Source organism: Niveispirillum sp. (assembly GCF_017996735.1).
In the GTDB taxonomy this organism is placed as follows: domain Bacteria; phylum Pseudomonadota; class Alphaproteobacteria; order Azospirillales; family Azospirillaceae; genus Niveispirillum.
Window position 1 is genome coordinate 1 of the sequence record NZ_JAGOGJ010000024.1, and the last position, 56,703, is coordinate 56,703.

A 56,703-nucleotide genomic window follows, 5' to 3' on the forward strand; every position below is an offset into this window, starting at 1 on the left:
CAGTTATATGAGTTGCGCCTGGCCTCGGGCCGCATCATTACAAGCCTGCAGCCTGGCGGTGCTGGTGGGTTCGCGCCAGCCACTGATACGGCAGCCATCTATCTGTACCGCCGTGCTGAAGCCGGCCCTGCCGCGCCGTTGCGGGTACTGGTAGACGGCAAGCCAGCCGGTGAGCTGGGCGCGGGCCAGTACTTAGCCCTCGCCTGGCGCGACCGGCGCCGCGACATGACCATCTGCGTGCAAAGCGAGCAGGAAAAGTGCCACACGTTTATGCCGCTGTTCGGGGCGGCCACGTATCTGGCCTGCACGTTGGGCAGCGCCGGCACGGCCCCTGGCGGCCCGGCTGCGGGCCGTGCTGGAGCGTTATCGGGTGGGCGGAGCCGTGGGCCGGGTGCCGCCGGGCAAGCCCCCCGTGCCCGGCGATGCCGACAGCCGGCCGCTGAAACTGGCCACTGCCACCCTGTGGTGGGAGGCGTTGTGGCCTGCCCTCTGGCGCCCGCTATCGCTGCTGGGCCTGTTCCTGGCGCTCGCCTGGATGGGTCTGTTCATCCACATGTCCCCCTGGCTGCATGTGCCGCTGCTGCTGGCCATGCTTGGGGGCACGGCATATCTTTTCTGGCAGGGTCTGCGGGGCCTGCGGCGGCCGACGGAGGCCGATGCCCGCCGCCGCCTGGAACGCGACAGCCATCTGGCCCACCGCCCCCTGTCACAGCTTCAGGACGGCATTGCCGGCGGGGCCGGCGACCCGCTGGCCCATGCGCTGTGGCGTGCGGCGCAGGAACGCGCCCGGCAGCAGGCCCGCGACCTGCGCGTCGACCTGCCCGACAGCCGCCTGCCCAGCCGCGACCCCTGGGCCCTGCGGGTGGCCGCCGCCCTGCTGATGGTGGTGGGTGCCACGGTGGGCTGGGGCGATCTGGGCGGGCGCACCGCCGGCGCCCTGTTGCCCTCCCTGGGTCTGGGCGGGGTGCTGACCCCGACACGCCTGGATGCGTGGGCCACGCCGCCCGATTACACCGGTCAGCCGCCGGTCTTCCTGACCGCCAGAAAGCCCGCCGATGCCGCGGCGGATGATGGGGGGGAAAAGCTGCTGTTCCTGCCCGCTGGCACCAAGCTGGTGGTGCGGCTGGATGGTGGTTTCGGGACACCGTCGCTGGTCGCCAATGACCAGAGCGTGGATTTCGAGCCCGTGGCCGGCGGCGGTTACCAGGTGGAACTGGCCCTGACCAGCGGTGAGGATGTGTCGGTACGGCAATTTGGGCGCGAGGTGGCGTCCTGGCCCATCCGGCTGGTGCCGGATCAGCCACCGGGCATCGCCTTCCGCACCCCGCCCAGCGCCACCGAACGCAACGCCCTGCGCATTGATTATACCGGCGCTGATGATTACGGCATCCATTCGGTGACGGCCACCATCACGCTGGCCACCGATCTGCCCGGCGCCATCGACCGTACGCCCATCGACCTGACCCTGCCCGTGCCGTCGAAAAACAAGCGGGAGATCACGGGTACGGGCTACAACGACCTGACCGGCCATCCCTGGGCCGGCATGCCGGTCAGCATCCGCCTGCGCGCCACCGATGGCGCCGGGCAGGTGTCGCAGAGTGCGGAACAGGCGATAGCCCTGCCCGAACGGCATTTCAACCATCCCGTGGCCCGCGCCATCATCGAGCAGCGCAAGACCCTGATCCTGATGGGCGACGGTGTCCGGCCGCTGGTGGGCCGTGCCCTGCATGACCTGTCGGTCAATCTGGACGGTTATGGCGGTGACCCGCTGGCCTTCCTGGCGCTGCGCAGCGCCGTGGGCCGGCTGATGCGCAATGCCGGGCCGGACACGGTGCCCAGCACCATCGCCATGTTGTGGGATGTCGCGCTGCGGATCGAGGATGGGAACCTGTCCCTGGCCGAGCGGGAGTTGCGCGACGCGCAGAAGGCGCTGATGGATGCGCTGGACAGTAACGCCCCGGCCGAAGAGGTCGACCGGGCCATGCAGCATCTGGAACAGGCCATGAAGGAATTCATGGATGCCCTGTCCCAGCAGGAGGCGCAGCAGCAGCCGGCCCAGGCTCAGCCGCAGGACCAGGGCCCCGCCGACCCCGACGCACAATCCATGACGCGGGACGAGGTGGAAGATATGGTTCGCCAGATGCGCGATCTGGCCCAGTCCGGCAACCACGAGGCCGCGCGCCAGATGCTGTCGCAGCTTCAGCAACTTATGGAGAATTTGCAGAACGGCCAGCCGCAGCAGCAACAGAGCCAACAGGCCAACCAGAAGGGCGAGGCCCTATCCGAACTGACCCAGAAGCTGCGCGCGTTGCAAAAGCAGCAGCAGCAATTGATGGATGAGACCTTCAGCCAGCAGCAGCAACAGTTCGATCAGGCCGAGGAACTGCCGCAGAATCAGTTGCCCGGCCTGGGCATGCCCAACCGTCAGGGCCGTGGCCCCGGCAATGACCGGCCACAGCAGCAAGGCCCGTCGGCACAGCAGAATGGCGCCATGGCCGGCAAGCAGGACGATCTGCGCGGCGAACTGGGCGACATCATGCGCCGGCTGGGGGAGATCGGCGGCGAAATCCCCCGCCCCCTGGGCCGGGCCGAACGCGCCATGAAGGACGCGGCCGAGGCGCTGCGCAGCGGCGCCCCGGATCAGGCCGTGGCATCGCAGGGCGAGGCGCTGGAACAATTGCAGCAGACCATGAAGTCGATGCAGGAACAGATGGCCCGGTCCAACCCCGGACAGGCGGGGGGCCAGCGCACCCCGACCGGCCGGCAGCAGGGCCGCGACCCGCTGGGCCGCCCCCTGCCCGGCTCCGGCACGCTGAACGGGGAGGAGGTGAAGATCCCCGCCGAAGCCGACATGCAGCGCGCCCGCGAAATCCTGGAGGAACTGCGCCGCCGCGCCTCCGAACAGAACCGCCCCAAGGCCGAGCGCGACTACATCGACCGGCTGCTGGACCGGTTCAAGCGGTATTGAGTGCAAAGCTGCCAAGGCTATCTCACACTCTACCGTCACCCCGGCGAAAGCCGGGGTGACGGTCAGAGCAGCAGCGACCATAGTACCCGGACCTCCCCCGGAACGACACCGCAGCCGACATCGCCCCTCGACACCGCCGCGCGCTTGCGCCATGTTCCGATCCCGAGAACACAGCCGGAACGACAGGCCGCCCCATGCCGAGCGACAGCGCCACCAGCACCCCCCTTCCGCCGGCCGACGGCGCCCCGCTTTATCTGGTGGACGGGTCGGGCTTCATCTTTCGTGCCTACCATGCGCTGCCGCCGCTGAACCGGCCGGACGGCACGCCGGTGAACGCCGTCATGGGTTTCACCAACATGCTGATGAGGCTGCTGGCGGAACTGAAGGCCGAGGCCGTGGCCATCATCTTCGACAGCAAGCGGCTGAATTTCCGTAATGATTTCTATCCGGACTACAAGGCCCACCGCCCCGATCCGCCGGAGGATCTGCGTCCGCAGTTCGCCATCATCCGCGAGGCGGTGGAAGCCTTCAATCTACCCTGCATCGAGCTGGAAGGGTTTGAGGCCGACGATCTGATCGCGACCTATGCCCGTCAGGCTCGCAGCCAGGGCCGCCCCGTCACCATCGTGTCGTCCGACAAGGACCTGATGCAGCTTGTGGATGACGGCATCCGCATGCTGGACCCGATGAAGAACAGGATGATCGGCCCGGATGAGGTGTTCGAGAAGTTCGGCGTCGCCCCTGACAAGGTGGTGGATGTCCAGGCCCTGGCCGGCGACAGCGTCGACAATGTGCCCGGCGTGCCCGGCATCGGCATCAAGACGGCGGCCCAGTTGATCACCGAATATGGATCGCTGGAAGCGCTGCTGGACCGCGCGGGTGAGATCAAGCAGGCCGGCCGCCGGCAGAAGCTGCTGGAGAATGCCGATCTGGCCCGCATTTCCAAACGGCTGGTGAAGCTTGAGGAAAACGCCCCCGTCCCGGTCCCCGTGGATGAGTTGAAGGTGCGGGAACCGGATGTGAACCGGCTGCTCTCCTGGCTGGGTGTGCAGGGGTTCCGGTCGATCATCGCCAAGGTGAAGGCGGAAATCGCGGCCGACGGCACCCTGGCCGATGGGGCGGCCGTTCATGCCGCCACCGGCACCGTGTCGGAGGTCAACCGCCGCGACCTGCGCGCCGCCCTGGATGGCCGCTCCTACGCTCCTGCCGCCGCCCCGGCGGAGGTGCGGGCCGACGCCCATATCCCCCGCCCCGACACGATCGACCATGTGCTGGTCGATACGGAAGAGGCGCTGGCCGCCTGGGTGGCCGAAGGTATGGAGGCCGGTGTCGTCGCCGTCGATACGGAGACGGACGGCCTGACCCCGATGCGGGCCAAACTGGTGGGCATCTCCCTGTCCACTCGGCCGGGCCGCGCCTGCTACATCCCCGTGGCTCATATCGATCCGTCGGCGCCCCGGGAAGGGGCGGGCGGGCTTGATTTCGGCGATGGCGCACCGCCGCCCCGGCAGGTGCCGCTGAACCGCGCCCTGGAAATCCTGAAACCGCTGCTGGAACATCCTGGCGTGCTGAAGGTCGGGCACAATATCAAGTTCGACTGGCAGATGTTTGCCAAGCACGGCGTCACGGTCGCCCCCATCGATGACACGATGCTGCGCTCCTATGTCATCGGCGGCGGCCGTCATGGGCATGGCATGGATGAACTGGCGCAGCGCCATCTGGGCGTCACCACCATTTCCTTTGACGAGGTGACGGGCACCGGCAAGAACCGCATCACCTTCGACCGGGTGCCCCTGGACAAGGCAACCGCCTATGCCGCGGAGGATGCGGATATCACGCTGCGCCTGTGGCATGTGCTGCGCCATGACGTGCTGGCCGACCGCATGGTGACCGTGTACGAAACCATCGAGCGGCCGCTGGTGCAGGTGGTGGCGAGGATGGAGATGGAGGGCGTGCTGGTCGATCGGCAGGTCCTGCGCGAACTGTCCAACGACTTCGCCAAGAAGATGGTGGAGTTCGAGGCCGATATCCACAAGCTGGCGGGTCGTGAATTCAATGTCGGCAGCCCCAAGCAGTTGGGCGAAATCCTGTTCGACGAGATGAAACTGTCGGGCGGCAAGAAGTCCGCCAAGAGCGGCGCCTGGTCCACCGACAGTTCCGTGCTGGAGGAACTGGCCGATCTGGGCATTCCTATCGCGCAGAAGGTGCTGGACTGGCGGCAGTTCCAGAAGCTGAAATCCACCTATACCGACACGCTGGGCGAACAGATCAACCCCGATACGGGCCGCGTCCATACCAGCTTCGCGCTGGCCGCCACCTCCACGGGCCGCCTGTCCTCCACCGATCCCAACCTGCAGAACATCCCCATCCGCACGGAGGAAGGGCGCAAGATCCGCCGCGCCTTCGTGGCCGCCCCCGGCAACCGCATCATGTCGGTGGATTACAGCCAGATCGAACTGCGCATCGTGGCGGAAATGGCCGGCATCCCCGCCCTGCGCCAGGCCTTCCTGGAAGGCATCGACATCCATGCCATGACGGCGTCCCAGGTGTTCAGCGTACCGCTGGCGCAGATGACGTCCGAAATCCGCCGCCGGGCCAAGGCCATCAATTTCGGCATCATCTACGGCATTTCCAGCTTCGGCCTGTCACGCCAGCTCGGCATCGCACCGGGAGAGGCCGGGGCCTTCATCAAGGCCTATTTCGAACGGTTCCCGGAGCTTCAGGCCTATATGGAAAAGACCAAGGCCGAGGCGGCGCGCGACGGCTATGTCCGCACCCTGATGGGCCGCAAATGCTGGATTCAGGGCATCCAGGAAAAGGGCGCCCGCAAGGCCTATGCGGAGCGTCAGGCCATCAACGCCCCCATCCAGGGCACGGCCGCCGACATCATCAAACGCGCCATGATCAAGATCCCCGGCGCCCTTGCCGATGCCGGCCTGAGCGCCCGCATGCTGCTTCAGGTGCATGACGAACTGCTGTTCGAAGTGCCGGAAGCGGAGGTGGAGGCAACCTCCGCCCTGGTGCGCCAGGTGATGGAGGGGGCAGCCGATATCGGCATTCCGCTGGTGGCGGAGGCTGGCGTGGGCATGTCCTGGGCGGAGGCGCATTAAGAGGCGGATCACAACCCATCCGTGATTTATATTCCATAACTTACTATTTTTGATATCGTTTCCCCCGATGACCAAGAGAGGGGGAAATGATGGGTTTGCGCAACCGCAATGCCGATGCCGGTACCGAACAGGGCTGCGCCGATGATCTGTCCTGGCTGGTCGGCACCTACTGGTACGTGCCGACAGACTATCTGCCGGCCATGCAGCAGGTGAACATCGCGCAGCCCCAGATCACCCAGGTCAATGACCAGACGCTCTGGTACTTCACGCAGTACAGCAACGGCTATCTGATCGGCCAATGCGCGGCCAGCATCGATGGCGGCGACTTCGAATATCAGAGCATCGTCGGATCGGTCGCACCGGATGGCAGCGTCTGCCTGTCCTTCACCCCGGTCGGCGGGATCAGCCTGCATCCGGTCCAAGGCAGCGTCTCCGTGGCCAGCTTCATCGTCGGCCAGGGCAAGCTGACGCAGCATCAGGGCCAGCCGGCCTTCCTGATGCAGATGACGGGCGGCAACGGCGCCTACAACCTGACCCACTGGGCCTATATGATGCAGACAAAGCCCGGCGACGAAAGCTGGACCACCCTGCCCGGCACCGATGGCAGCCAGAGCGTGGAAGAGGTGTTTGCGGACTGGGGACAACGGTTCAGGCATCACGCGTTACAATGCCCGTAACGCGTGACAAGGGGATCGACCATGGCCAGCGCGGCGGAACGTCTGTGGCCGACGAACGCGCCGCGCTGGACTGGATCGAACAGGTCGGTGAATTCGATGAGGCGCGGTGACGTCGTCATGGTCGCCGCCGCCGGCGACGATGGCAAGCCGCGCCCAGCCGAGGTGGTACAGACCGACGCCCTGCCCGACAGCCACGCGTCGGTGATCATCTGCCAGATGAGCAGCGAACTGGCCGATGCCCCTGATTTCCGGATCACCATCGACGCCGCACCGGAAAACGGCCTGCGTGAAACCTCACAGGTGATGGCGGACAAACCCGTCACGGTCCGGCGCGAGCGCATCAGCACCATCATCGGCCGGCTGAACGCAGCCGAAATGGCCCGCGTCAATACCGCCATCGCCTTGGTGATGGGGCTGGCGGACTAGCAGCCCCGCGGCGGCGTCCTCACGCACCCACCGCCGCCTTCGCCTCCACGCCCAGCGCCTTCAGCGCCGTGTTGACAATGTCACGGGCCTGCAGCCCGGCCTGTTCATACTGCTTCACCGGGCTGTCATGGTCCTGGTAGGTGTCGGGCAGCACCATGGGGCGGACCTTGCAGCCGATATCCAGCAGGCCTTCCACTGCCAGATGGTGCAACACATGGCTGCCGAAGCCGCCGATGCTGCCTTCCTCAATGGTGATCAGTACCTCGTGCCCACGCACCAGCCGCTCGACCAGTTCCATATCGATGGGCTTGGCAAAGCGGGCGTCGGCGACGGTCGTGGACAGGCCCAGGGCCGCCAGATCTTCGGCCGCCTTCTGCGCTTCGGCCAGACGGGCACCCAGCGACAGGATGGCAACCTTCGAGCCTTCGCGGATAACGCGGCCCTTGCCGATGGGCAGGGGCACGCCCTGTTCCGGCATCTCCACGCCCACACCCTCGCCGCGCGGATAACGGACCGCGATGGGGCCGGCATCGTGGGCGGCACAGGTAGCCACCATATGGACCAGTTCGGCCTCGTCCGCCGCCGCCATCACCACCATGTTGGGCAGGCAGGCCAGATAGGCCACGTCAAACGCCCCCGCATGGGTGGCGCCGTCGGCCCCCACCAGACCGGCGCGGTCGATGGCGAAGCGGACAGGCAGGTTCTGCAACGCCACATCATGGACCAACTGGTCATAGCCGCGCTGCAGGAAGGTGGAATAGATGGCGCAGAACGGCTTGAACCCCTCGGTCGCCATGCCGGCGGCAAAGGTCACCGCATGCTGTTCGGCGATGGCCACGTCAAAGCTGCGCTTGGGGAATTTCTGCTCGAACAGGTCCAGACCGGTGCCCGACGGCATGGCGGCCGTGATGGCGACGATCTTTTCGTCCTTCTCGGCTTCCTTGATCAGGCTGTCGGCAAAGACGCGGGTATAGGAGGGAGCATTGGCCTTGGGCTTGGCCTGGGTACCGGTGATGACGTCGAACTTGCCCACCGCATGCAGCTTGTCGGCCGATGCCTCCGCCGGGGCATAGCCCTTGCCCTTCTGGGTGACGACATGCACCAGAACGGGGCCGCCGCGCGGATCGTCGCGCACATTTTCCAGCACGGGCAGCAGATGGTCCAGATTATGCCCGTCGATGGGACCGACATAATAGAAGCCCAGTTCCTCGAACAGGGTGCCGCCGGTCACCATGCCGCGCGCATATTCCTCCGCCCGCCGCGCGGCGTTCAGCAGCGGGCGCGGCAGATGTTCGGCCACCTGTTTGGAGAAATCACGGAAGCCGCGATAGGACTTGGAAGAGATCAGGCGTGACAGATAACCCGACAGGGCGCCCACGGGCGGGGCGATCGACATGTCATTATCGTTCAGGATGACGACCAGACGCGACTGCAAGGCGCCGGCATTGTTCATCGCCTCATAGGCCATGCCGGCCGACAGGGCGCCGTCGCCGATGACGGCCACCACATTGTTGGTCTTGCCGGCCAGATCGCGGGCAACCGCCATGCCCAGCCCGGCGGAAATGGAGGTGGAGCTGTGGGCCGTGCCGAACGGGTCGTACTCGCTCTCCGACCGTTTGGTGAAGCCCGACAGGCCGCCGCCCATGCGCAGGGTGCGAATCCGGTCGCGCCGCCCGGTCAGGATCTTGTGCGGATAGGCCTGATGCCCCACATCCCAGATCAGCCGGTCGGACGGCGTGTCAAAGCAGTAATGGATGGCGACGGTCAGCTCCACGACACCCAGGCCGGCGCCCAGATGGCCGCCCGTCACGGATACCGCGTCGATGGTTTCCTGGCGCAGCTCATCGGCCAACTGGCGTAGCTGCGTGGGCTGCAAACGCCGCAGATCGGCGGGGATCTTGACCTGGTCCAGCAACGGCGTCTTCGACTGGGACATTGTCCCTACCTCTTTGTTGTTCTTACGCGCGCCGCTCAACGACATAGTGCGCCACCTGGCGCAGCATATCGGCCCGGTCCCCGAAAATCTCCAGGTGCTGGGCGGCCTGACCGGCCAACCGGCGCGCCTGATCGCGTGCCCGCTCCACCCCCAGGATGGACACGAATGTGGCTTTTCCAGCGACATCGTCACGGCCGACCGGCTTGCCCACCTCGTCCTGCGTGCCTTCGACATCCAGAAGATCGTCGGCGATCTGGAAAGCCAGGCCCAGATCATGGGCATAGGCCTGCAGCGCATGGTGCTGCGGGGCGCCCGCCCTGCCCAGGATGGCGCCGGAAACGGCGGAGAAGGCGATCATCTCCCCCGTCTTCATGCGCTGCAGCCGGGTGATGGCGCCGATATCCAGCGGCGTGCTCTCCGCGATCAGGTCCAGCATCTGTCCGCCCACCATGCCCCGCGGGCCGGCGGCCTTGGCCAGGGCCGCCACCAGCTTGCAGCGCACCTGCGGGTCCTCATGCGTTTCCGGGTCAGCCAGGATTTCAAAGGCCTGGGTCAACAGCCCGTCGCCGGCCAGGATGGCGGTGGCCTCGTCGAATTCCAGATGCACCGTCTTGCGCCCGCGCCGCAACTCGCTGTCATCCATGGCCGGCAGATCGTCATGCACCAGGCTGTAGCAATGGATGAACTCCACCGCCGAGGCGGTGCGCAGCGCGCAGGCCGGGCTGACGCCGAACATGCGGGCACTTTCCATGACCAGGAACGGGCGCAGCCGCTTGCCCCCACCCAGACAGCCATAACGCATGGCATCGAACATGCGGGCTTCCATCAGGTTGGTGCGCGGTAACAGCACCTCGATGGCGGCTTCGACCTGTTCGACAGTATCCGCCATGGCGGCGGTCAGGGTCTTGGGCAGGGAGGGCATGGGATGGCGGCCTTTAATCCAGACGGGCGGGTTCGGCACCGATGGTGCCGTCGGCGGCGATGGTGATGCGGTCCACCTTGGCCTGCGCCTCGCGCAGTTTGGCCTCGCAATGCCGTTTCAGCCAGGTTCCACGCTCATAGGACTGGATGGCATCGTCCAGCTTGGCCTTACCTTCCTCCAACTGGCGGACGATCCGCTCCAGCTCGGCGAGCGCATCCTCGAAGCTGAGGGCGGCGATGTCGGGGGGCAGGGTCTGGTCGGTCATGGCTTCGGCGCTGTCATTCGGAAGGGCGGACTGTATGTCCGCCGGCCCGGCGGTTCAAGTGCCACGCACCGGTACAAAGGGCATACCAGTGTCAGGCAACCATCAGCGTCTTCACATGCGCCGCCGTGCTGTTGGCCAGGGCCCGCAGGTCATAGCCGCCTTCCAGCACGGAAACGATGCGCCCCTTGGCATGGCGGTCCGCCACCTCGATCAGCTTCTGTGTGACCCAGACGAAATCATCCTCCGTCAGGTCCAGCCCGCCCACGGGATCGCGCATATGGGCGTCGAACCCGGCGGAAATCATCAGCAGATCCGGCTTGAACGCGTCCAGGGCGGGGACAAGCTGCGTCTGGATGGCGTGGCGGAATTCCGGGCTGCCGGCCATGGGCGGCAGACAGGCATTGACGACATTGCCAAACGCCCCCTTCTCCTTCACCGACCCGGTGCCGGGATAGAGCGGCCATTGATGGGTCGAGCCATAGAAGAGGTCGGCCTCCTGCTCACAGAAGGTCTGGGTGCCATTGCCGTGATGTACATCGAAATCGATGATGGCGACGCGGCGCACGCGGTGCATCGCGCGGGCATGGGCGGCCCCCACGGCCACATTGTTGAACAGGCAGAAGCCCATGGCCTGATCGGGTTCGGCATGGTGGCCGGGCGGGCGCACGGCGCAGAAGGCGTTGCGCGCCTCCCCGCCACAGACGGCATCGACGGCGGCGACCACGGCACCGGCGGCACGCAAGGCGGCCTTGCCCGTGCCGGGTGACAGGACCGTGTCGGCATCGATGCTGCCATGGCCATTGGCGGGGATGGCGTCCAGCAAGGCCGTCACATGGGCGGCCGGATGCACACGTTCCAATTGCTCCCGCGTGGCCAGCGGCGCGTCGCGCCGGTCCAGGAACATGAAGGCTTCATCCTCCAGCGCGGACAGCACGACACGCAGCCGGTCGGCACATTCAGGATGGCCATAGCCCGTATCATGGTCCAGGCAGTCGGGATGGGAGAAAAGCAGCGTGTTCATGCGGTGCGGCGTCCCCGGTCATTTCCTCACGGCCGCCCGGTCTTTTGTGCCGGGACTGACCAGTGCCATCATGGATGGCGGGATAGGGCCTGTCCTTGCGACAGATCAGCCGCCCCGCCGGATGATGAACCGTACCAAGGTCCCATGGGGCGTGTCACCCAGGACATCGGTCGCAATCAGGTCGTGCCCCCCCTCGGCGCAGAACGTCTGGAAGTCCTTGGGGGCCGCCTTGTCCGTGGCGGTAACGGTCAGGACCTGCCCCGCCGCCATGGACCGCAGCGCCTTTGCCGCCCGCAGCACCGGCATCGGGCATTTCAGACCCGAACAATCCAGCGTGACATCGCCATCCATGGGTTGTCCCCTCTTGGAAAATTCGTCAGCCCCCGGGGCTTGACAGGCAACCGGGCCGATCCAGTTTCCAGGAGGCTATGGATGCCATGCCCCTGCCTGTCAAGACCGTCGCCGCCGCTGCCCTGCTGAAGGCCATGGGCAATGAACGACGCCTGTCCATCCTTCTGCACCTGTCACAGGGCGAAAAGTCCGTGGGGGAACTGGAAAGTCTGGTCGGCCTGTCGCAATCGGCGCTGAGCCAGCATCTGGCCGTGCTGCGTCAGGAAAGGATGGTGCGGACCCGGCGTCAGGCGCAGACCATCTTCTATCGTCTGGACGGTGACACCGTCGGCGCGATCCTGTCGCTGCTGCGCCGGCTTTATCCGGCATAAGGGGCGGATGGCGCCGGCGCCGGTTTCCCATGCCCGGAAACCGCCCCGGACCACCCGCCCGTCAATCCTCAGGCCGCGGCCTTCTTGCCGGGTGCCTTGGCGGCCGACAGGATTTCGCGGGCCATCTCGTCCGCCACGGCGCTGGTCGGGCGGGCTTCCCGATCGGCACGCCGGAAAATCTCCGCCAGGGTGACGGGGATATGTTCCACCTGACGCAGCACCGCATCGCGATCGTAATCCTGCGTCACCTCGGCCGAGACATTGATGATCCCGCCACCATTGATGACATAGTCGGGCGCGTACAGGATGCCGGAGGCACGCAGCGCCTCGCCCATCGGGTCGGTTTCAAGCTGGTTGTTGGCGCCGCCGGCCACCACCCTGGCCTTGATGGCCCCCAGGGTGCGCGGGTTGATCACGGCCCCCAGGGCACAGGGCGCATAGACATCGACATCGGCGGCGTGGATGGCATCGGGTGCCACGGCGGTAGCCGCGAAACGCTCGACGGCGCGGGCGACGGCATCGGCATGGATGTCGGTGACGGTCAGGATGGCGCCGTCATCGGCCAGACGCTGGCACAGGTGGGAGCCGACATTGCCCAGCCCCTGCACCGCGACGCGCACGCCCTTCAGACTGTCGGTACCCAGCTTGTGCCGCACGGCGGCCCGGATGCCCAGATAGACCCCATAGGCCGTGAAGGGCGACGGATCACCCGAAGCGTCGTGCCCCTTGGACAGGCCCGCCACGTGTGGCGTGGTCTGGCCCATGGTCATCACGTCGGCGACACTGATGCCCACATCCTCCGCCGCGATATATTTGCCGCCCAGGCTGTCGATGACGCGACCGAAGGCGCGGAACAGATCGTCGGACTTGTCCTTGCGGCTGTCACCGATGATCACGGACTTGCCACCGCCCAGCGGCAGCCCGGCCATGGCGTTCTTGTAGCTCATGCCGCGCGACAGGCGCAGCGCGTCACGCATGGCCTCCTGGTCGTTGGCATAGGGCCACATGCGGCAGCCACCACAGGCCGGGCCCAGCGCGGTGGAATGGACCGCGATGATGGCCGACAGGCCGCTGGCCGCGTCGCGACCGAACAGAACCAGTTCGTGATTATCGAAATCAGGGAAATCGAAAAGCATGGGGACGGGCCTCCGGGCCGGTGGATCGCTGCTGCTGCCTTCCTGATCGGGCGGCTTTGACACGCAGAGTCTAGGCTCGGCAAGGCTCTCAGGTCGATTTCGTTGTTGGGTGATCCTTTGCACGAAACGGACGTACACCATCGCCGCCGGAAATTTTTATTTCGCGGGCATAATCTTAACGGAAAGGGAAGCGGGTACGGGTCAGCCGGCGCGGCGGGGGTCGCGGGCCGGGGCGGTGAAGACCGGTTCACGGCGACCGCCGGGGCCGGGCGGGTCGCCGCCCAGGGTCGGTTCACGACGCACGGTGCCGGCGGGCGGCGGGGGCGGGGCCACGCGGCGTGCCGCCGCCTTGGCCTTGGGCGCCGGTTTCACCTGACGGCGTCCGCTGCCCCACCAGTATCCCAGCATGCCGACCAGCAGGGCACCGATGCCGCCGATCAGGCCATAACGCACCCAGTCGGGCAGGCTGGCGGGATCGAAACCGCCCTCTCCTTCCGGCCCCTCATGCGTCACTTCGGTTTCCACAGAACTGCGCGGGGCGGCGGCGGGATCGGCGGGACCGGGGCTGCCCACCGTCGACGGCAGGGCCGCCTGCGGTGCATTGCCCGAAGTGGAAGCAGCGGCCGGAGCGGGGGCGGCAGCCCCGGTGCGGACGGCAGGCAGGTCGTTCCCACCGCGCGACACGCCCAGAACCGTGCTCTCACTCCCCTGCCCGCGATCGACGGCCGCCGCCGTGGGGGCGGCGGACGGCTTCACATCGGCTTCGCGCAGGTTCACAGGCTGGCTGGCCCTGGCCCGGCTGGTCGGGTCAGCCAGATTGCCGACACCGGTCCGTTCCGGGCGACCGCGCATCATGCTGTCGACCGTTGCCTGATCCAGACGACCCGTGGCCTTCAACCCGTTCTTTTTCTGGTAGGCGGAGATGGCGGCGGCCGTGGCGCTGTCCATCTTGCCGCTGGCCCGGCCTTGATAGAAACCCTGCTGGTCCAGGATCTGCTGTGCCCATTGGATGGTCGCAGCATTGGGCTGGTTGTCCTGCGCCATGACGGCCGGCGTGGACGACAGCAGCAGCAGGGCCAGGGCCGCCGTTGCGGCCTTCCGGCGGTGGGGGCGGGCGGAACGGAAACGGGCCGGCGCGAACACTTTCAGAAACCCCTCCGGGGAGCACGGAATATGGACGGACCGCCCTTGTGCGGTGCATCATGACAGGCATGACACCGCTGCCGGGCGTTGGCAAGGGCGACAGGATTGCGGCCCCATCATGACAGATAGGGATGATGGACCGACCCGCCACCGAAGCATATACATGATGTCGGATCATGTCCTTTCGAAGGCCGAATTGAACAGCGACCCCGCCGAAAACGGCCCCGCCCAGACAATGCCGGATACCGCACCGCCGCCCGACCTGCCGCTGGCGGGGGGCGCCTGGCTGGCCATCATGGCGCTGCTGGACGCCCTGCTGCTGGGTCCGGCCGCGATGCCGCTGGGCCTGCGCCTGGCGGGGCTGGGTCTGTTGGGCTGGTGGTGGTGGCGGGATGGACGGTCGCCGCGCTGGCTGGCCGGGATCTGGCTGAGCGTAACCGTCGCCGGCCAGGTGCTGGCCACCTATTTCTGGGCAGAGGCCGGGGTGGGGGCCACGGCGCTGGCGGGCGGCACCCTGGCGGGGTTCCTGCTGCTGCCCCTGGCGGCGCCGCTGCTGCGCGACCTGACACGCCTGCCGCCGCCGACACTGCCATCGGCCGGCCCGCCATCCGGCGGCGTGCCGCTGCCGGTGCTGCGTCTGGCGGCCGACAGTCTGAACACCCGGTTGCAGACCATGGCCCAGGAACTGGACGGGCTGAATGCCGGGCCGGTCAGTCCCGCCCAGGCCATCCAACTGCGCCTGCTGCGCAATGAAGTGGCCGGCATGCAGGCCCTGGTACGGCAGCGGCTGGGCGGCACCGCGGGGACCGAGGCGTCCGCCATGGTGTCCGTCGCCGCCCGGCCGATGGCACCGCCCCCCATCCCCGCCGCGGCCCCACGCATCCCGACGGCCACGCCCAACGGCCTGTCGGCCATGGTGGTCGATGACGATCCAGTGGGTCGCACCCTGACAAGGCTGCTGCTGGAACAGGCCGGCTATTGGGTGGAAGAGACGGACGACGCCAAGATGGCGCTGGAAATGGCGTTGATGGAAGGACCGGACGTGGCCCTGGTCGCTGCCCGCATCGGGCGGCATAGCGGTCTGGCCCTTGCCTGGTGCATCCGGCGTGGGGGCGGGCCCGCCGTCGTGCTGCTGCGGGGCCGCGCCGACCGGGTAACGGAGCGGCAAAGACAGCGCGCCGGACTGGCCGCCATCCTGGGCAAGCCGGTCACGCCGGACACGCTGGCCACCACGCTGGCCCCGCTGCTGGCCGGCCGGCAGCGCCCTGTGGAGCCGCCGGCGGCAGCGGCCGCGGCGATACCGGCACGGGCACCGGAACCATCGCCCCCGACCGACATCGTCCCCGTGCTGGACCTGCGGGTGCTGGAGGAACATCTGTCGATCCTGGGCACCGACCGGGTGGGACAGATCATCGACAGTTTCGGCCGCAATGCCCCCGTCACCCTGGCCTCCGTCACGGAGGCGCTGGCCGCCGGTGACGTGCCGGGGGTCGGCCGGGCCGCACACAAGCTGGCGTCCGGCGCCCTGACGGTGGGTCTGTCGGTTCTGGCCAAACTCGCGAAGGAGGCAGACACCGCCGCCAAACAGGGCAAAGATCAGGCCGCGCTGGCCGCCGCCGCCCAATTGCCCGCCGCCTTTGCGGCCGGGCAGGCGGCCTTGGCCGGGTATCGCCGCGACCGGCTGTCAGGCAAAACGCCGCCGGGTTCACCGCTGTGAGCGCAGGCCCGCATATCCGACCAGAAGCCAGCCCAGGATGAAGCTCAATCCACCGACGGGAGCAACCGCCCCCATCGCCGATGGCCCGTACCAGCCCAGGGCATAGAGCGCACCCGGAAACAGCACGCAGCCGATGGCAAAACACAGGCCCGACGCGGCCAGCCAGCGCGCCTGTGCCGGCAGGGCCCGGCGCAGCGGGGCCAGCACCAGAATGGCCAGTGCATGCACCATCTGATACTGGCTGGCCGTTTTCCACAGATCGACGGCGTGGGCATCCCGCACGGCGGCCAGCCCATGGCTGGCATAGGCACCCGCAGCCACGGCGATGGCCCCGAACAGCCCTGCCAACAGCATCAGCCGCGCGGCAATCGGGTCGGCGGGCGGGATCGGGCTGTCTGTGCGGGTCACGGGTCGGGTCCTTCGGGCGGTCTCTCGCCCCATAACTGGCAGTTCCGCGCCCGCCCGCCAAGGGGACGGATCAACGCAGGTTCAGCCCATATGGGCGACTTCACGGCTGCGGTGGTTCTCCCGCAGGAACCGCAGCCATTCCACCTGCCCCGCCGCGCGCCGTGCATAAACCTCGCGCAGGGCGGCCAGAAGCTCGGCCCGGCGGCCCAGCATATCGCCGCCGATTTCCAGCATGCGCATGTTGGGCCAGGCCTGCGGCCGGATACGCACCACTTCGGCCAGGGCCTGGGCCGCATCCAGGTCGGGACGCGACTGGGCAAGTATCAGGGTCATGGCCGCCGTGGACCGGGAAATGCCCATATGGCAATGGACCAGCAGGTGATCACCCGGTCCCGCCGCCGCCGACATCCGGCGCCCAAAGGCCAGAACACTCTCCAGATGCTGTTCCACCGGCGCCACCTGATCGGGCAGTTCCTCCACGATATCGTGAAAACGCAGATCGATGCGGTCGTGCGGACCATAGCTGTCGAACGCCGTCAGCGCTTCCCGCGTCGGGTCCAGGATGGAGACAAGATGCGTGACACCGGCGGCCGCATGGCCGGGCAGTTCTTCGATGCCACAGACGGTCAGGCGGAACGGAACAAAGGGCGGCAGGGACAAATCACTTCTCCGGTTCGGCCGGCTTCTCCCCCTTGGGCGGCGGGTCTGCCAGACGGGTGATGGACAGGATGAGGATGCGTCTCCCCTCCATGCCCACATGCCCCCAGCCCCCGCACAGCTTTCCGTCACTGCGCGGAATGAAGGCGAGGTCCGACCGGCTGCCGACATTGAAGACGCTGGCCGAGGGGCTGAGTTCAACACGGTAGCGCTGTTTGGCCCCCAATGTCACGGTCAGGACCCGATCATTTTCGGAGGTCCAGCCATTGATATCGCGCGATTCGATACAGGTTTCGCGGGGCGTTGCGGGCTTGGCCGTCTCTTCGGCCAGGGCCGGTCCGGCACAGAACAAGGCCAGCAGCGCCAACAGCATATGGCGACGCATGATGCGCCCTCCTTCATCCTTGACCATCATCCGCCCCACCAACGTAACGTGGTACGGGATCGCGGCGGGATCAAGACGATGACACACCGGACGCCGACTGCGGCGTCAAGCCTATATCCAAAATGTCAGTTGGGGGAGGAGGAAGGTTGGTGGGCGCACAAGGACTCGAACCTTGGACCCGCTGATTAAGAGTCAGCTGCTCTACCAACTGAGCTATGCGCCCAACCTTCACATGGCGAAAGGGGTGGATTGGTGGGCGCACAAGGACTCGAACCTTGGACCCGCTGATTAAGAGTCAGCTGCTCTACCAACTGAGCTATGCGCCCAATCCACATCCGCATTCGCGGCCCGCCGTGGCATTCACCGTGGCGAGGCGCGCTGTTTAGCAAAGGTGTTCCCCCTTGTCGACAATTTTCGATGGGGGGAACGGTGCTTTTTTCGGCGACCTAGCCCTGCGGTTCCCACATGCCGGAGCCACCGGTCAAAGGTCGCCCAGTCCCCGCCGCGACATGCGCACATCACGATGGACATGGACCGACATCAACAGGCCGAAACCGACCATCACGGCCAATGTCGCCGTTCCGCCATAGGAGATCAGGGGCAGCGGCACACCCACCACAGGGATCAGCCCCATGATCATGGCGACATTGATGAACAGATAGAGGAACAGGTTCACCGTGAGGCCCAACGCCAGCAGCCGCCCGAACTGATGACGACATCGCCCGGCGATGATAAAGCCAAACAGCAGCATCAGGCAGTACAGCACAAGAAAGCTGACCGATCCGACCAGGCCGAACTCCTCCGCCAGCATGGTAAAGATGAAGTCCGTCTGCTTTTCCGGCAGGAAGTTCAGGTGGCTCTGTGTGCCCTGCAGAAACCCCTTACCGGTCAGCCCCCCGGAACCGAAGGCGATCTTCGACTGGGTGATGTGATAACCGGTGCCCAGCGGATCGCTGTCGGGGTTGAGGAAGGTTTCCACCCGATCGCGCTGATAATCATGCAGCAGAAACTGCCAGGACAGCGGAATGGCGATCAGCACCGACGCGATGACCAGGGCGAATTTCCACCAGCGGACACCGGACAGAAAAAACATCGCCCCCGACGCCATGATCAGCATCATCGAGGTGCCGAGATTGGGCTGCGCCAGCACAAGGGCCACTGGCGCCGCCACAATGGCCAGCGGCATGACCAGATAGGGGATGCGGCCCGTATCCTCCAGCGAGGCACCGTGGAAATACCGGGCCAGCGCCATCACCAGCGTGATCTTCATGATCTCCGACGGCTGTAGCTGCACAAACCCCAGATCGATCCAGCGCTGCGCCCCCTTGCCCATCGATCCGAACAGATCCACGCCGATCAGCAGCAGCATGACCAGCCCATACAAGGGATAGGTCATCTTCATCCAGACCCGGATATCGATCATGGCGATGAACAGCATCAGCGCCAGACCGACGCCGAACCGCAGCATCTGGCGCGAGGCCCAGGGATCGAACTGTCCATTGGCCGCCGAATAGAGCATCGCGAAGCCGACGCTGGCCACGATAGTAACCAGCAGGACAAAGGACCAGGGGATCTGGCCCAGCTTTTCGGTAAAGGACAGGGTCGCGCTGTCGGCCGAGATGTCGAGCGTCACGGCGTCCCTCCCTCGGGTGGTGGCGGCGTCGGGCTGGTGTCGGTGGCGGGGGACGGATGCTGCGCCACGGTCGCCCGCGCCGCCTCCAGCATCTGGCATTCCAGCAGGATGTCACGCGCGATGGGGGCCGCCACGGCACCACCGCCGCCGCCATGTTCGACAATGACGGCGCAAGCATATTTCGGCGCCTGGACGGGCGCGAAGGCCACGAACAGGGCATGGTCACGCTCACGCCAGGGCAGCGCATCGTTGGCCCGCACGCCGGTGCTGCGCTCGGCCATGGAAATGCGCCGCACCTGGGCGCTGCCCGATTTGCCCGCCATCTCCATGCCCGGCACATTGATGCGCGCCCGATAGCCCGTGCCACCCGGCACGTTGGTGACGGCGTTCATGCCCTTCACGACAACGGCCAGATTGTCCGCCTTCACATCGATGGCGGGCCATTCCGTCGTCTCGGTGAACTGGCCCTCGATGGATTTCAGCAGGTGCGGCTGGATGGCCTTGCCGCTGGCCAGCCGCGCGGTCATCACGGCCAGTTGCAGCGGCGTGGTCAGCACATAGCCCTGACCCATGGAGGCGATCAGCGTCTCCCCCTGGTGCCAGGGCTGCTTGAGCGCCTGACGCTTCCATTTCGGGTCCGGAATAAGCCCGGGCCGCTCCCCCGGCAGTTCCAGCCCCACCTTGCCGCCCAACCCGAATTTCCGCGCCATTTCGGCGATCCGGTCCATGCCGATCCGGCCGGCGATGTCATAGAAATAGACGTCGCAACTGTTCATCAGCGCGCCGACCATATCCAACGTGCCGTGGCCCCCGCGGCGCCAGCAATGGAAGCGATGGCTGCCCAGCTCGATATGGCCACCGCAACTAACCCGGTGATCGGCATTGATGATGCCCGATTCCAGCGCCGCCAGCGCCGTCAGCATCTTGAAGGTGGAGCCCGGCGGATACTGGCCAGCGATCACCTTGTTGATCAGGGGCGTCCGCTCATCCTTCAGCAGCGCCTGATAGGCCTCATAGCCGATGCCCATGGCGAACTGGTTAGGATCGAAGCTGGGGCTGGAGCACAGGGCCTGGATGCCGCCCGTATGGACATCCATCACGACGGCAGCGGCACTTTCCTCCGCCGACAGGCGCTGATGCATGTAATGCTGCAACTTGGCATCGATGGTCAGTGCCACCTCGCGCCCCGGCTGGCCCGCATCACGCGACAATTCCCGGATGACACGGCCGACGGCGTTCACCTCCAACTGGCGATTGCCGGCGGCACCCCGCAGGGCCTGATCATATTGTTTCTCGATTCCCCCCTTGCCCACACGGAAACCCGGCAGGGTCAGCAGCGGGTCGGTCGAGCCCTCCACATCCTTTTCCGATGCGGCCCCGACATAGCCCAGCACATGCGACAGCGCCTCCCCGAACGGGTAGGACCGCACCTGCCCGACATCGATGGACACGCCCGGCAGGTCGGGCAGGTTCACTTCGATGGCAGCCACCTGATCCCAGGTCAGGTTCTCCTTGATGGTGATGGGCGCGAAGGAACGGGAACGCTGAATGTCACGCTGGATGCGGCGTTCATCGGCCTCGGTCAGGGGGATCAGCTTACCCACCTCGTCCAGGATCTGCTGCACGTCACCGGCCCGTTCCGACACGATGATGGTGCTGAAATTCTGCTCATTGACGGCCAGAGGCACCCCGAACCGGTCGGTAATCAGCCCCCTTGGCGGCGCCACGAGACGCAGCGAGATGCGGTTATCCTCGGCCAGCACCTTGTACCGGTCGCTCTCCACGATCTGGAGATAGTAGAGACGGCCCATCAGCGTGGCGACGGCGGCACCCTGCAGCCCGCCCAGCACCAATGTGCGGCGGGACAGCATGCGCTGCCGTTCGGCATCCCGGTCAAAGGCCGACATGGGTTAACCTCAACTCAAATAGGCGCGATGCAGCCTTTGCAGCAGCCAGGCCATCAGCGGAAACAATGCCACGCCCAGCACGGCCTGCACCAGCACTGGTCCTGCATCCAGTATCTTCGCCGTCATCAGGGCGAACACCGCCCACTGGACAACCGCCGCGCCCGTGGCCACCAAGGCAAAGCCGATCCACAGCATCACGAAGGAACGGCCCAGGAAGAACCGGCGCTGGGTTATCAGCAGCCAGTAAGCCGTGATCAGCACCATGGAGGTCATGCCGATCGGCGTGCCCCCGATCAGATCCTGCAACAGACCGATCATGAACACGACCAGGGGGCGCAGCAGGTCCGGCCGGTGGATGACCCAGTAAAACAGGCACATCAGCATCAGCGGCACCGTCACCATGGCATAGCCGGGCAACGGCAGGGGCACCATGCCGACAAGCATGGCCAGGATGGTGACACTGAAGGGCAGCAGGTTGCGTGCCGTCTGGTCAAGCTGGTGGAACATTCCGCCGGCCAAGGCCGTGGTCCTCACTTCATCGCGCCGGGCTGCGTCGCTTCGGCGGCCACACCGCCGGTCGTGCCGAAATCGATCACCTGCACATGTTCAAGGCGCGAAAGATCGGCCATGGGCACGACGCGCGGCTTGCCATCGGCCCCCTTCTCCACAATACCGACCGGCAGGCCGGGCGGGAACAGCCCGCCATGACCGGAGGTGAAAACCCGCTCCCCCCGGGTCACTTCGCTGTTGGGGGGAAGATAGGTCAGCAGCGGATGATCAGAATTGTCACCGGCCAGCATGGCCCGCTGCCGGCTGCTTTCCAGCACGACGGGGATGCGGGCATTCAGGTCGGTGATCAGCAGCACCCGTGAAGACCATTCGCCCACCTGGACGATTCGTCCCACCAGACCCTGGCCCGACATCACGGCCTGCCCGCGCTCCACCCCCTCACGCGCGCCCACCGTCACCACGACGGTCCGCACGAAGGCACCACCCGGATCGCCGACAACACGGCCCGTCACCACCGTGGCGGCCGGGTCCGGCTTGAAGGACAGAAGCGAGCGCAGGGAGCGGTTTTCGGCATCCATGCGCAGGGCCGCCTGCTCCCACTGGCGCAGGCGGGCATTCTCTTCCCGCAGGCGCGCATTCTCGTCATGCAGATCGACCAACTGCCGGAAATATTCCAGACCATCGGCCACGCTGGCCGCCGGCCGGGACATCACGTTCAGGACAGGGGAGACCGCATCCGTGACGCGTGTGCGGGCCACGTCCACGGCATTACCGTTGACATGGCCAATCATCATCAATGCAATCGCGGCCAGGATCAGCAGCGGAAAGTGGAATCGCTGTACCATCCCCCAGAGGGGAGCGGCGAGACGCACGACGGATCCGCTATTGCGTGTCTTCACAGGGGGTGTGTCCCGTGATCGGGTAAACTGTCTTGTCAGACAGCATAAAAGCGACTTGAAGCTAACGCGTTAACGTGCCGCTGTAAATATCGGATCGTAGTAAACGATCCGTCAATACATGCGGATCAACACGTTGCGCAGGCTTTCCTCTTCCAGAGCGCGACCGGAACCCAGCGCCACGCAGGACAGCGGATCATCGGCGATGGAAACCGGCAGGCCCGTGGCATGGCGCAGGACATAATCCAGATTGGCCAGCAGCGCACCGCCGCCCGTCAGGACGATACCCTTGTCCACGATGTCGGCGGCCAGTTCTGGGGCCGTATGTTCCAGCGCGACCTTCACGGCCTCGATGATCTGGCTGACCGGTTCGGCCAGGCTCTCGGCGATCTGCCGCTCGCTCATCACCAGTTCCTTGGGCACGCCATTCATCAGGTCGCGGCCCTTGATCTCCATCACCCGGCCTTCGCCATCTTCCGGCGGGCAGGCGGAACCGATTTCTTTCTTGATGCGCTCGGCCGAGCCTTCACCCACCAGCAGGTTATGGTGGCGACGGATATAGCCGATGATGGCCTCGTCCATCTTGTCGCCGCCCACGCGGGCGGAACGGGCATGGACGGTGCCGTTCAGCGACAGGACGGCCACTTCCGTGGTGCCGCCGCCGATATCGACGACCATGCTGCCCGTCGGCTCCGTCACCGGCAGGCCGGCACCGATCGCGGCGGCCATCGGCTCCTCGATCAGGGAGACGCGGCGCGCGCCGGCGGCCTCAGCGCTTTCCTGGATGGCGCGGCGTTCCACGGCGGTGGAACCCGACGGCACGCAGATCACGATTTCCGGGCTGGCGAAGCTGCGGCGATTGTGAACCTTGCGGATGAAATGCTTGATCATCTCCTCCGCCACTTCGAAATCGGCGATAACGCCGTCGCGCAGCGGACGAATGGCCTGGATGTTGCCGGGCGTGCGGCCCAGCATCAGCTTGGCCTCGTCACCCACGGCCAAGACCTGCTTCTTGCCCCGCAGGTCGCGGATGGCGACCACCGACGGTTCATTGAGGACGATGCCGCGACCCTTTACGTAGACGAGCGTGTTCGCCGTACCAAGGTCGATCGCCATGTCGGCGGAGAACATACCGAGCAGGTTTGAAAACATGGGTGAAACGTATCTCTGACAGTCCGGATTCTGCCGCCCGTGGTGCGGTCGGGCCCCGGATATGCCGGACCGCGTTTGTTGCATAGACCATTTGGGGCGGCAGCCTCAAGCCTTGAAAGCCTGCGAAACGGAATTTCCACCCCCTCGCGCTTTGCAGTGCCACATGAATGGCGTGGAAGATGGGCCCAGCCGCCATCCCAGGTAGCCCCCCCAGGGACTTCGTGGCGAAATCATGGCAAAACCCCCGCCGGCAGGGGCGCCGGCGGGGGTTTCACTCACAGGGTGGGAATCGGAGTCGCGCTGGACGCGATCAGGCCGACAGGGCGACCGGCGCCGTCTTCAGCCGCTTGGTGATCAGCTTGTTCAGCGCATGCACATAAGCGCGCGCGCTGGCCACCAGCGTGTCGGCATCGGCCCCCTGGCCATTCACGGTCTTGCCCTCCTCTTCCAGGCGCACCGTCACCTCTGCCTGGGCATCGGTGCCCTGGGTCACGGCATGCACCTGATAGAGCTGCAATTTGGCTTCGTGCGGGAAGGCCAGTTTCAGGGCGTTGAAGACGGCATCCACGGGGCCGTTGCCGAAGGCGACGACGGGCGGGATGGGCTGACCATCGATCTCCAGTTCCAGAACGGCATGCTGCGGCCCGCGCGACCCGGCCACCACATGCAGGGCCTGGAAGCGGATCCGGTCGTGCTGGCGGCCGACCTCGTCATCCATGATGGCGACGATGTCCTCGTCATAGATGTCCTTCTTGCGGTCGGCCAGATCCTTGAAGCGGCCGAACGCGTCATTGATCGCGTTCTCGCCCAGATCGTCATAGCCCAGTTCCTTCAGCTTGGCGCGGAAGGCGGCGCGGCCGGAATGCTTGCCCATGACCAGGGAGGACCGGTTCAGCCCCACCGATTCCGGCGTCATGATCTCATAGGTCTCGGCATGCTTCAGCATGCCGTCCTGATGGATGCCGCTTTCATGGGCGAAGGCGTTGGCGCCCACGATGGCCTTGTTGGGCTGCACCTGGAAACCGGTGATGGTGGAGACCAGGCGGGAGATGCGGGTGATATGTTCCGTCTTGATGCCGGTGGTGCAGCCGATCAGGTCGTGGCGCGTGCGCAGCGCCATGACGATTTCCTCCATCGAGGCGTTGCCGGCGCGTTCACCCAGACCATTGATGGTGCATTCCACCTGGCGCACGCCGACGCCGATGCCGGCCAGCGAGTTGGCGACGGCCAGACCCAGATCATTATGGCAATGGACAGAGAAGATGGCCTTGTCCGAATTGGGGACGCGGGTCATCACGTCCTTGAACATGGCGGCATATTCCTCCGGCAGGGCATAGCCGACCGTGTCGGGGATGTTGATGGTGGTGGCGCCGGCCTTGATGGCGGCCTCCACGGTCCGGCACAGGAAATCGCGGTCGGAGCGCGAGCCGTCCTGGGCCGACCATTCCACATCATCCACCAGATTGCGGGCATAGGAGACGTAATCGATGGTGCGCTGAAGCACCTCCTCCTCCGTCATCTTCAACATGTAATTCATGTGGACGGGGCTGGTGGAGATGAAGGTATGGATGCGCTTGCGCTGGGCCAGTTGCAATGCCTCGGCCGCGCGGTCGATATCGGCGCGCGACGTGCGGGCCAGTGCGGCGATGGTGCTGTTCTTCACGGTGCGCGCCACTTCGCGCACGGCCTCGAAATCACCGTTGGACGCGATGGGAAAACCGGCCTCGATCACGTCGACGCCCATTTCCTCCAGCACGGTGGCGATGCGCAGCTTTTCGTCCAGGTTCATGGAACAGCCGGGCGCCTGTTCGCCGTCGCGGAGGGTCGTGTCGAAAATGATGACGCGGTTGCTGTCGCGGGTGATGGTCATGTCCTGGTCCCTTGCGGCACGTCGGGCGTGGTCCATGGCGGAACGTCACGCCGATTTGAATAAGGAGGATGTGCGGTATATGACAGCGCCGTGCTGGCGCCTGGACCCCTGATCGCGGGCCGCGCCGCGGCAATGGCGGCACGACATCGGGCGCTCAGGGGGAAATTAGTCGTAGGGCAACGGCCAGGACCGGGCGGCCGCAGCGGATGGAACGGACGGACACAGCAACGGCGCGGGCGGCGACGCCCGTGCTGTCCTGCTGTTCCATCATCTGGTCTGCCGCCATCACGGGGGGACCGTCCATCCATAAAAGGTTGTCAGCCGCCGGGAACCCCGACAGCCGATTTCATGTTTCGGTTTTAAGGCGAAATCACCGGCACGGCAAGAACCTTCACATGGAAAGAAATGCAAAGGCTCCATGCGGCGCCGACTTGGGTGCAATGCGGCATCCGCCTCATGCCTCCTCCGCGCCGTGGCCCCCTCGACATTGACAGAAGGCACCCCATTGTCTAGCGATGGGTTGGGTCCCGGTAAGAAGAAGGCCAGGTTCATGAATTTCCTCAGTGCGATCGGCCGTGCCACCCTGACCTTCCTGGAGGCGGCGGGGCGTCTGGCCCTGTTCACCTTCACCGCGCTGGCCCATTGCCTGCGCCCGCCCTTCTATTTCCGGCATATCGGCCGGCAGATGGTGGAGATCGGTTTTTACAGCCTGCCCGTCGTCGGCCTGACCGCCGTGTTCACGGGCATGGTGCTGGCGCTGCAAAGCTATTCCGGTTTTTCCCGCTTCTCCGCCGAAAGCGCCATCGCCACGGTGGTTGTTCTGTCGATCACACGGGAACTGGGGCCAGTGCTGGCCGGGCTGATGGTGGCGGGGCGCATCGGCGCGGCCATGGCCGCCGAATTGGGCACCATGCGGGTAACCGAACAGGTGGATGCGCTGACCACCCTGTCGACCAACCCCTATAAATATCTGGTGGTGCCGCGCCTGATCGCCGGCACCACCATGTTGCCCATCCTGGTGCTGGTGGCCGATATCATCGGCGTGTTCGGCGGCTATCTGGTGGCCGTATACCGTCTGGGCTTCAATGCCTCCAGCTATATCAACAATAGCTGGCAGTATCTGGAATTCATGGACGTGGTGTCCGGTCTGGTAAAGGCGGCCTGCTTCGGGTTCGTCATATCGCTGATGGGCTGCTACCACGGCTACAACTCGCGGGGCGGTGCACAGGGCGTGGGCGCGGCCACCACCAATGCCGTGGTGTCGGCCTCCATCCTTATCCTGGTCCTGAACTATCTGCTGACGGGGATCTTCTTCTCATGACCATGGCGCCCTTGGAACTGACGCAAGACATGGACGTGCCCAAGATCTCGCTGAAGGGCGTGAAGAAGGCCTTCGGATCGAAGGTGGTTCTGGACGGGATCGACCTGGATATCCGGCGCGGCGAAAGCATCGTAATCATCGGCGGGTCCGGCACGGGCAAGTCGGTGCTGCTGAAAAGCATTCTGGGCATCCTTCAACCGGATGCCGGCACCATCCGCATTGATGGCGAGGATACGACCCATATCGGTGGCCGCGACCGTGAACGGGCCATGGCCAAGTTCGGCATGCTGTTCCAGGGTGCAGCCCTGTTCGACAGCTTGCCCGTCTGGGAAAATGTGGCCTTCGGCCTGATCCAGGGCGCGCAGCGTCTGGGCCGCAAGGAGGCCAAGGAGCGTGCCATCGCCACCCTGGGTGCCGTCGGTCTGTCGCCCGACGTCGCCGACCTGTCGCCTTCGGAACTATCAGGCGGCATGCAGAAGCGTGTGGGCCTGGCCCGCGCCATCTGCACCCGGCCGGAGATCATCTTCTTCGACGAACCGACGACCGGGCTCGACCCGATCATGGCCGACGTCATCAATGACCTGATCGTGAAATGCGTGAAGGACCTGGGCGCCACCGCCCTGTCCATCACCCATGACATGGCCAGCGCCCGCAAGATCGCCGACCGGATCGCCATGCTGTACAAGGGCAAGCTGATCTGGGTGGGGCCGGTGTCGGAGATCGACAATTCCGGCAACGAATATGTCGATCAGTTCATCCATGGCCGCGCCGACGGCCCGATCCAGATGCAGATCCGGGCGTTCTGACCGCAACCGCCAATGGGGAATGTTGCGCAGACCGGTGTCACCGTGCGGGTATCGACCCCCGTAACGGAATGAAGGGCATGCCCGCCACATCCATGGCGGCATCGACCATGGCATCCTCCTTCCGATCGAACAGTTGCAGCAGCAGGTTATCCATGGCCCGCTCCTCCGACTGGCCGCATTCGGCATAAATACGGCCCAGCGCCTCGGTCTGGAATTCTGCCTGTCCGTGGGTGCCACCGCGATAGTTCAGGGCCTTGGCCACCCGCATCGCCACATGGAAGGGTGCGAACAGGTGCTTTGGCACATGGGCATGGTCCAACAAAGCCTTCATACCGTCCCATTTGCCATCCAGCAGCAGGGACAGGGCGTTGGCCTTGCGCACCCGCGACTTGGCCGCGATGGCAGCCGCGAAAAAGTCGAAATCGCCGCTGCACAGGCTGCGCAGCAGCAAGGCCACGCCCAGCCGCCCCTGTTCGTGAAGATGGGCGGCCAGCGCATCGGAATCCATGCCAGGAGCGGAAACCGGACGGAGCAGCGTCAGTGTCACCCCGTCACGGCCATGCGCCGCCAGTTCGGCCGCGATGACCGGCGACAGGCGGTGCCGCTCCACCAGCATGTCCCTCACCCGTTCGGAGGCGTAGGCCACCAGCCGTTCGACCACGCTGGCGGGCAGGACCGCTCGCCCGGCCAGCGGTTCCGCCACCATGGGCACATGCGCGTAACGATCGGCCACCGACAGCAGTGACGCATTCGACAGGTCCGCCCCCTCATTCCCGACCAGGGTGGCGATCACGGCCAGATTGCCCATCTCCGCCAGGGCATCCGCCACGTCGGGCGACAGGTGGCGGCGGGCGGCGATGGCCAGTTGCTTGTCCGCCTGGCCCTTGCCGATCACCTCCAACAGCAGGCTGTCATCCAGATCATCCGTATGACGCAGCAGCGGGAACGCCACGGAGATGACATCCATGGCAAGGTCGTGGGCCAGATCATCGGACAGAAGCGGGCTGTTATAGATCTGCCAGGCCACGGCCTCCCGGACCTGACGGGCCGTATCATGGGCAAGACGGAACAGAAGGTCACGGACCAGCGCCTGCTCGGAATCGGCCAGCAATGTCTGCTCCGCCGTTCGCATCAGCTTGGTCAGAAGCTGGATACGCGCTTCGGGTGTACGGTCGCCGGCCAGATACTGGACGTCGGCTGCGGTCAGGGCTTCCCGGCTCTCGTTCATCCGTTTCCCGATCGTTTCCCCTGGCGCCTTGATTGACGCCTTATGTCCCATCGATGGCATCGGCCCTGATCACATCGGCCCATGCCTGTTCCAGCCGGCGCAGAAACCCGTAGGCGGCCTGCAAGCCTGTGTTCCCCGCAGCGCCGCTGTACACATCGTCGATATGACGGGCCTCCAGGCGGCGCAAATCAAGACATAATCTGTATCCGTCGGGGGTCAGGCGCAGTTTGGCCGTGCGTCTGTCCCCCTCACCCGGCGCTTCCACCAGCCCGGCGATCACCAGCGCCTTCAGGTTGGTGGCAGCCGATGCGCCCAGATAATACCCCCGCTCAATCAGCTCACTGATCGTCAGGTTGCCCTCACCGATGGTCAGCAGCATCAGGCCCTGTACCGGGGTCACATGGCTGCTGTTCAACCGTTCCAGTTCCAGGCGGACGATATCAAGGAAACGGCGATGCAACCGTTCCAGCAGGCGTGGCAGATCATGCATGCGGCCTTCCGGCACCGATGTCTCCAGCGGCATCATGCAATTCGAGCTTGCGGCCAATCACACCTCCGGTGCAGTCCCTTTCCTTGTAGCACCGGCGCAGCGCCGGTCGCAAAAGCAAAGGCCGGCCGCAATAAGCGGCCGGCCTTGCGAACCCGGTCGGAACATGTGAAGCCAAGGATTAGCGCGGTACGTTCTCGCCCGGCTTGGTCTCGGTCAGCTTGGGATCGGCTACCGCCTCCTCCTCGCTTTCCTTCAGTCCCTTCTTGAAGGCTTTGACGCCCTTGGCCATGTCACCCATGACATTGGGAAGCTTACCGGCACCGAACACCAGCAGCACGACGACAAGAACAATGATCCAGTGCCAGAGGCTCATGGCGCCCATGGAAATTCTCCAGTTTCATGGCCCGCTTCCGCGCGACGCCATAGAGATAGGAAATCTGCAGGCAGTTTGAAAGATGTATCGATGACAAACAGCGCGGATCAGGCCTGCCCCCGCATCTCGAACCGGACTTCCAGCCGCTGCCGATCCCGTTCCTTGCCGATTGTCTCGGCCGGATGCGGCGGCTTTTCACCCGGGTGATACCGCAGACCTGCAGCATAACGCAGTGCCGACTGCTCGAACAGGCCGGGGGGTATGGCCTCAACGACCCGCACATCCTGAGGTGCGCCATCATTGCCGATACGAAACTCGACGATGACACGACCTTCACGCCGAAGACGAAGGGCGCGTTCTGGATATTGCAGTCGGGGGCGGAAGAGGGGTTCCAAGTCCGACATCAGGATGTCCGAAGGGTCCCGGCAGGCACGCCGAGGCAACGGGGGAAACCGGCTGCTTCCCCGCATGCGGATGGCAGGATGAATTCTAAAGGGGTGGGCGGCCCCCAAAGGACCGCCCATCCCCTTACATCACTTCGCCTTGCCCGCGAGCAGGCTGAGGCGGGCCAGATCGGCCGGACCGTCGGTCGACTTGATGGCCTTGGCCGTGGCTTCCGCCTTGGCCTTCTGGTTCAGGGCAATATAGTAGGTCACCAGACGCAGACGGGCGTCGTCGGGGTTCTTCAGATTGCCCTTGGCGATGGCGGTTTCCGCCAGGGTCACGGCCTTGTCAAACTGGCCGTAACCAGCATAAGCCTCGGCCACGCGCAGGATCGGACCGGCATTGGCGCCAGCCAGCGCTTCGCTTTCGGTCTGCGCCAGGGCCTTCTTGTCGTCGGCGACCTGCTTGGCGGCCATGTCCTTCAGACGCTTCTGACGCTCGGCTTCGGGGCCATTGCCCAGCAGGCCGGACGCATAGCCCTTGTCGATGATGGCCTGGGCCTCACCGGGGTTACCGGCCTGCAAGGACAACTGCGCCATTTCCATCAGTTCGCCGCCGGATTCCAGCAGGCCGATCGTGTATTTCAGGCGATAGATATCCAGGGCCAGACGGTCGCGGTTGAAGCCGGGCTTGCGCTGTACGCGGTTCAGCAGGTCTTCCCAGTACTTCTTTTCCGGATACAGGGCGACCAGACGCTCCAGCACGGCGACGTAGCCGGCTTCGTTATTGTTCGAGAGATTGAGGCTCGCCAAGATTTCCAGGTCGCGCTGCGTCGGCTTCTGGCCGGCCCGCTCCGCCGTGTTGATCTTGTTGCTCATCTCCTTGACGGCGTTGGCGTAATCCTTGCTCTCGTAATAGGCGGCCAGCAGCATGGTGCGGGCCTGGGTCTCGTTTGCACCCAGGCTGATGGCCTTCTGCGCCCAATTGATGGTCTTGGGGTAATTCTTGGCGCTCAGGTAGGTCTGCGCCAGCACCAGGGCATATTGCGACTGCTGGGCCTGCGGCAGGGCGCCGGCGGCGATGAGCCCTTCCATGCCCTTCTCAAGCTCATCGGCATCGCCGGCGGCCTGGGCCACGGCGACACGGAACTGAAGGACGGTCTGGGTCTCGAACGGGGTCTTGTTGGCGACGGCGTCGGCTTCCTTAACCTTTACCAGCGCTTCCTTGTACTTCTTCTGCTTGACCAGCTCCTGGGCGGCCTGCAGCGGGGTGCCCACCTCGGGGCGGACGGTATCGCCCGCCGCCTTCTTGTCACCGCCGGCCTTCTGCGCAAAGGCCTCAGACGGTGCCATGATGGCGGCGAAGGAGCCAAAGGCCAAAGCCGTTCCCAACAGGGCGGCGGTAAAAAGACGGGTGCGGGTCATTGTCTCTATCTCGGTATCGGTCGAACGGGTCGCTTGTCTCTTGGCGATGGTTCCCGGTCGACGGGTTGTCACACGGCCAGCCACCTGACCGCCATCCGAATGCAATCAGCTTAAATGGGCAGGTTTAAGGCGGACCCGTGAAGGTCCGCCCTGCCCCTGTTGTCTGGTACCGATTTCAGTCCATGAACTGTTCGTTACCGACCATGCCGATCTTGTTCAGGCCGAGCCGCTGAGCGGACGCCAGAACAGCCGCCACATACTTGTACTTCACCAGCTTGTTCGGACGCAGATGCACTTCCGGCTGCGGCTGCTGCGCGGCCTTCAGGGTCATCTGCTGTTCCATTTCCTCACGGCTGTTCAGAACAGAACCGTTCCAGATGACCGTACCGTCGAAGTCGACTTCGATGGTGATGATCTCCGGTTCGACCATGTTCTCCGGCCGAGGCGGCGGGGGACCAGCCGGCATATCAAGCTTCACCGCGTGGGTCTGCACCGGAATGGTGATGATCAGCATCACCAACAACACCAGCATCACGTCGATGAGCGGTGTCGTGTTCATTTCCGGTGTGACGCCACCTTCCTCGGTGTTGCCCGGTCCAACACTCATGCCCATGGGGGCCTCCTATCCTTCAATCCCGACGGGGGAGGGCCGAATGTCAGCGAGCGACATTCAGCGCCCCGGCAGGAGGCTCGGTGATAAAGCCGATCTTGAGGATGCCAGCCCGCTGGCAGGTCACGACGACCTTGCCGACGAACTCGTACCGCCCTTCCTTGTCACCACGAATGTGGATCTCAGGCTGCGGAACCAGCACCGCCACTTCCTTCATCCGCTCGAACAGTGCGTTGTAATCCGGCAACTGGGTAGCATTCCAATAGATGTTACCGTCCGGATCGACACCGATCGTCACGTTTTCCGGCTTTGTCACAGTCACCACGTTGGCTTCATTGGGAAGCTTCACGGGGATGGTCTGAATAGCAACCGGAATGGTCAGCAGGAAGATGATCAGCAGAACGAGCATCACGTCCACCAGCGGGGTCGTATTGATCTCCGACACCACTGATTCTTCGCCATCATTGGCGGGGCCGACGCTCATCCCCATGGTTAGGCGCTCCGGACCGACTTGGCCTTCTGACCGGCGATCAGCAGGGCATGCAGATCGGCGGAGAAGTTACGCAGACGGTCCATGACCAGCTTGTTGCGGCGGGTCAGCCAGTTATAGGCCAGCACGGCGGGAACGGCGACCAGCAGACCGATGGCGGTCATGATCAGCGCTTCACCGACGGGACCGGCGACCTTGTCGATCGAGGCCTGACCGGACAGACCGATATTCACCAGCGCGTTCAGAATGCCCCACACCGTACCGAACAGACCGATGAAGGGGGCGGTGGAGCCGACCGAGGCCAGGAAGGCCAGGCCGCCCTGCAGGCGGGAATTGACGGCATCGACCGAACGCTGCAGCGACATGGTGACCCATTCATGCAGATCGATATGGTCGGTCAGCGCACCGTCATGGTGCTCGGTGGCGCGCAGGCCGTCTTCGACAACGCCGCGGAAAGCGGAATTGTCCTTCAGGCGGGTGGCGCCCTCGGTGACCGAGGAGGCCGTCCAGAAGTTCTTCTCGGCGGCGGTGGCCTGGGCCATCAGACGGGACTGTTCGATCAGCTTGACGATCAGGATGTACCAGGTGCCGGCGGACATGATCACCATCAGCACCAGCGTGCTCTTGGCGACGAAGTCACCGTGGCTGACGATCGCCTGCAGACCATAGGGGTTCACGGGCTCGGCGGCGTGGGCTTCGGCAGCGGGGGCCTCGGCAGCGGGAGCCGGAGCAGCCGGTTCGGCGGCGGGGGGAGCGGCCTCGGTGGTGGCGGGGGCCGGCTCGGCCGGGGTCGTGGACTGAGCGAAGACCGGGGCCGACAGCGTGGCGGCAACGGCGGCGGCGGCGGCGAGGCGGCTGATGCCCGCCAGGGTGAACAGCTTGTTCATCGTAGCTCTGCTTTCAGACTTACGTGTTTCGATTAAGAGTCGATGCGATGATGATCAGCGCGCATCTTCAAGGCGGAAGGTGAGCGGGACCATGCTCGGCAGCCAGGCGCCCTGGGGCTTGCCATCGACGGTCGGCGGTTCGCACCTCCACCGGCCACGCTTGGCTTCCTTCATCCAGGCCTGATCCAGGCGATCAAATCCGCTCGACTTCTCGATCGTGGCGTCAGAGATGCGGCCGTCAGCGTTGCAATACAGACGCATGACGGTCGTACCCGCTTCCTCCAGACGGATCGATTGAGCCGGATATTCGGGCCGGTTCTTTGCCAGGCTCTTCACATCGATCTTGCCCCCCGTCGGCGGCGGCGCAGGCGGGGCCTGGACGCGCGTCGGCGGCTGAACCACCGGAGGACGTTCCGCGGTCGTCGCCTGGATCGCCGTGCTTGTCGGCGGCGGCGGCTGCAGGATGTTGACCTCGGGCGGCGGAATGAACGGCGGGGGCGGCGTATCGAACTTAGGCGGCGGCGGCGGCGGCGGCGTCTCTTCTGGCGGCGGAGCGATCTCCTCGATGATCTCCGTCTTGATCGGATCGGTGATCACCTGGACCACCGACCGGGCCAAGCCGGTCATCAGCGCGTAAATCAATCCAACGTGCAGAAGCACAACCACTGCGATGCCAACCAACCGCCCTGAACTCTGCGGCTGTTGCCGCCGATAAGACGATTGCGACAGGTAGGACATCGGTCGGTCACTCGATCCACAGGGGGATGGGGTTTCCGCCATAGCACACATCAATAGGGCGTGACACCCACCGGTCTTGGTTAAAGCCGGCTTTTTTTGGTGGCAGCCATTTGGCGTGGGCCATGGGCCGGACCCCTTTCTGGCACAGCTTCCATCAGGAAACCGAACCGTTCAGGGGTATCGGCGTTCGGAGGCGAAGACTTTATGCCTTGTCCCACAGGGACGCCGGCCAAAGCCAATTTCGGGATAGGGCAGTAACGTGATGGAGCGGCGGGAAACGGCCGGATCCACCACCGTTATTCATCCGGCAAAGGCCGGCGGGCCGGTCGGGCAACGCCCGGCCTCCCGATGGCGCCCTTCCGGCGTCAAGCCGATACGAAGGGCGCGCGCCACGTCACTGCCGCGCAGCGGCAGGGCGTAGAACAGCGCGATGGCAACGACGAGCAGTGTCGGCAATGTGACGGGGTCATCCCCGGCGGCATCATGCTCGCGCTTGCCATGGCCAACCGGGCGCGACGTACTCACCGCCACCTCGACACCACGATCGGGTGCCTGGCTGGCGGGCAGTGCTTGCCCGGTCATGAAATACAGAAAGGGTCCGAGGGGATTCGGCACGGAGACGCGGAAGTCGTTCCGGAGCAGCAAACCGCCCTGGACCGCCATGACCATGAACAGAAGAGCGAGGAGCCCATGGGCCCATCCGCGCAGCATTCGTGTGTCGCCTCCACCAATCGGCCCCAAGGCCGAAACCGGTAGCGACACTCTCACAGCGTTGCGGTCAACACAATGCCCTAAAGCAGGAGTCCCCCACTATTCCGACCGCGATTGTGTGTATCGAGCGATCAGGGGAGCATATGCCGACAGATCATATCCCGCAGAGGCCGCCGTGCGTAATATTGTGTCATCATCGCGCGTTCCGGCTTTCGCTTCTGCGAGCGCCCAGAGAATCGTGCAACGGGTGCCCGACCGGCAATGGGCCAGGATCGGACCCGGTGCGGTATCGAGTGCGCCGGCAAAATCAGCGGCCACCAGTTCCAATGTTGGTCCTGTGGCGGGCTGGTAGATATAGGTAAGACCCAGATCGCGGGCCAACTGACCCGCCTGGGCGGAGGAGAGCTGTCCCGGCTCTTCCCCGTCCGGGCGGTTATTGATGATGGTACGGAAACCCGCTTTGTGCGCGTCGCGGATATCCTGTTCCGTCACCTGCGGCGAGACCGACAGACCATCGACCAAAGGACGTACATCCAAAGCCATGACGACCCCGCGCATTGAGTGGAAAACGAGCTACTTATGACCGACCGATAAGGGCGAATTTGTGGCAGAACCCTTGGCCTGGACCGCATGATCCAGGCGAAGGCGCCGCTTTAGTTCGCACTTGCGGTGCATAAATAGGCAGTTTGCGCTGCATCGCAACATATGCAACTGCAACCCAGCCCGGCCCTTCTCGTCGGGCATAGCTCCTATCTGGGGATCAGCCGGCGATGCGCAAGGGGGTGGCGGCGTGATCGGCGATGCCACGGGCACGGCGGCGGACGGTGACCAGCAGGTCCAGCATGCGCTGGCGCTGATCCTGGGTCAGGTCGCGCAACAGCATGTCATTGATGCCCTGGCGCTTGGGCTGCAGGCGGCGCAGCACCTCCAACCCCTCCGCCGTGACGCGCAGCAGCTTGCGGCGGCGATCCTGGGGGTCGTCCTGCTGGCTGATCAGTCCCTTGCGGATCAGTTCCGTGACGGTCGCGGAGATATGCGGGCGGGACAGGCCGCGGGCCGACGCGATCTCCGAGGAGAAGATGCCGTCATGGTTGCGGGCGCCGTCCTGGAAATTCGCGTCGCCGGCCACGTTCATCAGGACCGTCCATTGCGGCGCCGTCAGGCTGGCTTCCGCCAGCATCTCTTCGCACTGGTGCGCGATGATGTTGGCCAGATCCATCAGATTGAGCGAAATGGCATCTTCGGCGCGGAAACGGAATGTGTTGTGCGGCATGGCAGCCCCCGGTGTCTGGTCAATGGATGCTTGTCATCCTGACCGCGACCGGGGCAGTACGCATTGACACGGATCAATTAAATGTTCCGCGGTCCAACCATATGGACAGGCGATCAGCCGATACCGCGCCCGGTCCAGCCGGCCGTCAGGGCGCGGTTGCTGTCCACGTCGGCGGGAAAATCCATTTCCCCCCATTCCAACCCCTGGATGGAAACGGTGCCGACGCTGCCATCGGCCTTGGCGATGGTGTCGATCACCGAAAGGTACCAGCGGCGCAGCCCCTCCGGCGTGCGCAAGGTGCGCTCCACCTCGGCCGCGAACCGCTTGCCGCCCTCGGCGGTGAAGCAGAGGAAGCCGATGCTTTCGCCGTTCACGATCTCCAGCGGCAGGGTCTTGCCGATCTGCTGAAGATTGCCATCGGCGTCGGTACGCACCTTCATGTCGTCGGCGTCATAGCCATCCTTGGCATCGATGGTGACCGTGATGGGCTTCCTGGCCCCGGCAAGAAGACGCCGGGCGATTTCCGGTTCGAACAGGGTGTCGCCGTTCAGGATCAGGAACGGCCCTTCCATCTCGGCCCGCGCCACCCAGCAGCTCGCCGTGTTGTCGGCCAGGGCATAGAAGGGATTATAAAGAGTGCGGGTCGTGATGCCGGGCACATCCATGGCGGCCAGGGCCTCTTCTACACGATCGGCGCGGAAACCGGTGACGATCACGGCCTCTGTCACGCCGGCGGCGGCAAGGCCCCGGATCTGCCATTCCAGCAGGGTGCGGCCCGACAGGTCGATCAGGCATTTCGGCCGGTCTTCCGTCAGGGGCATCAGACGTTTGCCCTGGCCGGCACTCAGGATGATGGCTTTCACTTTGACCCAGGCTCCACAGAGGGGGACGGGTTTTCCCGTCCGCACCACGAAAAATGCCGCGGACATTGCCGCGAAAGGACGGCGCTGACAAGCGGCTTCATGTTCCCGATATCAGGACCGGTCTGGTCGATGGGGCGGCCGGTCAGTCCAGGATGCCGGACACCTTGCGCAACCCCAGCGCATTGGTCAGGACCATATCGTCGGCGCGGCGCAGTTCATCCACGCTCACCGCCCGCTCCTGCGCGCGCCAGGTCCGGATCAGGGCCGCGCGCATCGTGCCGGGCAGAGCCCCTTCGGCCACCAGCGGCGTGACCCAGTGCCCGTCCAGCGACAGGAACAGGTTGGCGGCCGACGCCTCGGCCACGCGGCCCTGGCTATTCAGCAGCACCGCATCATCGGCCCCGCGCGCCGCCGCCTCGCGCCTTGCGATGATGCTGTCCAGATAGTTCAGGGTCTTCAGCCGCGACAGGGGTGATTTTTCGTTGCGACAGGTGGTGCGGGCAATGACCAGCTTCGCGGGCGGGGCCTCCGCCGGGATCCGGCCGGCCGCCAGCATCAGGGTCGGAACCGGTGTTGACGGGCGGGGAAGGCCCCGCGGGCCTGGCCCCGCGGTCAGGGTCAAGCGCACCGCCGCCTCGTGCAGGCCATTGGCCCCCAGCAGGCCCAGGATCGCGTCATGCAGTGATGTGTCACCCGTCGGCACGGGAAGACCCAGGAAATCCGCGCCATCCCGCAAGCGTTTCAGGTGGGCATCGAGCCGCAGGGGCACGCCGGCCTTGACGGCAATGGTCTCGAACAGCCCGTCGCCCAGGGTCAGGCCCCGGTCATGGGCCAGCAGGGCCGGTTTGTCGGCGGCGACAAAGTCACCGTTCAGCCAGATGACGCTCACGCCGCCTGCTCCTCATTCACCGCGATGGCGGGGGGCCAGGCCATGGCGGGATCAAGCGCGGTCAGGATGGCCTTGGCCTTGGTCAGGCTCTCCTGATACTCCCCTTCCGGATCGCTGTCGGCCACGATGCCGCCGCCGGCCTGCACCTGCACCATGTCACCCGATATGGCGGCAGTGCGGATGATGATGGAACTGTCCATGGCCCCGTCCCAGCCGATCCACATCACCGACCCGCAATAGGGGCCGCGCCGCGCCGGCTCCAGTTCATGGATGATCTCCATGGCCCGGATCTTCGGGGCGCCCGTGATCGACCCGCCGGGAAAACCGGCACGCAGCAGATCGACCGGACCCAGGCCGGGTTTCAGGCGCCCGGTGACGACGGAGGTCAGGTGATGCACCGTGCGATAGCTTTCCAGCCCCCACAGGCTGGGCACCTTCACGGACCCGATCTGTGCCACGCGCGACAGGTCGTTGCGCAGCAGATCGACAATCATCAGATTTTCCGCCCGGTCCTTTTCCGAGGCCAGCAGTTCGGCTGCCAGCGCCGCGTCCCGTGTGGGATCGGCATGGCGGGGACGGGTGCCCTTGATGGGGCGCGTCTCGATGATGCCGTCGGCCGTCAGCGACAGGAACCGTTCCGGCGAACCCGACGCAACGGCCCGGCCCCGGCCAAGATTGAGGAAGGCCGAAAAGGGTGCCGCCGTGCGGGGCCGCAGACGGCGATAGGCGTCCCAGGCCGTGACGCCGGGGCGCAGCCGTCCCAGGAAACGTTGGGTCATGTTGGCCTGATAGATGTCGCCCGCGCGGATATAGTCCAGAATCCGCGCCACCCGGTCGCGGTAATCGGCGGGGGCCAGTTCCGCCCCCCACCCCGGCCGCCGCAACAGCCCGTCGCCATTGTCGCGGGCCAGCGGCGGGGCCGCGCGCAGCCTGTCACGGAGCGCATGCGCCAGGGTCTTTGCCAGCGACGGTCGGGCGGCGGCATCGGCCGCCCGCTCCGCCCCCGACAGGACCCAGGCCCCGCCCGACGCATGGTCGAAAACCGCCACCGTGTCATAAAGCCCGAACGCCATGTCGGGCAGGTCGAGTCCCACGCGGTTCTGGGGCGGCAACCGTTCCAGATAGCGGCCCAGCTCATAGCCCATCACCCCCACCGCGCCCCCCGTGAAGGCGGGCAGGCCGGCGGGCACGGGCCGGTGAAAAGGTTTCAGCGCCTGTTCCAGCGCGGTGAAGGGATCAACCGGCAGCGCCACGCCGTCACGCGTCACGGTTCCGTCGCGGGCCGCCTCGATCCAACTGAACGGATCACAGGCCAGGACGGAATAACGCGCCCGCCCCCCGTCGGCGGCGGCGCCATCCAGCAGCATCGCCCCCTTTTCCCCGGCCAGCACGGCAAAGGCCGCCAGCGGGTCGGGCAGGTCCAGGGACAGGATGTAAAGGGCGGATCGATCGCTCATGCCGCGACCATAATCGTTGCGGGGCCGATCAACAACGGGCGGCGCAGTCCAGCCCCATCATCCCGCAACGCAGAAGGGTCCGCCATGCGTTGTTCGCTGTTGCAACAGATGTCCCGATGATTTGATCTGGTCATGTGAATGCCATCGTTTTGGATCAACGGCTTCGCAATTCGGCCTTAATGGTCGGCGATGCTGCGATGCGTGAAGGAAAGCGGCCATGGGGCTGTCGACCGACACCGGACCGGCCCGATGGACCCGAAGATCGTTCAACCTGCGAAGGTGACAAGATGAGCAGCGCCGATTTCCAGAACGCTTTTAACTCCGCCTGCCACGAACTGGGCCTGGACCCGGCCAATACCAACATCTTCGCGCTGGAATGCCGCCGTCAGGGCCTGGATCCCCAGAGCACCCGCGCCTTCGACCTGGATAAGAACCCGTCGCCGATGTGGGCGCAGTTTCGCAAGCTGAAGACCGCCTCCTGATTTATGGCCCCTTGCGGGGCATGAAGGCGAAGAATTCGAAGGGGCCGATCCTGTTGGGGTCGGCCCCTTATTATTTGTCACGACAATGAAGTGCAAAAGCTGGCCACCAGAATCGCCCTATGGTTGCCATTTCCATAATCCCCCGCGCCCCCAATAATTGCTTGTGCATCCCAACCGGTTTTCAGGCATGATGACCGCGACGGAATATCGCAGCGTTATGAATATCGCAGCGTTGTGACGTGGCCTGGAAAGGGCGGACGACGGCACCGGCGGACAGGCGTCCGACGCAAGCCTCCGGGGAGGGCGATGCTGAAGGGGCTGGGCAATTCCTTGGCGGCAAGACAGGCGGCGCGCGCCGTCCTGGCCGCTTGCCTCATCGGACTGGTATTGAGCGGGCTGGAGGTCGCCTGGGCGACATGGCGCGAACGCGGCAAGGCCAGCGATCTGGTCGAACAGATGCTCGATCTGATGGAAGGCAGTGCTGCCGCCGCCGCCTGGAACGTGGATGAGGCGCTGGCCCAGCAGATCGGCAATTCCGCCCTGTCCATCGGCGCCATCGCCGGCATCGATATCCGCATATCGGAAGAACAGCCCCTCTGGTCGCGTCATCGCGCCCTGCCCGTTGATTCTGCCGGCAACGGCACCATCGGGCGCCTGGTGTTCGGTGATCTGGCGCGGGGCACCCGTCTGCTTTACCGCCCGCAACCGGATGGCCGGGACAAGCCGCCCATCGGCATCCTGCGCATCGACCTGGACATGGCGCGGGTGTCGGCGGATTACATCGCCTTTGTCGGCTCCTCCCTGCTGGGCGGGCTGGTGCGCAACATCCTGCTGGGTCTGATGCTGACCTGGGTGTTCCACCGCTTCCTGACAAGGCCGCTGGTGGAGTTGGAGCAGGCGATTGCCGGGATCGATCCCGATAATCCGCGCGACACGCGTCTGGCCGTGCCGGCGGGACATGACGCCGATGAATTGGGCCGCCTGACCCTGCGCATCAATGAAACGCTGGACAAGCTGGATGAGAGCCAGGGACAGTTGCGTCAACTGGCGACGCGCGACCCGCTGACCGAACTGCCCAACCGCGCCCTGCTGCTGGAACGGCTGGACCATGCACTGGCGCGGGCGCGGCGGACCAAGCGCGGGCTGGCCGTCCTGTTCCTGGATCTGGACCGCTTCAAACATGTGAATGACAGCCTGGGTCATGACATGGGCGACCGGATGCTGCAGGGCATCGCCCGGCGTCTGGCCGATACGTTGCGCCATTCCGACACGGTGGGCCGGCTGGGCGGGGACGAGTTCCTGGTGCTGGTGGAGGATGTGAAGGAACCGAAGGAGGCGATCCAGGTCGCCGACCGTATCCTGGCCACCCTGGCACGGCCGCTGGACCTGGACGGGCATCTGCTGCATCCCAGCGCATCGGTGGGCATTTCACTCTGGCCCAGCGACGGGCAGGACGCGCGTCAGATCCTGCGCTGCGCCGATGTCGCCATGTATGCGGCCAAGGCGGCGGGCACCGGCTGCTGGCGCATGTTCTCCGCCGAGATGTCGGAACAGGCCATGGCCCGCCTGCGGACGGAGGCCCGGCTGCGCGCCGCCGAGTTGCGGGGCGAGTTCGAGCTGTTCTATCAGCCCAAGGTGGACCCGCGCAGTCTGGTCCTGCGCGGGGCAGAGGCGCTGCTGCGCTGGAAAAACAACGATCTCTATATCGCACCCGCCGATTTTATCCCGGTGGCGGAGGAAACGGGACTGATCGGCCCCATCGGCGACTGGGTGCTGGGCGAGGCGTGCCGTCAGGCGGCCCAATGGCGCCGTCTGCATGGCGACCTGCCCGTATCCATCAATGTCAGCCCCCGGCAACTGGCGGACACCGATTTCCCGGCCCGCGTGCGCGCGGCGCTGGCCAATGCCGGCCTGCCGGCGCATCTGCTGACGCTGGAAATCACCGAAACCGTGGCCATGAGCCAGGCTGCCGGCGATTTCGCCATGCTGCGCACGCTGCGCGACCTGGGCGTCGGCATGGCCATTGACGATTTCGGCACGGGCTATTCCTCGCTCTCCCACCTGCGCCGCATTCCCCTGACGGTGTTGAAGATCGACCGGGGTTTCATGCAGACCGTGCCCCATGATGTGGCCATCCCCGCGACCATCCTGGAACTGGGTCAGCGCCTGGGACTGGAGATCGTGGCCGAGGGGGTGGAAACCGAGCCGCAGCGCGACTGGCTGTGCGACATGGGATGCCAGACCATCCAGGGCTTCATCATTTCCCGCCCCGTCCCGGCGGCGGAGTTCGAGGGCAGGTTCCTGGCGGAACGCGTGCGGGCGGCCGGATAAGCGGCGGTCAGTCGAAGGTGCGCAGGGCTGCCGGCGCGCCCTTCAGATGCATGTCCAGCAGCCGGACGATTTCCTCCATCTGCTGGCGGACCTTGTCCAGCTCCATGGAAGTCTTGTCGTCCAGTGCGGCCTCCATCAGCATCATGTCGAAATCGTTCAGCAGGCTCATGAGGCTTTCACGTTCCTGCTGAAGGATGTCATAGGCACCCAGGGCATGGACCAGCAGTTCTGGCGGATCGCGGAAAAATGCCAGGCTCATGCGGGTGAAGCTGGCGATGGCCCGCAGCCGCATGCGGGTCAGCCACCCTTTCAGGTCGGTGGGAACGCCGCGATTCGGGGCTTCTTCCGCCTTGTCGGTGATGGTGAAGATCAGGGCCTGGATTTCCAGATAACGGGCGCGGGCCTTCTTGAAATCCGGGAAGGTAGCGAGCTTCACATTCTCCTGCTTTTCAAACAGGGAGACGGCGCCAGCGAGCGATTGCGACAGATGCCGCAAAACCGTCGCCCTTTGTGCCGCGTCCTGTTCGTACCGCATGAATGTCCCCGTATGCCGTCACCCCGACTGTCGCGCACTCTATCCATTGAAGGCAAGGGGCGCCATCAACCTAAAGGACGCGGTCGAAAGTCGGGGCAGCCCGTGAAAGCGGCGGGTCTGCCCCGGCGTCCCCGTCGCTTGCCGCCGGTCGGCCCCGATGTTAGACGATGGCCATGATGCAGCTCCTGCTCCGCCCCCTGCCCCCGCCTGCCCCCGCCGCGCCGCCGCGCGATGCCGGACAGGTGGTGCTGGTCGTGCGGGATCTGGTGGTGACCACGCTGATCGGCATCTATGATTATGAACATGTAAAGCCGCAGCGCCTGCGCCTCAACCTTGAACTGGCCATGGCGCCGAGCGACACCGCCCCCTGGACCTATGCCGATCTGGTAACCACCGCCCGCCGCATCGTGACGGAGGGGCACACCAACCTGCTGGAATGCCTGGCCGAACGGCTGGCCACGGCCCTGCTCTCCCCCAACCGCGCCCTGACTGCCCTGATCCGCCTGGAAAAGCTGGATGCGTTCGAAGAATGCGAAGCGGTGGGCGTGGAGATCGTGCGGTCAGCGTGATGACATACAGGGGAATGCAATTTTTACATCAAACGCATTTAGTTAATTTTACATCGACCTCATTGTGGACTACATTTACTTAAATACAGACATTAAACATTCATAAGTATTATTCAGGGGCAGTTTTTCATTTATCCGATATTTGCATTGAGATTGCCAACTTATTCGCACTATTATATGGCCTCAATCTTTGAACGAGGCAAAAGCATGCGCCCCTTACTAATTATCGTTCCAATGGTGCTGTTTCTCACCGGCTGCGCAGATCAGCTGCCGCCACTCAATTTTACGCCACCCAATGTTGGGATGTCGTCAAACAAATTGGACGCCGAGGTTCGGTCATTAATTGTAACCATTGGTCGTCCTGATGAACAAAAGGGCGATGTCGATGTAATGCTTGTCGAGAGCGCCGGAACAGCGGCATCAACAGGCAGCAATCTTACACAATTGTGGAAAGAGTCCCTTCAAGACGCACTTAATAGAATGGTAATTTTCAAAGATGACGCACCAAAGAAGGTCAATATATCGGTGAAGGTACTGAAAATTGACGTCCCATCAATGGGAGTTACTTTTGATACAGAAACCATTGCACGCTACGAAATCACAGATCGCTCCAATGGCGACTTGATATTCACTACAGACATCACATCAACCGGATCAACTCCAATGAGCCACGCTCTTGCCGGCGTTATTAGAGCCAGAGAGTCCGTAAATCGCTCAGTCCAAAATAATATTTCAACTTTTCTGCAACAATTGGAGACTGTTGATATTAAGAAGCCAATGTTCCCTGCATCGAAACCTGTTTCTTAAGAGGGAATCGTTATGCGGTTCATTTTTCTCATCATTGGCGTTGGCTTAGCCTCCATGCTGGTAGGATGCAAGCAAAACGTGTCCCCAGACACTTACTCTGTTGGTGCAGTTGGTCAAGTCAACCGAGTAGTCAGGGGCGTGATCGTGAATGCTCGTCCCGTTCAAATTGCTGGAACACAGGGCGTTGGTGGCACAGCCGGTGCCGCAGCAGGTGCCGCAGCAGGCTCAGCCATCGGGAGTGGAAGTCGCGGCAACATTGTCGGCGCTATTGGCGGCGCTGTGGTGGGCGGTATTGCCGGAGCGATGGTTGAAGAGTCGGCCACTCAGCAGAATGGTATGGAGTACGTCGTCGAGACGGATAATGGCTCGCTGGTTACCATTGTTCAGGGCGCTGAACCGGCATTAGGCGTTGGTCAACGTGTGCTGGTAATGCACGGTGCCCAGAGCCGAGTCATTGCAGATAACTCGCCTCAGAAAGCACAACAGTAACAAGCTAGACGCTTCCAAGACGGCCCTGCTTGCGCCGTCTTGGAAGCTTGAATCACACGACAAAAGAAAAGCTTAGAACCTGTCAGGTGCTACTATGAACACCTGACAGGTATTAGATCACTCCACCCCACCCGCCAAAACCTGCACTTGTAACCCACCGCGGGTTCGCAGCATCTCCAGCACGCGTTCGGCGTGCCGCTTCGACCGGCATTCGATGGTCAGGTCGATGTCGGTGGCCTTGACGGTCGTGGTTGTGAACAGGCGCTGGTGCGAGGCTTCGATGATGTTGCCGCCGGCCTCGCCCACCAGACCGGTGATCCGGGCCAGGACGCCGGGCCGGTCCGGGATGGCGATGCGGATGGCGATCAGGCGACTTTCGCGGACAAGCTGGCGCATGATCACCTGGGCCAGCAGACGGCTGTCGATATTGCCACCGCACAGGACCAGGCCGACCTTTGATCCCTTGAACAGGTCGGGATGGGTCAGCACGGCGGCAAGGCCGGCGGCGCCCGCCCCCTCTGCCACCGTCTTTTCGATATTCAGGAACAGGGCCACGGCCTCTTCCACCGCGACGTCGGGGACCAGCACGACCTGATCGACCAGGGCGCGGCAGATTTCCAGCGTCTTGGTGCCGACATTCTTCACCGCGATGCCTTCGGCGATGGTGTCGCCGCCCACCTGAATCGGCTCGCCCTTCAGGGCCTGGGCCATGGCCGGATAGGCTTCGACCTCGACCCCGATGATCCGGATCCTGGGGTTCAGGGCCTTGGCCGCGACCGCGATGCCGCTGATCAGGCCACCGCCGCCCACCGGTACGACCAGCGTGTCCAGATGCGGGGCCGCCAGCAGCATTTCCAGGCCGATGGTCCCCTGCCCCGCGATGACGTCCGCGTCATCATAGGGGTGGACAAAGACCAGCCCCTCTTCCTGTGCCAGCCGCTCCGCCTCCGCCGCCGCTTCGGCCAGCACGGCCCCTTTCACGACGACGCGGGCGCCATGCTCCTCCGTCCGCTCCACCTTGGTGAAGGGTGTGCCCTCCGGCATGACGATGGTGGCGGGAATGCCCAGGCGGCCGGCGTGATAGGCCACGCCCTGGGCATGGTTGCCGGCCGACATGGCGACCACGCCCCGCGCGCGCTCCTCCGCCGTCAGCTTGCGCAGCTTGTTCAGCGCGCCGCGTTCCTTGAAGGCGGCGGTGAACTGCAAATTCTCGAACTTCACCCAGATCTCGGCGCCCGTCAGTTGCGACAGGGTGCGTGACGGGACGCAGGGCGTATCCATGATATGGCCGGCCAGAGCCTGGGCGGCCTCTTTGATATCGGCCAGGGTCACGGCAAGGGCGGGGGAAGCGGTGGTCATGGTTGCTGTCTCCATGGACACGACATATGCGGCCCCGTCCGATGTCCGGCGGCGGGACCGATGGTGCCCGTTCAGGTCCAGGCACTTCTCAATACCCTTGCTCTCACGCCAAACCGTTGCTGGCGAGACGATTTTTCACAGCGCAGATAGGCAGCCCCCCACCCCTCCGGCATAGCCCGTGCGCGAAGGCCCCTGCGCATGTTGCATTCGTGTTATGAAGGGCTCCCCAGCGGGCCTTTCAGCGTCTATATAGGGGCCGCGTCACCACCCCTGGAGCCAGCACGATTTTGGCCCGCGCCACCAGCAAATATGTCTGCCAGAATTGCGGCGCGAGCTTTCCCAAATGGTCGGGCAAGTGCGACGCCTGCGGTGAATGGAACACGCTTGTCGAGGAACAGGTGGCCGATGCCATGCCCAAGGGGCTGGGCAAGGCCGGCGGCGGGCGCAAGATCGAATTCGTGGCGCTGTCCGGTGTGTCCAAGGATGCGCCGCGCCGGATGACGGGCATTCAGGAATTTGACCGCGTCTGCGGTGGCGGGCTGGTGCATGGCACTGCCCTGCTGGTGGGCGGTGATCCCGGCATCGGCAAATCGACCCTGCTGTTGCAGGTCACCTGCTGTCTGGCCCAGGAAACGCGATGCGCCTATATCAGCGGGGAAGAGGCGGTGGATCAGGTGCGCATGCGCGCCAGCCGCCTGGGTCTGGCCAATGCACCGGTGCAACTGGCATCGGCCAACAATGTCCGCGACATCGTGGCCAGCCTGGAAGCCGCCGACGGCCCGCAAGTGGCCGTGATCGATTCGATCCAGACCATGTATATCGACACGCTGGACAGCGCGCCGGGGACCGTGGCGCAGGTGCGCGCCTGTTCGGCCGAGCTGATCCGGGTGGCCAAGCGCAAGGGCATCACCCTGCTGATCGTCGGCCATGTCACCAAGGATGGGCAGATCGCCGGCCCCCGCGTGCTGGAGCATATGGTCGACACCGTCCTCTATTTCGAAGGCGAACGCGGGCACCAGTTCCGCATCCTGCGCGCCGTCAAGAACCGTTTTGGCGCGACCGACGAGATCGGGGTGTTCGAGATGGGGGAGGATGGGCTGGTCGAGGTGCCGAACCCGTCCGAACTGTTCCTGGCCGACCGCCGCCGCGACATCACCGGCACCGCCGTCTTTGCCGGGCTGGAGGGGACGCGGCCCGTTCTGGTGGAGGTGCAGGCCCTGGTCGCCCCCTCACCGCTCGGCACGCCGCGCCGGGCCGTGGTGGGCTGGGACACGTCGCGCCTTGCCATGGTTCTGGCGGTACTGGAGGCCCGGTGCGGGGTGGCCATCGGTGCCAACGATGTCTATCTGTCGGTGGCCGGCGGCCTGAAAATCTCTGAACCCGCCGCCGATCTGGCCGTGGCCGCCGCCCTGGTCAGCAGCCTGACGGGGGAGCCGGTGCCGGCGGATGCCGTGGTCTTTGGCGAAATCGGCCTGTCGGGTGATATCCGCGCCGTCAGCCAGACCGACCAGCGCCTGAAGGAAGCCGCCAAGCTGGGCTTCAACCGGGCGCTGATGCCGCAACCGCGCCGGTCGCGCGGCGACGGGTCGGCGGATGGGTTGCGGCGTGTCGAACTGGACCACTTGTCCGATCTGCTGCCATTGTTCCAGGCGGACGCACCACCGCGCCCGCCCCGTGGCCGGGATTGAGGGGAGCAGCATGGAAGGCAGCAGCCTGAATCCCGTCGACATCGCGGTCGTCATCGTCCTTCTGATCTCGGCCCTGATGGCATTTGCGCGCGGCTTCGTGCGGGAAGTGCTGTCGGTCGCGGCCTGGATCGGTGCCGCACTGGCCACGCTCTGGTTGTTCCCGCTCGCCGCCCCCTATACCCGCACCTATATCAGCACCCAGTATGTGGCCGACGGCGTCACGATCCTGGGCGTCTTCACCCTGTCCCTGATCGCCCTGTCGGTATTGACCAGCACGATTTCAGGCAAGGTCCAGGAAAGCAGCCTGTCGGCCATCGACCGGTCGCTGGGATTTGCCTTCGGTGTTGTTCGTGGGGCGGTCCTGGTATCGCTGGCCTACCTGTTCGCGGCCTGGCTCTGGCCCGAACAGCCGATCTGGCTGCGCGAGGCGAAGTCGCGCCCCTTTCTGGAGACGGGCGCCGATATTCTGCGCGGCTTCATGCCCAATGCCGACCTGTCGCCGGCCCAGCGCGAGGCGCAGCGCGCCCAGCACCGGCTGGAAGAGGCGGAGAATGCGCGGCGCACCCTGGAACGGCTGGCCAATCCGCGCCCCACATCTGCGGGGAACGCGGCTGTGCCGGAAAAGGATCGGGGCTATAATGTCGAAGATCTCGGCCGTCTCGATCAGGTGATCAAAAGCACCGATCAGCCACAGCAAAGCCAACCGGATCGACGTCCCGAACGGGACCAACGCTGACCCGGGCCATGAACACGACCCAACCGGACATCATCTTCCCCGCGAAAGGTGCGAAGCCCATGCTCACGACCCATCCCTTCGACGACGACAAGCTGCGCGAGGAGTGCGGCGTCTTCGGTGTGTATGGTCCCCAGGATGCGGCAGCCCTGGTGGCACTGGGCCTGCACGCGCTTCAGCATCGCGGTCAGGAAGCGGCCGGCATCGTCAGCTTTGACGGCCAGGATTTCCCGCAGCATCGCGCGCTGGGCCAGGTCGGCGATATTTTCGGCAGCGAAATGGTCATGCGCAACCTGACCGGTGACATCGCCATCGGCCATGTCCGCTATGCCACCACTGGCGAGCGCAGTTTGCGCAACGTGCAGCCGCTGTTCGCAGAGTTCGAGTTTGGCGGCTTCGCGCTGGCCCATAACGGCAACCTGACCAACGCCATGCAGTTGCGCCGGCAATTGGTGCGCCGTGGCTGCCTGTTTCAGTCCACCTCCGACACCGAAACCATCATCCATCTGATGGCGACCAGCCGGAACGGCTCCGTCATCGATCGTCTGGTCGATGCGCTGCGCCAGATCGAAGGCGCCTATTCCCTGGTCTGCATGGCCAAGGATCAGGTCGTGGGTGTGCGCGACCCGCATGGCGTGCGCCCCCTGGTGCTGGGCCGCCTGGGCGATACCCATGTGCTGGCCTCGGAAACCGTGGCGCTGGATATTATCGGTGCGGAATATGTGCGCGACATCGCGCCGGGTGAGATGGTGGTGCTGGACAAGAACGGCGTGCAGTCGCTGCGGCCGTTCCAGCAGACCGGCTCCAAGTTCTGCATCTTCGAATATATCTACTTCGCCCGCCCCGACAGCTTCATGGAAGGCCATTCCGTGTACGGCGTGCGCAAGAAGATTGGCGCACAATTGGCCGTGGAAAGCCATGTCGATGCCGATCTGGTCATCCCCGTTCCGGATTCGGGTGTGCCGGCGGCACTGGGTTATGCCGAAAAAAGCGGCGTCCCCTTCGACCTGGGCATCATCCGCAACCACTATGTCGGCCGTACCTTCATCCAGCCGACGGACAAGATCCGCCGCCTGGGCGTGAAGCTGAAGCATAATGCCAACCGGCATTTCATCGAAGGCAAGCGTATCATCCTGGTCGATGACAGCATCGTGCGCGGCACCACCTCGGTGAAGATCGTGGAGATGATGCGCGATGCCGGCGCCAAGGAAGTGCATATGCGCATTTCCAGCCCGCCGACCAGCCATCCCTGCTTCTATGGCATCGACACGCCGGAAAAGGAAAAGCTGCTGGCCCACCGCATGACGGTGGAGGAGATGCGGGATTATATCAATGCCGACAGTCTGGCCTTCATCAGCCTGGACGGGCTGTACAAGTCGCTGAACCATGCCAAGCGTGACGGCGACCTGCCGCAATATTGCGATGCCTGCTTCACCGGCGAATACCCGATCCCGCTGACCGATTTCGACACAGGCCGCAGCGACGTTGCCTATATCGGTGCCAAGCGGGCCTGACCGGTCCCACAAGAAAAGCCCCTCTCCCGCACCGGTGGGAGAGGGGCTTTTTATTTACTTATGCAGCGTCCCGTCCGGTGTGATGCCCGTCGGCTGCCCCACCAGGATGGTGGTCAGTCGGGCTGGGTCCAGGAGTCGCTCCGCTACCCGTTTCACATCCGAAATGGTTACGGCATTCAGCAGATCGTTACGCTTGTTCAGGTAGTCGATCCCCAGATCGTCGCGCTGCACCTGCAACAACAAACCCGCAATGGCGCCGTTATTGGTGAACTGCAACGGGAAGGATCCCGTCAGATAGGTCTGGGCATCGCGCAGCTCGGCCTCGGTAATGCCGTTCTTTGCCACCTCACCCCAGATCTGTTTCGTTACCGAAATGGCTTCTGCCGCCTTGTCATTGACGGTGGAGCCGCTGACCGTGATCAGGTTGGCATGGTCATAGCTTTGCAGCGAGGAACCGATGCCATAGGTCAGGCCGCGCTTTTCCCGCACCTCGTCCATCAGACGGGAGGAGAAGCCGCCGCCGCCGAGGGCATAGTTCAGGATGGTGGCGGCATACCAGTCCGGGTCGGACCGGTCCAGCCCGCCATGGGCCAGGATCAGGACCGTCTGCGGGATGGGGCGCGGCACCAGGATGGTCTTGCCTTCCGCCGCCGGCTTCACATCGGCTACCGGCGCCAGCTCGGCCTTGGCCGGCAGCGTGCCGAACAGCTTGTCCAGCAGCGGGGCCAGTTCCTTGGCCGTGATGTCGCCGGAAACGGCAACCTTCAGCCCCTGACGGGACAGGCGGGTGCGGGCGAACTGCACCAGATCATCGCGGGTGACGGCGGCCAGGGTCTGGGCCGTGCCCCGTTGCGGCCGGCCATAGGCATGGCCGGGGAACACCGTCTCACCAAAGGCCATCTGCGCCCAATAGTTGGGATCGGCCTGCGACCGGCGCAGGCTGGTCAGCAACTGCCCGCGGATACGTTCCACGGCATCCATGTCAAAGCGCGGCTTGGTCAGCGCCAGCCGCATCAGGTCGAAGGCCGTGTCCTTGGTTTCCCGCAGGGTGGTCAACTGGCCGACAAACCCGTCACGGCCGGCGGAGAAAGACAAGGTGATGGAGTTTTCATCCAGCTTGCCCTGGAAGGCCTGACTATCCAGGTCGCCGGCCCCTTCATCCATGGTGCTGGCCGCCATCAGGGCCAGACCCAGCTTGCCCTCCGGGTCACGCTCGCTCCCGCCCTCAAAGGCGAACTGCATGGCAATGATGGGGTTCTTGGCATCACGGACCAGCCAGGCCTCGATCCCGCCCTTGCTGACCACCCTTTCGATATCGATGGCGGCGGCGGGCAGACTGGTGGTGACCATGGCGAAGGCAGCCAGCAGCAGCAGGCCGGCGCGGCGGATCATCTTCATCGCATCCATCACTTGGCCCCCCCGGCGGCGGAGGCGGCGGCGGCCGGTGCCGCTTCGACCTGGGCGGCGGGCATCAGAATGCCCGTGACATGGTTATTTTGCGCCAGGACATGGCGGGCCGCTGCCTCCACCTGTTCGCGGGTGACGGCGGCGATGCGGTCGGGCCAGGCCTCCACATCCGCCACGGTCTGCCCCGTGGTCAGGGCCACGCCGAAACTGTAGGCCGGACCCTGCAGGCTGTCGCGGGCAAAGATCGCGTCGCGGCGCAGGCGGACCTTGGCCGATGCCACCTCGGCATCGGTCACGCCGCCCGACAGCAATTTGGCCAGTTCCGCGTCGATGGCCGCCTCCATGCTGGCGACATCCTGCCCCGGCGCCGGGGTTGCGGAAATGGACAGCGTCCCCAGGTCCAGCGCGCTGGGATTATAGGAAAGGCTGACGCCGGCCGCGATCTTCTGCTCCACCACCAGCGACTTGTACAGCCGCGAGGTCGCGCCATCGGCCAGGATATTCTCCAGCACCTCCAGCGCATTGGCATATTGCTTTTCCCCGGCGTTATAGCTGGGGGCCTTCCAGATGCGGGTCCAGTTGGGCTGACGCACCTGATCATCGGTCAGGGTGATGCGCCGCGCCCCCTCCGTGGGGGGTTCGATGACGCGCACGCGCGCCGGGATATTGTCCACCGGTGCGATCTGACCATAGGTCTTCTCGGCCAACGGCTTAAGTTCCTTGGCCGTAATGTCGCCGGCCACCACCAGGATGGCATTGTTGGGCGCATAGTGACGCTTGTAGAAATCCAGCGCGTCCTGGGTGGTCAGCTTTTCGATCTCATGCATCCAGCCGATGATGGGCGTGCCATAGGGGTGGTGCACAAACAGGAGGCTGTAGAGCTGTTCGAACAGCCGCGATGCCGGCTCATTCTCGGTGCGCTGACGCCGCTCCTCCTGGATCACCTTGCGTTCCGGCAGGACGATATCGTCCGTCAGACGCAGGTTGACCATGCGGTCCGCCTCCATCCCCATGACCAGTTCCAGCCGGTCACGGGCGATATTCTCGAAATAGGCGGTGTAATCATAGGCCGTGAAGGCATTGTCGCGGCCGCCATTGCGGGCCACGGTGCGCGAGAATTCCGACGGCTTGAGCTTTTCCGTGCCCTTGAACATCAGATGTTCAAGATAATGGGCAAGACCGGATTTGCCCGGCTCCTCATCCGCCGATCCGACCTTGTACCAGACCATGTGGCTGACAACGGGTGCGCGGGGATTGTTGATCACCACCACCTGCATGCCGTTCTTCAGGGTGAAGGTCTCCGGGTCAAAGACGCGGGCGGCGGCGGGCAAGACGGTCGTCAGGCCGACCAGGGCCGACAGCGCCGCACCGGCGGCCAAAGCCCGCCAGCGGCGGCGGGTTTCAGGACGTGCATTCTGGATCACGAGGCTCATTTCCTCCCGGCTCGGGGCACATGGCCCGTACTGTGGCGCGGGGTTAATGTAAAGCCAATGGATTTAACGTGAACGCAATGTAATGCCGGCCACGAGTGATCAGGCGCGAAGGTACTGTTCGGACAGCCGCTCATAATCCACCCGCAGTTCGGCCAGCCGCGCAGCCGCCGCTTCCGGATCGGTGGCCGCCAGATCGATGGCTGCCTGGGCTTCATGCTGAATATGCTGATGGGCGGCATTGACAAGCAAGGCCTGACCGAAGGCGGCATTCATGGCCTTCAGCCCGCCTTGCAGGCTGCTGCACAGGCGCTCCGCCGAACGGCCCATGGTGTCCACCGCCTTCACCAGACAGGGCAGACCAGCCGTGACCTCGACCAGTTGATCAGCCAGGATTGTCGCCCGGTTCATGGGGGGGGAAGTGCGGGGAAAGGGGATAACGGTACCCATGGAGGCGTCCTTGTCGCGGCTGAAACCGACCGGGCGTCTATCCCCGGTCGTGCGTCACCCTGTCGTGATGTCGGCCCCGCCGCAAGCTATCCATTCGCGCACCCCGGGGGGGGTGCCCCCAAGGGGTGCGCGCACTGTCGTCAGCGTTTGCCTCCCATGACGATGTCGCCCAGGGGACCCAGCACGCTGCCTTCCCCCTTGCCGGCGCCCGGCATAGCGGCGGACAGCATGCGTCCGGCCAGACGGGAGAAGGGCAAGGACTGTATCCAGACGCGCCCCGGCCCGCGCAGCGTGGCGAAGAACAGGCCCTCGCCCCCGAACAGCACGGACTTCACACCACCCACCTGCACCAGATCGAAATCCACGTCGGGGGTGAAGGCGGCCACGCAACCCGTATCGACATGCAGCACCTCACCCGGCGCCAGTTGCCGTTCCATGACGGTGCCGCCGACATGGGCGAAGACCCAGCCGTCGCCCGTCAGCTTCTGCATGATGAAACCCTCGCCACCGAACAGGCCCGTCAGGATCCGGCGCTGGAAATGGATGCCGACCGACACGCCCTTGGCCGCCGCCAGGAAACTATCCTTCTGGCAGATCAGCCCGCCGCCCAGATCGGCCAGGTTCAGCGGCAGGATGGTGCCGGGGAACGGGGCGGCAAAGGCAACCCGCGCCTTGCCCCGGCCGCTCTGCGTGAACACGGTGGTGAACAGGCTCTCCCCGGTCAGCACCCGCTTGCCGGCACCGATCAGCTTGTCCAGGAAGCCCCCCGATTCGGTGCCGTCGCCGAAGATCGTGTGCATGTCCACGGATGCATCCTTGTAGACCATGGCGCCGGCCTCGGCGATGGCGCTTTCGCCGGGGTCCAGTTCCACCTCCACGAACTGCATCTCCTGCCCGTGGATCTTGAAATCGATCTGGTCGGCGCGGGAATAGCGGCCCCCACCGCGCGGCGGGGGCGGCGGGGCGCCGGCACCGGCCCACGGCCCGGCCTGCGGCATCAATTCCGCCACGGCGCGGACCGGCAGCCATTCCGCCATGCCGTTGCGCCAGCAGAAGGCATCCGGATGCGCGCGCACATAATCCAGCGCGGCTTGTCCGTCCAGCGGACCCACCCGGTCATCATCGTCGTGAAAGAACCACTGCGTCATGCCCCATCCCCCCTGTCGCGGCATTGATCAAGGCACAGGATATCGTACCGGGACCAGAAAAGAAAAAGGCCGGCTGCACAGGGCAAGCCGGCCAATTTCCGATGGACACGAGGTGCCGATCAATCCTCCTGATCGTCCTCGGCCAGCGTCGGATCCATATCCTCGTCCTCGGCGTCCATATCCGGCGTCTCCGGTTCCGGACGGCCGCGGCGGGCGCGTTCCAGGGCGGCGTCCAGCTCGCGCTGGCTGCACAGGCCCAGCAGCACCGGGTTGCGCGCCTTGATATTGGCGGAATTCCAGTGGGTCTTGTCGCGGACGGCGGCGATGGTCGGCTTGGTGGTGCCGATCAGCTTGCAGATCTGGGCATCCGACAGTTCCGGATGCGCCTTCAGCAGATGGGCGATGGCATCGGGCTTGTCGCCGCGCTTGGTGACCGGCGTATAGCGCGGCCCCTTGGAACGGGCCACCGGCTGCGGCAGATCCTGCTGACGCATCCGCAGCTTCAGGTTGGGATTGGCCTCGACGCGGGCAATCTCTTCCGCCGTCAACTCACCGCCGGCCACCGGATCACGGCCGACCATGCCGACCGCCACTTCGCCGTCGGCAATGGCCTGCACCTCAAGCTCATGCATGCCGCAGAATTCCGCAACCTGCTCGAAGGTGAGGCTGGTATTCTCGACCAGCCAGACGGCAGTGGCCTTCGGCATCAGGGGCTGTGCCATGCTTCCTCCTCAAACGCTTCGCCGGCCATGGGGCCAGCAGCAAAACGATCCATGAACGCAAAAGCCGCCCGTCGCGCGCGGGAGGGGCCCCGCGCAGCCAACCGGACGGACAAGTCAACGACCCATCACCTATAGCGTTCCGGCACGGGACAAGCCACGGGATTTTTTAAGAAGACGGTAACGTCGTTACAGGACCAGCATGATCTTGCCGATATGGGTGGAACTTTCCATCAGCCGGTGGGCATCGGCCGCCGCCTCCAGCGGGAAGGTCGCGGCGATCACCGGGCGCACCTTGCCCGCCGTGACCAGGGGCCAGACCCTGTCCTTCACGGCCGCCGCCAGGGCCGCCTTTTGCGCCGTCGACCGCGCGCGCAGGGTGGACCCGGTCAGGGTCAGCCGCTTCAGCATCACAGGCGCAAGGTTCAGTTCCACCTTCGGCCCGCGCAGGAAGGCAATGGTGACATGGCGGCCGTCAACGGCCAGACAGTCGATATTGCGGGGCAGATAATCCCCGCCCACCATGTCCAGCACGACATCCACGCCGCGCTTTCCCGTCGCTTCCTTCACCACGGCGACAAAATCCTGGGTCTTGTAATCGATGGCGTGATCGGCGCCCAGATCGCGGCAGGCCGCCACCTTGTCCGAACCGCCGGCCGTGGCGAAGACGGTGGCGCCCAGCGCCTTCGCCACCTGGATGGCAATGGTGCCGATGCCCGACGTGCCGCCATGCACCAGGAAGCTCTCCCCCGCCGTCAAGCCGGCCCGCTCCACCACATTGGTCCAGACGGTGAAGACCGTTTCGGGCAGGGCCGCCGCCTGCACCATGTCCAGCCCGTCCGGCACGGGCAGCACCTGCCCCGCCGGCGCCGTGGCATACTCGGCATAGCCGCCGCCGCCCAGCAGGGCGCAGACCTTGTCCCCCACCTGCCAGCCCGTGACATCCGGCCCCAGCGCCGCAATGGTGCCCGATACTTCCAGCCCCGGCAGATCGCTGGCGCCCGGCGGCGGCGGATACAGGCCCTGGCGCTGCACCACGTCGGGCCGGTTGACGCCGGCCACCGCCACCTTGATCAGCACCTCCCCGGCCGCCGGCACGGGTACCGGCCGCGTTGTGGGGGACAGCATCTCGGGGCCGCCGGGCTGGGTGATCTCCACGGCGCGCATCTGGCTGGGCAGGGACATGGGAGCGGGTTCCTTGATGATCGATGTGGCGGGCGGCATCGCGATACCGCAAAATGGCGCCCAAGATCAAAGATAGGGAGGGAACCCATGGCTTTCGACCTGGACGAACTGCTGCCGACCAAGAAACCAACCAGGCCGGTGGACCTGACCGGCCTGTCGATCGGCGATCTGAACGATTACATCGCGGCACTGGAGGCCGAAATCGTGCGCGTGCGGGCCACCATCCGCGACAAGCAGGATGTGCAGGCCGCCGCCCAGGCCTTTTTCAAGAAATAGTGATCGCAGCCGCCCCCGTTGCAGAAACTCCGCAACGGGGGCGGAGCGGGATCAATCCAGGAAGTACCGGTCCAGCGCCTTCAGATCGGCGTCCAATTCGTAGATGATCGGCTTGCCGGTCGGAATCTCGAACTGCACGATCTCGTCATCGCCCATATTGGACAGGTACTTGACCA

Annotated in this window: 58 protein-coding genes, 2 tRNA genes and 1 pseudogene (1 of these 61 only partly in view); 17 read left to right on the forward strand and 44 right to left on the reverse strand. The window is 64.9% G+C overall.

Translation table 11 applies throughout. The features are described 5' to 3' along the window. Positions 1-352 precede the first annotated feature (352 nt). The 4 genes from KBA48_RS10105 (at position 353) to KBA48_RS10120 (ending at position 7,181) form a co-directional block, all read left to right on the forward strand. Positions 353-2,968 (forward strand): TIGR02302 family protein, encoded by a 2,616-nt coding sequence (locus tag KBA48_RS10105; protein WP_292905816.1) that lies wholly within the window; start codon positions 353-355, stop codon positions 2,966-2,968. A gap of 194 nt (positions 2,969-3,162) precedes the next feature. Beyond that, a complete protein-coding gene (gene polA / locus KBA48_RS10110; RefSeq protein WP_292905817.1) occupies positions 3,163-6,078 on the forward strand; it encodes a DNA polymerase I in 2,916 nt (971 codons plus the stop codon). Positions 6,079-6,164: 86 nt separating this feature from the next. Further along, entirely contained in the window at positions 6,165-6,755 is a 591-nt protein-coding gene (locus KBA48_RS10115) for a hypothetical protein (protein ID WP_292905818.1), read from the forward strand. Between the two features lie 96 nt (positions 6,756-6,851). Further along, positions 6,852-7,181, forward strand: coding sequence for a type II toxin-antitoxin system PemK/MazF family toxin (locus KBA48_RS10120; protein ID WP_292905820.1), 330 nt, complete (start codon positions 6,852-6,854; stop codon positions 7,179-7,181). A 19-nt stretch (positions 7,182-7,200) separates the two neighbouring features. Here the strand turns inward: KBA48_RS10120 and dxs are convergent, their stop codons facing one another. From dxs to KBA48_RS10145, 5 genes are all read right to left on the reverse strand, one after another. Next, positions 7,201-9,117 (reverse strand): 1-deoxy-D-xylulose-5-phosphate synthase, encoded by a 1,917-nt coding sequence (gene dxs / locus KBA48_RS10125; protein ID WP_292905822.1) that lies wholly within the window; start codon positions 9,115-9,117, stop codon positions 7,201-7,203. A 22-nt stretch (positions 9,118-9,139) separates the two neighbouring features. Continuing rightward, the gene (locus tag KBA48_RS10130) at positions 9,140-10,039 is read right to left on the reverse strand and encodes a polyprenyl synthetase family protein (RefSeq protein ID WP_292905824.1); all 900 of its coding nucleotides are present in this window, start codon (positions 10,037-10,039) and stop codon (positions 9,140-9,142) included. Between the two features lie 13 nt (positions 10,040-10,052). Then, the gene (locus tag KBA48_RS10135; protein ID WP_094457321.1) at positions 10,053-10,304 is read right to left on the reverse strand and encodes an exodeoxyribonuclease VII small subunit; all 252 of its coding nucleotides are present in this window, start codon (positions 10,302-10,304) and stop codon (positions 10,053-10,055) included. A 91-nt stretch (positions 10,305-10,395) separates the two neighbouring features. Continuing rightward, positions 10,396-11,325 (reverse strand): histone deacetylase family protein, encoded by a 930-nt coding sequence (locus KBA48_RS10140; protein ID WP_292905831.1) that lies wholly within the window; start codon positions 11,323-11,325, stop codon positions 10,396-10,398. A 105-nt stretch (positions 11,326-11,430) separates the two neighbouring features. Continuing rightward, complete coding sequence (locus KBA48_RS10145) at positions 11,431-11,676, reverse strand: sulfurtransferase TusA family protein (RefSeq protein ID WP_292905833.1); 246 nt, start codon at positions 11,674-11,676, stop codon at positions 11,431-11,433. Positions 11,677-11,753: 77 nt separating this feature from the next. On the opposite strand from KBA48_RS10145, the gene KBA48_RS10150 reads away from it, so the two are divergent. After that, positions 11,754-12,047, forward strand: coding sequence for a helix-turn-helix transcriptional regulator (locus tag KBA48_RS10150; RefSeq protein WP_292905835.1), 294 nt, complete (start codon positions 11,754-11,756; stop codon positions 12,045-12,047). Between the two features lie 68 nt (positions 12,048-12,115). On the opposite strand, the gene KBA48_RS10155 is transcribed toward KBA48_RS10150, so the two are convergent. Beyond that, the gene (locus KBA48_RS10155; protein WP_292905837.1) at positions 12,116-13,183 is read right to left on the reverse strand and encodes a Glu/Leu/Phe/Val dehydrogenase; all 1,068 of its coding nucleotides are present in this window, start codon (positions 13,181-13,183) and stop codon (positions 12,116-12,118) included. A gap of 201 nt (positions 13,184-13,384) precedes the next feature. Beyond that, a complete protein-coding gene (locus KBA48_RS10160; protein ID WP_292905839.1) occupies positions 13,385-14,326 on the reverse strand; it encodes a peptidoglycan-binding domain-containing protein in 942 nt (313 codons plus the stop codon). A gap of 163 nt (positions 14,327-14,489) precedes the next feature. Between KBA48_RS10160 and KBA48_RS10165 the strand changes: the two genes are divergently transcribed. Beyond that, positions 14,490-16,043: a response regulator gene (locus KBA48_RS10165; protein ID WP_292905841.1), complete on the forward strand. Its 1,554-nt coding sequence runs from the start codon at positions 14,490-14,492 to the stop codon at positions 16,041-16,043. On the opposite strand, the gene KBA48_RS10170 is transcribed toward KBA48_RS10165, so the two are convergent. From KBA48_RS10170 to KBA48_RS10225, 12 genes are all read right to left on the reverse strand, one after another. After that, the gene (locus KBA48_RS10170; RefSeq protein ID WP_292905843.1) at positions 16,032-16,451 is read right to left on the reverse strand and encodes a DUF423 domain-containing protein; all 420 of its coding nucleotides are present in this window, start codon (positions 16,449-16,451) and stop codon (positions 16,032-16,034) included. The two genes, KBA48_RS10165 and KBA48_RS10170, sit on opposite strands and share 12 nt — an antisense overlap. An 81-nt stretch (positions 16,452-16,532) precedes the next feature. Then, on the reverse strand, positions 16,533-17,111 hold the full coding sequence (locus tag KBA48_RS10175; protein ID WP_292905845.1) for a protein-tyrosine-phosphatase: 579 nt from the start codon (positions 17,109-17,111) through the stop codon (positions 16,533-16,535). A 1-nt stretch (position 17,112) separates the two neighbouring features. After that, a complete protein-coding gene (locus tag KBA48_RS10180) occupies positions 17,113-17,493 on the reverse strand; it encodes a hypothetical protein (RefSeq protein ID WP_292905847.1) in 381 nt (126 codons plus the stop codon). Positions 17,494-17,640: 147 nt separating this feature from the next. Then, positions 17,641-17,716: transfer RNA gene (locus KBA48_RS10185), tRNA-Lys, on the reverse strand. Between the two features lie 27 nt (positions 17,717-17,743). Beyond that, positions 17,744-17,819: transfer RNA gene (locus KBA48_RS10190), tRNA-Lys, on the reverse strand. A gap of 155 nt (positions 17,820-17,974) precedes the next feature. Next, a complete protein-coding gene (gene rodA / locus KBA48_RS10195) occupies positions 17,975-19,126 on the reverse strand; it encodes a rod shape-determining protein RodA (protein ID WP_292905849.1) in 1,152 nt (383 codons plus the stop codon). Next, positions 19,123-21,033, reverse strand: a complete 1,911-nt coding sequence (mrdA, locus tag KBA48_RS10200; RefSeq protein ID WP_292905850.1) for a penicillin-binding protein 2 — start codon at positions 21,031-21,033, stop codon at positions 19,123-19,125. The genes rodA and mrdA overlap by 4 nt, the downstream gene beginning before the upstream one ends. Before the next feature lie 9 nt (positions 21,034-21,042). After that, positions 21,043-21,552 carry a rod shape-determining protein MreD gene (gene mreD / locus KBA48_RS10205; RefSeq protein ID WP_292905851.1) on the reverse strand — a complete coding sequence of 170 codons (510 nt, stop codon included), beginning with the start codon at positions 21,550-21,552 and terminating at the stop codon, positions 21,043-21,045. 11 nt (positions 21,553-21,563) lie between these two features. Beyond that, positions 21,564-22,442: a rod shape-determining protein MreC gene (gene mreC / locus KBA48_RS10210; RefSeq protein WP_292905852.1), complete on the reverse strand. Its 879-nt coding sequence runs from the start codon at positions 22,440-22,442 to the stop codon at positions 21,564-21,566. A gap of 111 nt (positions 22,443-22,553) precedes the next feature. Next, positions 22,554-23,591, reverse strand: coding sequence for a rod shape-determining protein (locus tag KBA48_RS10215; RefSeq protein ID WP_054167055.1), 1,038 nt, complete (start codon positions 23,589-23,591; stop codon positions 22,554-22,556). Between the two features lie 310 nt (positions 23,592-23,901). Then, positions 23,902-25,461: a 2-isopropylmalate synthase gene (locus KBA48_RS10220; RefSeq protein WP_292905858.1), complete on the reverse strand. Its 1,560-nt coding sequence runs from the start codon at positions 25,459-25,461 to the stop codon at positions 23,902-23,904. Positions 25,462-25,615: 154 nt separating this feature from the next. Beyond that, a complete protein-coding gene (locus tag KBA48_RS10225) occupies positions 25,616-25,750 on the reverse strand; it encodes a hypothetical protein (protein ID WP_292905859.1) in 135 nt (44 codons plus the stop codon). 261 nt (positions 25,751-26,011) lie between these two features. On the opposite strand from KBA48_RS10225, the gene KBA48_RS10230 reads away from it, so the two are divergent. Beyond that, on the forward strand, positions 26,012-26,782 hold the full coding sequence (locus KBA48_RS10230; protein WP_292905860.1) for an ABC transporter permease: 771 nt from the start codon (positions 26,012-26,014) through the stop codon (positions 26,780-26,782). After that, positions 26,779-27,588 (forward strand): ABC transporter ATP-binding protein, encoded by an 810-nt coding sequence (locus KBA48_RS10235; RefSeq protein ID WP_292905862.1) that lies wholly within the window; start codon positions 26,779-26,781, stop codon positions 27,586-27,588. The genes KBA48_RS10230 and KBA48_RS10235 overlap by 4 nt, the downstream gene beginning before the upstream one ends. 37 nt (positions 27,589-27,625) lie before the next feature. Here the strand turns inward: KBA48_RS10235 and KBA48_RS10240 are convergent, their stop codons facing one another. From KBA48_RS10240 to pabB, 15 genes are all read right to left on the reverse strand, one after another. Beyond that, complete coding sequence (locus KBA48_RS10240) at positions 27,626-28,816, reverse strand: DUF2336 domain-containing protein (protein ID WP_292905864.1); 1,191 nt, start codon at positions 28,814-28,816, stop codon at positions 27,626-27,628. Positions 28,817-28,856: 40 nt separating this feature from the next. Further along, positions 28,857-29,363, reverse strand: a complete 507-nt coding sequence (locus KBA48_RS10245) for a MarR family transcriptional regulator (RefSeq protein WP_292905866.1) — start codon at positions 29,361-29,363, stop codon at positions 28,857-28,859. 121 nt (positions 29,364-29,484) lie between these two features. After that, positions 29,485-29,688 (reverse strand): twin-arginine translocase TatA/TatE family subunit, encoded by a 204-nt coding sequence (locus KBA48_RS10250; protein ID WP_292905868.1) that lies wholly within the window; start codon positions 29,686-29,688, stop codon positions 29,485-29,487. A 98-nt stretch (positions 29,689-29,786) separates the two neighbouring features. Continuing rightward, positions 29,787-30,083 carry an energy transducer TonB gene (locus KBA48_RS10255; RefSeq protein WP_292905870.1) on the reverse strand — a complete coding sequence of 99 codons (297 nt, stop codon included), beginning with the start codon at positions 30,081-30,083 and terminating at the stop codon, positions 29,787-29,789. Between the two features lie 129 nt (positions 30,084-30,212). Then, positions 30,213-31,487, reverse strand: a complete 1,275-nt coding sequence (locus KBA48_RS10260; protein ID WP_292905872.1) for a hypothetical protein — start codon at positions 31,485-31,487, stop codon at positions 30,213-30,215. A 175-nt stretch (positions 31,488-31,662) separates the two neighbouring features. After that, a complete protein-coding gene (locus tag KBA48_RS10265; RefSeq protein WP_292905874.1) occupies positions 31,663-32,100 on the reverse strand; it encodes a biopolymer transporter ExbD in 438 nt (145 codons plus the stop codon). Between the two features lie 43 nt (positions 32,101-32,143). Continuing rightward, positions 32,144-32,587 carry a biopolymer transporter ExbD gene (locus KBA48_RS10270; protein WP_292905876.1) on the reverse strand — a complete coding sequence of 148 codons (444 nt, stop codon included), beginning with the start codon at positions 32,585-32,587 and terminating at the stop codon, positions 32,144-32,146. A gap of 2 nt (positions 32,588-32,589) precedes the next feature. Continuing rightward, a complete protein-coding gene (locus tag KBA48_RS10275; RefSeq protein WP_292905878.1) occupies positions 32,590-33,474 on the reverse strand; it encodes a MotA/TolQ/ExbB proton channel family protein in 885 nt (294 codons plus the stop codon). A 54-nt stretch (positions 33,475-33,528) separates the two neighbouring features. Continuing rightward, positions 33,529-34,212 (reverse strand): energy transducer TonB, encoded by a 684-nt coding sequence (locus KBA48_RS10280; protein WP_292905880.1) that lies wholly within the window; start codon positions 34,210-34,212, stop codon positions 33,529-33,531. 300 nt (positions 34,213-34,512) lie between these two features. Continuing rightward, positions 34,513-34,923: a hypothetical protein gene (locus KBA48_RS10285; RefSeq protein ID WP_292905882.1), complete on the reverse strand. Its 411-nt coding sequence runs from the start codon at positions 34,921-34,923 to the stop codon at positions 34,513-34,515. A gap of 99 nt (positions 34,924-35,022) precedes the next feature. Further along, the gene (locus KBA48_RS10290; RefSeq protein ID WP_292905884.1) at positions 35,023-35,466 is read right to left on the reverse strand and encodes a TIGR01244 family sulfur transferase; all 444 of its coding nucleotides are present in this window, start codon (positions 35,464-35,466) and stop codon (positions 35,023-35,025) included. A 217-nt stretch (positions 35,467-35,683) separates the two neighbouring features. Next, the gene (locus KBA48_RS10295) at positions 35,684-36,196 is read right to left on the reverse strand and encodes a MarR family transcriptional regulator (protein ID WP_292905886.1); all 513 of its coding nucleotides are present in this window, start codon (positions 36,194-36,196) and stop codon (positions 35,684-35,686) included. A 113-nt stretch (positions 36,197-36,309) separates the two neighbouring features. Beyond that, a complete protein-coding gene (locus tag KBA48_RS10300) occupies positions 36,310-37,059 on the reverse strand; it encodes a phosphocholine cytidylyltransferase family protein (protein ID WP_292905888.1) in 750 nt (249 codons plus the stop codon). Positions 37,060-37,201: 142 nt separating this feature from the next. Then, positions 37,202-37,948: an aminotransferase class IV gene (locus KBA48_RS10305; RefSeq protein WP_292905890.1), complete on the reverse strand. Its 747-nt coding sequence runs from the start codon at positions 37,946-37,948 to the stop codon at positions 37,202-37,204. Continuing rightward, positions 37,945-39,405, reverse strand: a complete 1,461-nt coding sequence (pabB, locus tag KBA48_RS10310) for an aminodeoxychorismate synthase component I (protein WP_292905891.1) — start codon at positions 39,403-39,405, stop codon at positions 37,945-37,947. The genes KBA48_RS10305 and pabB overlap by 4 nt, the downstream gene beginning before the upstream one ends. 287 nt (positions 39,406-39,692) lie before the next feature. Between pabB and KBA48_RS10315 the strand changes: the two genes are divergently transcribed. Beyond that, complete coding sequence (locus KBA48_RS10315) at positions 39,693-39,887, forward strand: hypothetical protein (RefSeq protein ID WP_292905893.1); 195 nt, start codon at positions 39,693-39,695, stop codon at positions 39,885-39,887. A 306-nt stretch (positions 39,888-40,193) separates the two neighbouring features. Continuing rightward, complete coding sequence (locus KBA48_RS10320) at positions 40,194-42,218, forward strand: EAL domain-containing protein (RefSeq protein WP_292905895.1); 2,025 nt, start codon at positions 40,194-40,196, stop codon at positions 42,216-42,218. 7 nt (positions 42,219-42,225) lie between these two features. Here KBA48_RS10320 and KBA48_RS10325 read toward each other — a convergent pair whose 3' ends face one another. Next, positions 42,226-42,753 (reverse strand): hypothetical protein, encoded by a 528-nt coding sequence (locus KBA48_RS10325; RefSeq protein ID WP_292905897.1) that lies wholly within the window; start codon positions 42,751-42,753, stop codon positions 42,226-42,228. Positions 42,754-42,926: 173 nt separating this feature from the next. Here KBA48_RS10325 and KBA48_RS10330 point away from each other — a divergent pair, with 173 nt between their 5' ends. The 3 genes from KBA48_RS10330 to KBA48_RS10340 all read left to right on the forward strand — a co-directional run bounded on the left by KBA48_RS10330 (position 42,927) and on the right by KBA48_RS10340 (position 44,618). Continuing rightward, positions 42,927-43,322: a dihydroneopterin aldolase gene (locus KBA48_RS10330; RefSeq protein WP_292905899.1), complete on the forward strand. Its 396-nt coding sequence runs from the start codon at positions 42,927-42,929 to the stop codon at positions 43,320-43,322. A gap of 207 nt (positions 43,323-43,529) precedes the next feature. Next, positions 43,530-44,129, forward strand: a complete 600-nt coding sequence (locus KBA48_RS10335; RefSeq protein WP_292905900.1) for a hypothetical protein — start codon at positions 43,530-43,532, stop codon at positions 44,127-44,129. 12 nt (positions 44,130-44,141) lie between these two features. Beyond that, positions 44,142-44,618: a glycine zipper domain-containing protein gene (locus KBA48_RS10340; RefSeq protein WP_292905901.1), complete on the forward strand. Its 477-nt coding sequence runs from the start codon at positions 44,142-44,144 to the stop codon at positions 44,616-44,618. Positions 44,619-44,735: 117 nt separating this feature from the next. Here KBA48_RS10340 and KBA48_RS10345 read toward each other — a convergent pair whose 3' ends face one another. Further along, entirely contained in the window at positions 44,736-45,977 is a 1,242-nt protein-coding gene (locus KBA48_RS10345; RefSeq protein WP_292905903.1) for a threonine ammonia-lyase, read from the reverse strand. A gap of 287 nt (positions 45,978-46,264) precedes the next feature. Between KBA48_RS10345 and radA the strand changes: the two genes are divergently transcribed. From radA to purF, 3 genes are read left to right on the forward strand one after another with little or no spacing between them, the layout of a single operon-like run. Continuing rightward, complete coding sequence (gene radA / locus KBA48_RS10350; RefSeq protein WP_292905905.1) at positions 46,265-47,665, forward strand: DNA repair protein RadA; 1,401 nt, start codon at positions 46,265-46,267, stop codon at positions 47,663-47,665. Between the two features lie 10 nt (positions 47,666-47,675). Further along, entirely contained in the window at positions 47,676-48,401 is a 726-nt protein-coding gene (locus tag KBA48_RS10355) for a CvpA family protein (protein ID WP_292905907.1), read from the forward strand. Positions 48,402-48,460: 59 nt separating this feature from the next. Continuing rightward, complete coding sequence (gene purF, locus KBA48_RS10360) at positions 48,461-49,912, forward strand: amidophosphoribosyltransferase (protein ID WP_292905909.1); 1,452 nt, start codon at positions 48,461-48,463, stop codon at positions 49,910-49,912. 54 nt (positions 49,913-49,966) lie between these two features. On the opposite strand, the gene KBA48_RS10365 is transcribed toward purF, so the two are convergent. The 7 genes and pseudogenes from KBA48_RS10365 to KBA48_RS10395 all read right to left on the reverse strand — a co-directional run bounded on the left by KBA48_RS10365 (position 49,967) and on the right by KBA48_RS10395 (position 56,251). After that, entirely contained in the window at positions 49,967-51,319 is a 1,353-nt protein-coding gene (locus KBA48_RS10365; RefSeq protein WP_292905911.1) for a pitrilysin family protein, read from the reverse strand. Beyond that, complete coding sequence (locus KBA48_RS10370; protein ID WP_292905928.1) at positions 51,319-52,752, reverse strand: pitrilysin family protein; 1,434 nt, start codon at positions 52,750-52,752, stop codon at positions 51,319-51,321. Before KBA48_RS10370 ends, KBA48_RS10365 begins: the two co-directional genes overlap by 1 nt. A 99-nt stretch (positions 52,753-52,851) precedes the next feature. Beyond that, positions 52,852-53,199 carry a hypothetical protein gene (locus KBA48_RS10375; protein ID WP_292905930.1) on the reverse strand — a complete coding sequence of 116 codons (348 nt, stop codon included), beginning with the start codon at positions 53,197-53,199 and terminating at the stop codon, positions 52,852-52,854. A 140-nt stretch (positions 53,200-53,339) separates the two neighbouring features. Beyond that, complete coding sequence (locus KBA48_RS10380) at positions 53,340-54,113, reverse strand: TIGR00266 family protein (protein ID WP_292905960.1); 774 nt, start codon at positions 54,111-54,113, stop codon at positions 53,340-53,342. Positions 54,114-54,209: 96 nt separating this feature from the next. Next, a pseudogene (locus KBA48_RS10385) lies at positions 54,210-54,371 on the reverse strand (DUF4339 domain-containing protein); the annotation flags it as partial. Between the two features lie 95 nt (positions 54,372-54,466). Then, positions 54,467-55,069, reverse strand: a complete 603-nt coding sequence (locus KBA48_RS10390) for a DUF1013 domain-containing protein (RefSeq protein ID WP_292905932.1) — start codon at positions 55,067-55,069, stop codon at positions 54,467-54,469. 186 nt (positions 55,070-55,255) lie between these two features. Then, complete coding sequence (locus tag KBA48_RS10395) at positions 55,256-56,251, reverse strand: NAD(P)H-quinone oxidoreductase (protein ID WP_292905934.1); 996 nt, start codon at positions 56,249-56,251, stop codon at positions 55,256-55,258. A gap of 87 nt (positions 56,252-56,338) precedes the next feature. Here KBA48_RS10395 and KBA48_RS10400 point away from each other — a divergent pair, with 87 nt between their 5' ends. Further along, complete coding sequence (locus KBA48_RS10400) at positions 56,339-56,527, forward strand: DUF1192 domain-containing protein (RefSeq protein WP_292905936.1); 189 nt, start codon at positions 56,339-56,341, stop codon at positions 56,525-56,527. Positions 56,528-56,578: 51 nt separating this feature from the next. Here KBA48_RS10400 and gpmA read toward each other — a convergent pair whose 3' ends face one another. Further along, a protein-coding gene (gpmA, locus tag KBA48_RS10405; RefSeq protein WP_292905938.1) for a 2,3-diphosphoglycerate-dependent phosphoglycerate mutase crosses the window boundary here: on the reverse strand, positions 56,579-56,703 show its end. 565 nt of this gene lie beyond the right edge of the window; only the last 125 of its 690 coding nucleotides appear in the window; its start codon lies beyond the right edge, outside the window; it ends in the stop codon at positions 56,579-56,581.

Bases quoted from the DNA above. Each gene is read 5' to 3' on its own strand.
- polA (WP_292905817.1), top strand. From the start codon at position 3,163: ATGCCGAGCGACAGCGCCACCAGCACCCCCCTTCCGCCGGCCGACGGC.
- KBA48_RS10115 (WP_292905818.1), top strand. From the start codon at position 6,165: ATGATGGGTTTGCGCAACCGCAATGCCGATGCCGGTACCGAACAGGGC.
- KBA48_RS10120 (WP_292905820.1), top strand. From the start codon at position 6,852: ATGAGGCGCGGTGACGTCGTCATGGTCGCCGCCGCCGGCGACGATGGC.
- dxs (WP_292905822.1), bottom strand. From the start codon at position 9,117: ATGTCCCAGTCGAAGACGCCGTTGCTGGACCAGGTCAAGATCCCCGCC.
- KBA48_RS10130 (WP_292905824.1), bottom strand. From the start codon at position 10,039: ATGCCCTCCCTGCCCAAGACCCTGACCGCCGCCATGGCGGATACTGTC.
- KBA48_RS10135 (WP_094457321.1), bottom strand. From the start codon at position 10,304: ATGACCGACCAGACCCTGCCCCCCGACATCGCCGCCCTCAGCTTCGAG.
- KBA48_RS10140 (WP_292905831.1), bottom strand. From the start codon at position 11,325: ATGAACACGCTGCTTTTCTCCCATCCCGACTGCCTGGACCATGATACG.
- KBA48_RS10145 (WP_292905833.1), bottom strand. From the start codon at position 11,676: ATGGATGGCGATGTCACGCTGGATTGTTCGGGTCTGAAATGCCCGATG.
- KBA48_RS10150 (WP_292905835.1), top strand. From the start codon at position 11,754: ATGGATGCCATGCCCCTGCCTGTCAAGACCGTCGCCGCCGCTGCCCTG.
- KBA48_RS10155 (WP_292905837.1), bottom strand. From the start codon at position 13,183: ATGCTTTTCGATTTCCCTGATTTCGATAATCACGAACTGGTTCTGTTC.
- KBA48_RS10165 (WP_292905841.1), top strand. From the start codon at position 14,490: ATGATGTCGGATCATGTCCTTTCGAAGGCCGAATTGAACAGCGACCCC.
- KBA48_RS10180 (WP_292905847.1), bottom strand. From the start codon at position 17,493: ATGCGTCGCCATATGCTGTTGGCGCTGCTGGCCTTGTTCTGTGCCGGA.
- mrdA (WP_292905850.1), bottom strand. From the start codon at position 21,033: ATGTCGGCCTTTGACCGGGATGCCGAACGGCAGCGCATGCTGTCCCGC.
- KBA48_RS10215 (WP_054167055.1), bottom strand. From the start codon at position 23,591: ATGTTTTCAAACCTGCTCGGTATGTTCTCCGCCGACATGGCGATCGAC.
- KBA48_RS10220 (WP_292905858.1), bottom strand. From the start codon at position 25,461: ATGACCATCACCCGCGACAGCAACCGCGTCATCATTTTCGACACGACC.
- KBA48_RS10230 (WP_292905860.1), top strand. From the start codon at position 26,012: ATGAATTTCCTCAGTGCGATCGGCCGTGCCACCCTGACCTTCCTGGAG.
- KBA48_RS10235 (WP_292905862.1), top strand. From the start codon at position 26,779: ATGACCATGGCGCCCTTGGAACTGACGCAAGACATGGACGTGCCCAAG.
- KBA48_RS10240 (WP_292905864.1), bottom strand. From the start codon at position 28,816: ATGAACGAGAGCCGGGAAGCCCTGACCGCAGCCGACGTCCAGTATCTG.
- KBA48_RS10250 (WP_292905868.1), bottom strand. From the start codon at position 29,688: ATGGGCGCCATGAGCCTCTGGCACTGGATCATTGTTCTTGTCGTCGTG.
- KBA48_RS10255 (WP_292905870.1), bottom strand. From the start codon at position 30,083: ATGTCGGACTTGGAACCCCTCTTCCGCCCCCGACTGCAATATCCAGAA.
- KBA48_RS10260 (WP_292905872.1), bottom strand. From the start codon at position 31,487: ATGACCCGCACCCGTCTTTTTACCGCCGCCCTGTTGGGAACGGCTTTG.
- KBA48_RS10265 (WP_292905874.1), bottom strand. From the start codon at position 32,100: ATGGGCATGAGTGTTGGACCGGGCAACACCGAGGAAGGTGGCGTCACA.
- KBA48_RS10270 (WP_292905876.1), bottom strand. From the start codon at position 32,587: ATGGGGATGAGCGTCGGCCCCGCCAATGATGGCGAAGAATCAGTGGTG.
- KBA48_RS10275 (WP_292905878.1), bottom strand. From the start codon at position 33,474: ATGAACAAGCTGTTCACCCTGGCGGGCATCAGCCGCCTCGCCGCCGCC.
- KBA48_RS10280 (WP_292905880.1), bottom strand. From the start codon at position 34,212: ATGTCCTACCTGTCGCAATCGTCTTATCGGCGGCAACAGCCGCAGAGT.
- KBA48_RS10285 (WP_292905882.1), bottom strand. From the start codon at position 34,923: ATGCTGCGCGGATGGGCCCATGGGCTCCTCGCTCTTCTGTTCATGGTC.
- KBA48_RS10290 (WP_292905884.1), bottom strand. From the start codon at position 35,466: ATGGCTTTGGATGTACGTCCTTTGGTCGATGGTCTGTCGGTCTCGCCG.
- KBA48_RS10295 (WP_292905886.1), bottom strand. From the start codon at position 36,196: ATGCCGCACAACACATTCCGTTTCCGCGCCGAAGATGCCATTTCGCTC.
- pabB (WP_292905891.1), bottom strand. From the start codon at position 39,405: ATGAGCGATCGATCCGCCCTTTACATCCTGTCCCTGGACCTGCCCGAC.
- KBA48_RS10315 (WP_292905893.1), top strand. From the start codon at position 39,693: ATGAGCAGCGCCGATTTCCAGAACGCTTTTAACTCCGCCTGCCACGAA.
- KBA48_RS10320 (WP_292905895.1), top strand. From the start codon at position 40,194: ATGCTGAAGGGGCTGGGCAATTCCTTGGCGGCAAGACAGGCGGCGCGC.
- KBA48_RS10325 (WP_292905897.1), bottom strand. From the start codon at position 42,753: ATGCGGTACGAACAGGACGCGGCACAAAGGGCGACGGTTTTGCGGCAT.
- KBA48_RS10330 (WP_292905899.1), top strand. From the start codon at position 42,927: ATGATGCAGCTCCTGCTCCGCCCCCTGCCCCCGCCTGCCCCCGCCGCG.
- KBA48_RS10335 (WP_292905900.1), top strand. From the start codon at position 43,530: ATGCGCCCCTTACTAATTATCGTTCCAATGGTGCTGTTTCTCACCGGC.
- KBA48_RS10340 (WP_292905901.1), top strand. From the start codon at position 44,142: ATGCGGTTCATTTTTCTCATCATTGGCGTTGGCTTAGCCTCCATGCTG.
- KBA48_RS10345 (WP_292905903.1), bottom strand. From the start codon at position 45,977: ATGACCACCGCTTCCCCCGCCCTTGCCGTGACCCTGGCCGATATCAAA.
- KBA48_RS10355 (WP_292905907.1), top strand. From the start codon at position 47,676: ATGGAAGGCAGCAGCCTGAATCCCGTCGACATCGCGGTCGTCATCGTC.
- purF (WP_292905909.1), top strand. From the start codon at position 48,461: ATGCTCACGACCCATCCCTTCGACGACGACAAGCTGCGCGAGGAGTGC.
- KBA48_RS10365 (WP_292905911.1), bottom strand. From the start codon at position 51,319: ATGGATGCGATGAAGATGATCCGCCGCGCCGGCCTGCTGCTGCTGGCT.
- KBA48_RS10370 (WP_292905928.1), bottom strand. From the start codon at position 52,752: ATGAGCCTCGTGATCCAGAATGCACGTCCTGAAACCCGCCGCCGCTGG.
- KBA48_RS10375 (WP_292905930.1), bottom strand. From the start codon at position 53,199: ATGGGTACCGTTATCCCCTTTCCCCGCACTTCCCCCCCCATGAACCGG.
- KBA48_RS10390 (WP_292905932.1), bottom strand. From the start codon at position 55,069: ATGGCACAGCCCCTGATGCCGAAGGCCACTGCCGTCTGGCTGGTCGAG.
- KBA48_RS10395 (WP_292905934.1), bottom strand. From the start codon at position 56,251: ATGTCCCTGCCCAGCCAGATGCGCGCCGTGGAGATCACCCAGCCCGGC.
- KBA48_RS10400 (WP_292905936.1), top strand. From the start codon at position 56,339: ATGGCTTTCGACCTGGACGAACTGCTGCCGACCAAGAAACCAACCAGG.